The 56704-nt window shown below is 43.4% G+C and carries 59 protein-coding genes, 4 tRNA genes, 3 rRNA genes and 1 riboswitch (2 of these 67 cut by a window edge); of the genes, 22 read left to right on the top strand and 44 right to left on the bottom strand.

Going from position 1 to position 56704, the window contains the following annotated elements; all coding sequences use genetic code 11:
* From NST79_RS03440 to groES, 4 genes are all read right to left on the bottom strand, one after another.
* Positions 1 to 131 carry the start of a hypothetical protein gene (locus NST79_RS03440; RefSeq protein WP_124073344.1) on the bottom strand. Its footprint begins 772 nt before the window's first position, so the window shows 131 of its 903 coding nt (coding positions 1-131); its start codon is at positions 129 to 131; its stop codon lies off the left edge, out of view.
* A gap of 21 nt (positions 132 to 152) precedes the next feature.
* On the bottom strand, positions 153 to 1097 hold the full coding sequence (locus tag NST79_RS03435) for a site-specific DNA-methyltransferase (RefSeq protein ID WP_124073345.1): 945 nt from the start codon (positions 1095 to 1097) through the stop codon (positions 153 to 155).
* Between the two features lie 1126 nt (positions 1098 to 2223).
* Positions 2224 to 3855: a chaperonin GroEL gene (gene groL / locus NST79_RS03430; protein WP_015252678.1), complete on the bottom strand. Its 1632-nt coding sequence runs from the start codon at positions 3853 to 3855 to the stop codon at positions 2224 to 2226.
* A 44-nt stretch (positions 3856 to 3899) separates the two neighbouring features.
* Positions 3900 to 4184 carry a co-chaperone GroES gene (gene groES, locus NST79_RS03425; RefSeq protein WP_003155970.1) on the bottom strand — a complete coding sequence of 95 codons (285 nt, stop codon included), beginning with the start codon at positions 4182 to 4184 and terminating at the stop codon, positions 3900 to 3902.
* A gap of 238 nt (positions 4185 to 4422) precedes the next feature.
* Here groES and NST79_RS03420 point away from each other — a divergent pair, with 238 nt between their 5' ends.
* Positions 4423 to 5157, top strand: coding sequence for a type II CAAX endopeptidase family protein (locus NST79_RS03420; RefSeq protein ID WP_015252679.1), 735 nt, complete (start codon positions 4423 to 4425; stop codon positions 5155 to 5157).
* Entirely contained in the window at positions 5154 to 5345 is a 192-nt protein-coding gene (locus NST79_RS03415) for a YdiK family protein (protein ID WP_003225680.1), read from the top strand. The genes NST79_RS03420 and NST79_RS03415 overlap by 4 nt, the downstream gene beginning before the upstream one ends.
* A gap of 231 nt (positions 5346 to 5576) precedes the next feature.
* Here NST79_RS03415 and tatC read toward each other — a convergent pair whose 3' ends face one another.
* From tatC to moaC, 4 genes are read right to left on the bottom strand one after another with little or no spacing between them, the layout of a single operon-like run.
* Complete coding sequence (tatC, locus tag NST79_RS03410; RefSeq protein ID WP_015252680.1) at positions 5577 to 6341, bottom strand: twin-arginine translocase subunit TatC; 765 nt, start codon at positions 6339 to 6341, stop codon at positions 5577 to 5579.
* 6 nt (positions 6342 to 6347) lie between these two features.
* A complete protein-coding gene (tatAY, locus tag NST79_RS03405; protein ID WP_003234072.1) occupies positions 6348 to 6521 on the bottom strand; it encodes a sec-independent protein translocase protein TatAY in 174 nt (57 codons plus the stop codon).
* A gap of 21 nt (positions 6522 to 6542) precedes the next feature.
* Positions 6543 to 7190, bottom strand: coding sequence for a redox-sensing transcriptional repressor Rex (locus NST79_RS03400; RefSeq protein WP_003234073.1), 648 nt, complete (start codon positions 7188 to 7190; stop codon positions 6543 to 6545).
* A complete protein-coding gene (gene moaC / locus NST79_RS03395) occupies positions 7187 to 7699 on the bottom strand; it encodes a cyclic pyranopterin monophosphate synthase MoaC (RefSeq protein WP_003243499.1) in 513 nt (170 codons plus the stop codon). Before moaC ends, NST79_RS03400 begins: the two co-directional genes overlap by 4 nt.
* A 126-nt stretch (positions 7700 to 7825) precedes the next feature.
* On the opposite strand from moaC, the gene abc-f reads away from it, so the two are divergent.
* Entirely contained in the window at positions 7826 to 9754 is a 1929-nt protein-coding gene (gene abc-f, locus NST79_RS03390) for an ABC-F type ribosomal protection protein (RefSeq protein ID WP_212059864.1), read from the top strand.
* Between the two features lie 229 nt (positions 9755 to 9983).
* Here abc-f and tsaD read toward each other — a convergent pair whose 3' ends face one another.
* The 12 genes from tsaD to NST79_RS03330 all read right to left on the bottom strand — a co-directional run bounded on the left by tsaD (position 9984) and on the right by NST79_RS03330 (position 19172).
* Complete coding sequence (tsaD, locus tag NST79_RS03385) at positions 9984 to 11024, bottom strand: tRNA (adenosine(37)-N6)-threonylcarbamoyltransferase complex transferase subunit TsaD (RefSeq protein ID WP_003244138.1); 1041 nt, start codon at positions 11022 to 11024, stop codon at positions 9984 to 9986.
* Positions 11017 to 11472, bottom strand: coding sequence for a ribosomal protein S18-alanine N-acetyltransferase (gene rimI, locus NST79_RS03380; protein WP_003243019.1), 456 nt, complete (start codon positions 11470 to 11472; stop codon positions 11017 to 11019). The genes tsaD and rimI overlap by 8 nt, the downstream gene beginning before the upstream one ends.
* A gap of 9 nt (positions 11473 to 11481) precedes the next feature.
* A complete protein-coding gene (gene tsaB, locus NST79_RS03375; protein WP_212059862.1) occupies positions 11482 to 12171 on the bottom strand; it encodes a tRNA (adenosine(37)-N6)-threonylcarbamoyltransferase complex dimerization subunit type 1 TsaB in 690 nt (229 codons plus the stop codon).
* Positions 12152 to 12628 (bottom strand): tRNA (adenosine(37)-N6)-threonylcarbamoyltransferase complex ATPase subunit type 1 TsaE, encoded by a 477-nt coding sequence (gene tsaE, locus NST79_RS03370; protein WP_041336741.1) that lies wholly within the window; start codon positions 12626 to 12628, stop codon positions 12152 to 12154. Before tsaE ends, tsaB begins: the two co-directional genes overlap by 20 nt.
* A gap of 14 nt (positions 12629 to 12642) precedes the next feature.
* The gene (gene thiL / locus NST79_RS03365; RefSeq protein ID WP_212059860.1) at positions 12643 to 13620 is read right to left on the bottom strand and encodes a thiamine-phosphate kinase; all 978 of its coding nucleotides are present in this window, start codon (positions 13618 to 13620) and stop codon (positions 12643 to 12645) included.
* Between the two features lie 180 nt (positions 13621 to 13800).
* A tRNA-Asp gene (locus NST79_RS03360) sits at positions 13801 to 13877 on the bottom strand.
* Positions 13878 to 13937: 60 nt separating this feature from the next.
* Positions 13938 to 14014 (bottom strand) — tRNA-Met (locus NST79_RS03355).
* A 14-nt stretch (positions 14015 to 14028) separates the two neighbouring features.
* Positions 14029 to 14144, bottom strand: a 5S ribosomal RNA gene (gene rrf, locus NST79_RS03350).
* Between the two features lie 55 nt (positions 14145 to 14199).
* Positions 14200 to 17127: ribosomal RNA gene (locus NST79_RS03345) — 23S ribosomal RNA — on the bottom strand.
* Positions 17128 to 17297: 170 nt separating this feature from the next.
* Positions 17298 to 18847 (bottom strand): 16S ribosomal RNA (locus NST79_RS03340).
* The 16S, 23S and 5S rRNA genes sit together here with 4 tRNA genes alongside, the layout of an rRNA operon.
* Positions 18848 to 19008: 161 nt before the next feature.
* A tRNA-Gly gene (locus NST79_RS03335) sits at positions 19009 to 19082 on the bottom strand.
* Positions 19083 to 19095: 13 nt separating this feature from the next.
* Positions 19096 to 19172 (bottom strand) — tRNA-Arg (locus NST79_RS03330).
* 335 nt (positions 19173 to 19507) lie between these two features.
* Here NST79_RS03330 and NST79_RS03325 point away from each other — a divergent pair.
* Positions 19508 to 20362, top strand: coding sequence for a manganese catalase family protein (locus NST79_RS03325; RefSeq protein WP_021481617.1), 855 nt, complete (start codon positions 19508 to 19510; stop codon positions 20360 to 20362).
* A 58-nt stretch (positions 20363 to 20420) separates the two neighbouring features.
* Here the strand turns inward: NST79_RS03325 and gmuG are convergent, their stop codons facing one another.
* The 8 genes from gmuG to NST79_RS03285 form a co-directional block, all read right to left on the bottom strand.
* On the bottom strand, positions 20421 to 21509 hold the full coding sequence (gene gmuG, locus NST79_RS03320; protein WP_212059812.1) for a glycoside hydrolase family 26 protein: 1089 nt from the start codon (positions 21507 to 21509) through the stop codon (positions 20421 to 20423).
* Between the two features lie 18 nt (positions 21510 to 21527).
* Positions 21528 to 22475: a mannose-6-phosphate isomerase, class I gene (manA, locus tag NST79_RS03315; protein WP_212059811.1), complete on the bottom strand. Its 948-nt coding sequence runs from the start codon at positions 22473 to 22475 to the stop codon at positions 21528 to 21530.
* Positions 22472 to 23371 (bottom strand): fructokinase GmuE, encoded by a 900-nt coding sequence (gene gmuE / locus NST79_RS03310; protein WP_029317333.1) that lies wholly within the window; start codon positions 23369 to 23371, stop codon positions 22472 to 22474. Before gmuE ends, manA begins: the two co-directional genes overlap by 4 nt.
* A 28-nt stretch (positions 23372 to 23399) precedes the next feature.
* A complete protein-coding gene (gmuR, locus tag NST79_RS03305) occupies positions 23400 to 24113 on the bottom strand; it encodes a transcriptional regulator GmuR (protein WP_015715336.1) in 714 nt (237 codons plus the stop codon).
* 148 nt (positions 24114 to 24261) lie between these two features.
* Positions 24262 to 25659 carry a 6-phospho-beta-glucosidase GmuD gene (gene gmuD, locus NST79_RS03300; RefSeq protein ID WP_015252688.1) on the bottom strand — a complete coding sequence of 466 codons (1398 nt, stop codon included), beginning with the start codon at positions 25657 to 25659 and terminating at the stop codon, positions 24262 to 24264.
* A 17-nt stretch (positions 25660 to 25676) separates the two neighbouring features.
* Entirely contained in the window at positions 25677 to 27005 is a 1329-nt protein-coding gene (gene celB, locus NST79_RS03295) for a PTS cellobiose transporter subunit IIC (RefSeq protein ID WP_003244271.1), read from the bottom strand.
* An 18-nt stretch (positions 27006 to 27023) separates the two neighbouring features.
* Positions 27024 to 27356, bottom strand: coding sequence for a PTS lactose/cellobiose transporter subunit IIA (locus tag NST79_RS03290; RefSeq protein WP_212059809.1), 333 nt, complete (start codon positions 27354 to 27356; stop codon positions 27024 to 27026).
* Positions 27356 to 27667, bottom strand: coding sequence for a PTS sugar transporter subunit IIB (locus tag NST79_RS03285; RefSeq protein WP_014475989.1), 312 nt, complete (start codon positions 27665 to 27667; stop codon positions 27356 to 27358). Before NST79_RS03285 ends, NST79_RS03290 begins: the two co-directional genes overlap by 1 nt.
* 176 nt (positions 27668 to 27843) lie before the next feature.
* Positions 27844 to 27943, top strand: a riboswitch (purine riboswitch).
* A 55-nt stretch (positions 27944 to 27998) separates the two neighbouring features.
* Between NST79_RS03285 and pbuE the strand changes: the two genes are divergently transcribed.
* Positions 27999 to 29165 (top strand): purine transporter PbuE, encoded by a 1167-nt coding sequence (pbuE, locus tag NST79_RS03280; RefSeq protein WP_003234105.1) that lies wholly within the window; start codon positions 27999 to 28001, stop codon positions 29163 to 29165.
* 12 nt (positions 29166 to 29177) lie between these two features.
* On the opposite strand, the gene NST79_RS03275 is transcribed toward pbuE, so the two are convergent.
* Together NST79_RS03275 and NST79_RS03270 are read right to left on the bottom strand one after the other, a co-directional pair.
* Positions 29178 to 29798, bottom strand: a complete 621-nt coding sequence (locus NST79_RS03275; protein WP_212059807.1) for a YdhK family protein — start codon at positions 29796 to 29798, stop codon at positions 29178 to 29180.
* Between the two features lie 141 nt (positions 29799 to 29939).
* On the bottom strand, positions 29940 to 30917 hold the full coding sequence (locus NST79_RS03270) for an HD domain-containing protein (RefSeq protein ID WP_212059805.1): 978 nt from the start codon (positions 30915 to 30917) through the stop codon (positions 29940 to 29942).
* Positions 30918 to 30998: 81 nt separating this feature from the next.
* Between NST79_RS03270 and NST79_RS03265 the strand changes: the two genes are divergently transcribed.
* Together NST79_RS03265 and NST79_RS03260 are read left to right on the top strand one after the other, a co-directional pair.
* Positions 30999 to 31481, top strand: a complete 483-nt coding sequence (locus NST79_RS03265) for a GNAT family N-acetyltransferase (RefSeq protein ID WP_080481243.1) — start codon at positions 30999 to 31001, stop codon at positions 31479 to 31481.
* Positions 31482 to 31498: 17 nt separating this feature from the next.
* Positions 31499 to 31996 (top strand): YdhH/YoaO family protein, encoded by a 498-nt coding sequence (locus NST79_RS03260; protein ID WP_131227158.1) that lies wholly within the window; start codon positions 31499 to 31501, stop codon positions 31994 to 31996.
* 75 nt (positions 31997 to 32071) lie between these two features.
* On the opposite strand, the gene fra is transcribed toward NST79_RS03260, so the two are convergent.
* Positions 32072 to 32443 (bottom strand): iron chaperone frataxin, encoded by a 372-nt coding sequence (gene fra / locus NST79_RS03255; RefSeq protein ID WP_038427459.1) that lies wholly within the window; start codon positions 32441 to 32443, stop codon positions 32072 to 32074.
* Positions 32444 to 32773: 330 nt separating this feature from the next.
* Between fra and phoB the strand changes: the two genes are divergently transcribed.
* On the top strand, positions 32774 to 34162 hold the full coding sequence (gene phoB / locus NST79_RS03250) for an alkaline phosphatase PhoB (RefSeq protein ID WP_131227156.1): 1389 nt from the start codon (positions 32774 to 32776) through the stop codon (positions 34160 to 34162).
* Between the two features lie 65 nt (positions 34163 to 34227).
* Positions 34228 to 34938, top strand: a complete 711-nt coding sequence (locus NST79_RS03245) for a membrane lipoprotein lipid attachment site-containing protein (protein WP_131227155.1) — start codon at positions 34228 to 34230, stop codon at positions 34936 to 34938.
* A 38-nt stretch (positions 34939 to 34976) separates the two neighbouring features.
* On the opposite strand, the gene NST79_RS03240 is transcribed toward NST79_RS03245, so the two are convergent.
* The 3 genes from NST79_RS03240 to NST79_RS03230 form a co-directional block, all read right to left on the bottom strand.
* Positions 34977 to 36164 carry a glycosyltransferase gene (locus NST79_RS03240; RefSeq protein WP_015715326.1) on the bottom strand — a complete coding sequence of 396 codons (1188 nt, stop codon included), beginning with the start codon at positions 36162 to 36164 and terminating at the stop codon, positions 34977 to 34979.
* Positions 36165 to 36324: 160 nt separating this feature from the next.
* Positions 36325 to 37587: a glycoside hydrolase family 18 protein gene (locus tag NST79_RS03235; RefSeq protein WP_015715325.1), complete on the bottom strand. Its 1263-nt coding sequence runs from the start codon at positions 37585 to 37587 to the stop codon at positions 36325 to 36327.
* 126 nt (positions 37588 to 37713) lie between these two features.
* On the bottom strand, positions 37714 to 38388 hold the full coding sequence (locus tag NST79_RS03230) for a GntR family transcriptional regulator (protein ID WP_003234129.1): 675 nt from the start codon (positions 38386 to 38388) through the stop codon (positions 37714 to 37716).
* 248 nt (positions 38389 to 38636) lie between these two features.
* Between NST79_RS03230 and NST79_RS03225 the strand changes: the two genes are divergently transcribed.
* On the top strand, positions 38637 to 39374 hold the full coding sequence (locus NST79_RS03225; RefSeq protein WP_003234130.1) for a sulfite exporter TauE/SafE family protein: 738 nt from the start codon (positions 38637 to 38639) through the stop codon (positions 39372 to 39374).
* A gap of 35 nt (positions 39375 to 39409) precedes the next feature.
* Here NST79_RS03225 and NST79_RS03220 read toward each other — a convergent pair whose 3' ends face one another.
* The gene (locus tag NST79_RS03220; protein WP_089172465.1) at positions 39410 to 40618 is read right to left on the bottom strand and encodes an MFS transporter; all 1209 of its coding nucleotides are present in this window, start codon (positions 40616 to 40618) and stop codon (positions 39410 to 39412) included.
* A gap of 311 nt (positions 40619 to 40929) precedes the next feature.
* Between NST79_RS03220 and NST79_RS03215 the strand changes: the two genes are divergently transcribed.
* Together NST79_RS03215 and NST79_RS03210 are read left to right on the top strand one after the other, a co-directional pair.
* Positions 40930 to 41424 carry a MarR family transcriptional regulator gene (locus NST79_RS03215; protein WP_015252703.1) on the top strand — a complete coding sequence of 165 codons (495 nt, stop codon included), beginning with the start codon at positions 40930 to 40932 and terminating at the stop codon, positions 41422 to 41424.
* 15 nt (positions 41425 to 41439) lie between these two features.
* Positions 41440 to 42069: a nitroreductase family protein gene (locus NST79_RS03210; RefSeq protein WP_015252704.1), complete on the top strand. Its 630-nt coding sequence runs from the start codon at positions 41440 to 41442 to the stop codon at positions 42067 to 42069.
* Positions 42070 to 42214: 145 nt separating this feature from the next.
* Here the strand turns inward: NST79_RS03210 and NST79_RS03205 are convergent, their stop codons facing one another.
* Together NST79_RS03205 and NST79_RS03200 are read right to left on the bottom strand one after the other, a co-directional pair.
* Positions 42215 to 44872 carry an MMPL family transporter gene (locus NST79_RS03205; protein ID WP_128992452.1) on the bottom strand — a complete coding sequence of 886 codons (2658 nt, stop codon included), beginning with the start codon at positions 44870 to 44872 and terminating at the stop codon, positions 42215 to 42217.
* Positions 44869 to 45327, bottom strand: coding sequence for a MarR family transcriptional regulator (locus NST79_RS03200; RefSeq protein WP_015252707.1), 459 nt, complete (start codon positions 45325 to 45327; stop codon positions 44869 to 44871). The genes NST79_RS03205 and NST79_RS03200 overlap by 4 nt, the downstream gene beginning before the upstream one ends.
* 168 nt (positions 45328 to 45495) lie before the next feature.
* Between NST79_RS03200 and dinB the strand changes: the two genes are divergently transcribed.
* The 3 genes from dinB to vmlR all read left to right on the top strand — a co-directional run bounded on the left by dinB (position 45496) and on the right by vmlR (position 49524).
* Positions 45496 to 46014, top strand: a complete 519-nt coding sequence (dinB, locus tag NST79_RS03195) for a DinB family protein (protein ID WP_212059797.1) — start codon at positions 45496 to 45498, stop codon at positions 46012 to 46014.
* Between the two features lie 171 nt (positions 46015 to 46185).
* Complete coding sequence (locus NST79_RS03190; RefSeq protein WP_014475969.1) at positions 46186 to 47562, top strand: amino acid permease; 1377 nt, start codon at positions 46186 to 46188, stop codon at positions 47560 to 47562.
* A 318-nt stretch (positions 47563 to 47880) separates the two neighbouring features.
* A complete protein-coding gene (gene vmlR / locus NST79_RS03185; protein ID WP_212059795.1) occupies positions 47881 to 49524 on the top strand; it encodes an ABC-F type ribosomal protection protein in 1644 nt (547 codons plus the stop codon).
* Positions 49525 to 49683: 159 nt separating this feature from the next.
* Here the strand turns inward: vmlR and NST79_RS03180 are convergent, their stop codons facing one another.
* The 3 genes from NST79_RS03180 to NST79_RS03170 all read right to left on the bottom strand — a co-directional run bounded on the left by NST79_RS03180 (position 49684) and on the right by NST79_RS03170 (position 51260).
* A complete protein-coding gene (locus NST79_RS03180; RefSeq protein WP_069322406.1) occupies positions 49684 to 50157 on the bottom strand; it encodes a GNAT family N-acetyltransferase in 474 nt (157 codons plus the stop codon).
* A 162-nt stretch (positions 50158 to 50319) separates the two neighbouring features.
* The gene (locus NST79_RS03175) at positions 50320 to 50664 is read right to left on the bottom strand and encodes a DoxX family protein (RefSeq protein WP_119899065.1); all 345 of its coding nucleotides are present in this window, start codon (positions 50662 to 50664) and stop codon (positions 50320 to 50322) included.
* On the bottom strand, positions 50661 to 51260 hold the full coding sequence (locus tag NST79_RS03170; protein WP_131227149.1) for a TetR/AcrR family transcriptional regulator: 600 nt from the start codon (positions 51258 to 51260) through the stop codon (positions 50661 to 50663). Before NST79_RS03170 ends, NST79_RS03175 begins: the two co-directional genes overlap by 4 nt.
* Positions 51261 to 51618: 358 nt before the next feature.
* Between NST79_RS03170 and NST79_RS03165 the strand changes: the two genes are divergently transcribed.
* The 3 genes from NST79_RS03165 to cotP are packed head-to-tail and all read left to right on the top strand — an operon-like array spanning position 51619 to position 52591.
* Positions 51619 to 51891, top strand: a complete 273-nt coding sequence (locus NST79_RS03165) for a spore germination protein (RefSeq protein WP_003243854.1) — start codon at positions 51619 to 51621, stop codon at positions 51889 to 51891.
* Positions 51892 to 51904: 13 nt separating this feature from the next.
* Positions 51905 to 52147, top strand: coding sequence for a spore germination protein (locus NST79_RS03160; protein ID WP_003234151.1), 243 nt, complete (start codon positions 51905 to 51907; stop codon positions 52145 to 52147).
* A 12-nt stretch (positions 52148 to 52159) separates the two neighbouring features.
* Positions 52160 to 52591, top strand: coding sequence for a spore coat protein CotP (cotP, locus tag NST79_RS03155; protein ID WP_069322405.1), 432 nt, complete (start codon positions 52160 to 52162; stop codon positions 52589 to 52591).
* Between the two features lie 14 nt (positions 52592 to 52605).
* On the opposite strand, the gene NST79_RS03150 is transcribed toward cotP, so the two are convergent.
* On the bottom strand, positions 52606 to 53313 hold the full coding sequence (locus NST79_RS03150) for a DUF421 domain-containing protein (protein ID WP_212059792.1): 708 nt from the start codon (positions 53311 to 53313) through the stop codon (positions 52606 to 52608).
* A gap of 208 nt (positions 53314 to 53521) precedes the next feature.
* Here NST79_RS03150 and NST79_RS03145 point away from each other — a divergent pair, with 208 nt between their 5' ends.
* From NST79_RS03145 to NST79_RS03130, 4 genes are all read left to right on the top strand, one after another.
* The gene (locus tag NST79_RS03145) at positions 53522 to 54103 is read left to right on the top strand and encodes a DUF421 domain-containing protein (RefSeq protein WP_175407059.1); all 582 of its coding nucleotides are present in this window, start codon (positions 53522 to 53524) and stop codon (positions 54101 to 54103) included.
* 123 nt (positions 54104 to 54226) lie between these two features.
* A complete protein-coding gene (locus NST79_RS03140) occupies positions 54227 to 54457 on the top strand; it encodes a spore germination protein (protein ID WP_029317348.1) in 231 nt (76 codons plus the stop codon).
* A gap of 33 nt (positions 54458 to 54490) precedes the next feature.
* Positions 54491 to 54784 carry a hypothetical protein gene (locus NST79_RS03135; protein ID WP_009969672.1) on the top strand — a complete coding sequence of 98 codons (294 nt, stop codon included), beginning with the start codon at positions 54491 to 54493 and terminating at the stop codon, positions 54782 to 54784.
* Positions 54785 to 54990: 206 nt separating this feature from the next.
* Positions 54991 to 55227 (top strand): spore germination protein, encoded by a 237-nt coding sequence (locus tag NST79_RS03130; protein ID WP_003244342.1) that lies wholly within the window; start codon positions 54991 to 54993, stop codon positions 55225 to 55227.
* A gap of 39 nt (positions 55228 to 55266) precedes the next feature.
* On the opposite strand, the gene NST79_RS03125 is transcribed toward NST79_RS03130, so the two are convergent.
* The 3 genes from NST79_RS03125 to NST79_RS03115 form a co-directional block, all read right to left on the bottom strand.
* Positions 55267 to 55605, bottom strand: a complete 339-nt coding sequence (locus tag NST79_RS03125; protein ID WP_024572376.1) for a thioredoxin family protein — start codon at positions 55603 to 55605, stop codon at positions 55267 to 55269.
* Between the two features lie 185 nt (positions 55606 to 55790).
* The gene (locus NST79_RS03120; protein ID WP_003234169.1) at positions 55791 to 56180 is read right to left on the bottom strand and encodes a DoxX family protein; all 390 of its coding nucleotides are present in this window, start codon (positions 56178 to 56180) and stop codon (positions 55791 to 55793) included.
* A gap of 98 nt (positions 56181 to 56278) precedes the next feature.
* Positions 56279 to 56704 carry the end of a ring-cleaving dioxygenase gene (locus NST79_RS03115; protein ID WP_033883506.1) on the bottom strand. It continues 513 nt past the right edge of the window, so 426 of the gene's 939 nt are visible here — the last part of the coding sequence; the start codon falls outside the window, past its right edge; its stop codon occupies positions 56279 to 56281.

Here is a 56704-nt window from a genome sequence, read left to right as displayed (position 1 = left end):
TTTTGTGAAACAATTGTAGCTTGTTTATTCTTCTGAATATACTCTAAAAAATATAAAGCAAAATCCGTATAATTTTGTAATGTAACAAAATTGTTTTTATTTGTAACTTTCTCTAACACCGTTTCAATCATAATTTTCCCCTTTTTTCTCTCTTATCTAATTTTCTTACGTCGTTCTTCATTCTTTCTATCGTACCAAAACCATTCTTCATCCGTTTTATGTTCAGCCTTTTGAATACGTTCTATAGCCCATTCATTGTATTGACGGTTAGTATCGCATGCAAGCCATTTCCGACCTAATTGTTCAGCAACGACAGCAGTCGTGCCTGATCCCGAAAATGGGTCGAGAATAACATCACCACGATTAGATGAAGCAAGAATAAACTTTCGAACAAGCTCTTCGGGCTTCTGCGTTGGATGTGGGGTTTTTTCATTCATTCCGTTACAAGTAGTGGGAACCTCAATAACGTCTTTAGGTTTGGCTCCTAATGGATGTGGCATCCAATTATCACGTTTTTTCCCGCTTCCATACTGACTTGATTCTGCTTGTGGATGTGACGGATATTTCAATGTATGCCCACCATATGGAATTCGAACTAAATCTTGATTCATTGTATACTTCTTTGTCTTTCTAAAATGCAAAAGACTTTCATGTGAACGACCGAAATCTTTTCCTAGGTTTGCTTTATTTTTATAGTGCCATACAAGCCATTTACAACCCTTGAAATATTTCGAAGCTGGGTGTTTCAAATCGGCAAGTATTTCAGAAAAGCCACATATATATAAACTGCCATTTTTTTTAAGCACTCGTGATGCTTCGACAATCCATTCTAATGACCACTGGATATACGATTCTTGATTTTCAAAAGTATCCCATTCAGCTTTTTTTATATTGTAAGGTGGGTCAGCAAAAATTAAATCTACACTTTCTGTTTCGAGTGTTTTCAACCATTGTATTGAATCACCTAAAAATAACTTTCCGTTATTATGTTTATAATGAAGAAGCGGTTCGCCTTTGTTTTCTTCAGGAACTTCATGAATTGATTCTTTAAATGAATCTAACTCGATTTCAAATTCAATCTGCTCTAATTCGTTCATTTTTATCACTCCTAACCTAACATTTCGAATTTTAACATAGAAAAGGGCTATTTACGACAAGATATGATGACAAACACTTAAATCAGACATACTATGCTTGCTTAAATTATATTATAAAGAGGCGTGCTCAACTATAAACAAAAGTGCAGCTAAAATTTAAAAATAATTATTTGTACATTCAATCGCTGCACATACGCGAAAAGTAACCGAAAGACAAAAGTTGGCCCTGAATCAATTGGTTGAAAAACGCCGCTTAACCGTGTTATCTAATACAATATATTCAGGATTTTAATGAAGTCTTATACAAGACGAAGATTAATCTCGGAAATGATTAAAAGAAGTGATAAAAAGAATCTGAAGTTGAAAACTATTATTCAAAAAATTAATGGCTTACCGTGTACAAAGCATCAGCTCGCAATTAGTTAGCGACTGCTCAATTTTGAAGACTGCTGTTGCAACAAATTAGATTTAAAACTCACTTTATAATAAACCTTGACATACATCCACTTTAACATTAAAATCAAGTACCTCCTTTAGCAGCATACCCATTATTTGCAACTTGCACTGTAAAGTATTGATTTCAAATTACTTAAAAAGAAGAAGATCTCCTCCGTATTCATCTCAAAATCTTCCTGTTCAATGTACTAGAGAACGGTTAAATCATCCATATACATGAAGTCCTAATATTTTCGGTCACCGCTCTAATTTTTCTCCTACATGACCTTCATAATCTCCCTTATGAAATATACTACAGGCATGTGAACTATGCACTTTAAAAGGAGCTATGTCGACTTTGAAGCTTACAACACTACTAACATCACAAAGGAGTATAATTTACTTACACCTAAAATACCCGCGCGGAATGTATAGTTTAAATGGACGATAATGTGATAAAGATAAATAACCATAAGTCAATTCAAAACAAATATTGATAACAATAAAAGTATTTATTTACAGGTAACAAAAGAGTTAAAAAAGAGGCTTCCCAAAAGTTCAAAAAACTCATGGAAAACCTCTAATTTAGATCCTTATTCAAGAAAATGTTACCTTTTTGTTACTTTTTGGTTATGTTCAGAGTATATAAGAGTCTAGAAATCCCATTTTTATTGGGTTTCAGGGGCAATGATTACATCATGCCGCCCATACCGCCCATGCCGCCCATGTCAGGCATTCCGCCGCCAGCGTTTTCTTCTGGCTTGTCAGCGACAACGGCTTCAGTTGTTAAGAACATTGCAGCTACAGACGCAGCGTTTTGAAGAGCTGAGCGTGTAACTTTCGTTGGGTCAACGATACCTTTTTCGATCATGTTTACCCATTCACCAGTTGCAGCGTTGAAGCCTACGCCGATTTCTTCGTTTTTGAGGCGTTCAACGATGACAGATCCTTCAAGACCAGCATTGTGTGCGATTTGACGGATTGGCTCTTCAAGCGCGCGAAGCACGATGTTGATACCTGTTTGAGCATCGCCTTCAGCTTCAACTGCAGCGACTTTGTTATATACGTTTACAAGCGCTGTACCACCACCGGATACGATGCCTTCTTCAACAGCTGCGCGAGTTGAGTTCAAGGCGTCTTCGATGCGAAGTTTACGCTCTTTCAGCTCAGTTTCAGTCGCAGCACCGACTTTGATGACAGCTACGCCGCCAGCAAGTTTCGCAAGACGCTCTTGTAATTTTTCTCTGTCGAATTCAGAAGTTGTTTCTTCCACTTGAGCGCGGATTTGAGTCACGCGGGCAGAAATTTTGTCTGTTTCGCCAGCGCCTTCAACGATTGTTGTATTTTCTTTAGTAACGACAACTTTAGAAGCGCGTCCCAATTGAGCGATTTGAGTAGATTTCAGGTCAAGGCCAAGATCTTCTGTGATGACTTCTCCGCCAGTAAGGACAGCGATGTCTTCAAGCATTGCTTTACGGCGGTCACCGAAGCCAGGAGCTTTAACAGCAACTGCGTTGAATGTGCCGCGAAGTTTGTTCACAACAAGTGTTGCAAGTGCTTCGCCTTCAACGTCTTCTGCGATCAGAAGCAATGGTTTGCCTTGCTGAACAACCTGCTCAAGCACAGGAAGGATTTCTTGAATGTTTGTGATTTTTTTGTCTGTGATTAAGATGTAAGGATTGTCAAGAACCGCTTCCATCTTATCAGAGTCAGTTACCATGTAAGGAGACGCATATCCGCGGTCAAATTGCATACCTTCAACAACTTCAAGCTCAGTTGTGAAGCCTTTAGACTCTTCGATTGTGATAACGCCGTCGTTTCCTACGCGCTCCATTGCTTCAGCGATAAGGCTTCCGACTTCCTCATCAGCAGCAGAGATCGCAGCAACCTGAGCGATAGACTCTTTGCCTTCGATTGGCTTAGAAATTTCTTTTAAGTTTTCGATCGCAACCGCTACAGCTTGTTCCATCCCTTTACGCACGCCTACAGGGTTAGCGCCTGCTGTTACGTTTTTAAGGCCTTCACGGATCATTGCTTGCGCAAGAACTGTTGCAGTTGTTGTACCGTCACCGGCAACGTCGTTTGTTTTGCTGGCTACTTCAGCAACAAGCTTAGCACCCATGTTTTCAAACGCGTCTTCTAGCTCGATTTCTTTAGCGATTGTTACACCGTCATTTGTGATTAACGGAGAACCGAATTTTTTCTCTAGAACCACGTTGCGTCCTTTTGGTCCTAAAGTTACTTTTACAGCATCAGCAAGTGCATCGACACCGCGAAGCATTGCGCGGCGGGCTTCTTCACTAAACTTAATATCTTTTGCCATGTTTACAGTACCTCCTCGAATTTTTAAATGTTTTTATTTAAGAATTAGCCAATAACAGCTAAAATGTCGCTTTCACGTAAGATTAAGTATTCAGTACCTTCGTATTTCACTTCAGTACCTGCGTATTTTGAGAAGATAATGCGGTCGCCCTCTTTTACTTCTAAAGCAACGCGCTCTCCGCTTTCTAACACGCGACCTGAACCAGCTGCCACGATTTTGCCTTCTTGCGGTTTTTCTTTTGCAGAATCCGGCAACACAATTCCGCTGGCAGTTTTTTCTTCAGATTCTACGAGTTCAATGACAACGCGATCACCTAATGGCTTTAACAATGTAATAACCTCCTCAATAGTATGAATATGTAATTTTAGCACTCAGCACTAAAGAGTGCTAACACAATTCTTATAATAAAGAATCTCCCTTCCAATTTCAAGTGATAAGATAAAAATTTTTTCACGCTTACATCATTCTTTTCCGCTCGCTTTTCCGTTAGCTTTTTCACCCCCGTACCGATTATGTTACAATAGCTGTAGATGAACGAAACCCACTTAACAAAGGAGTACATACCATTTGAGAAAACAGTATTGGTTTATTATTTTGACATATATCATCATGCAGTTTTCCGCATTAATCGCGATTCCCTTGTTATTTAAATTCGGTTATGCCGGAGGACAGCCTACAGATGAAAATATGCTGCATGCACAAGGATTATGGTCCGTTATCAGCTTTATCGCCTGTCTCGTTGTTGTTCTGCTCATTCTGAGAACCGTTCCGAAAGAAACGCTGCGAAACGGACAGAAGGACTCAATCGGACTTTCTATCCTTTGGGCGATAGCCGGTTTTTTCATTGCCCTTTTCTCTCAAGGAATAGCAGGCTCTATTGAATATTATGTTTTTGGCATCGGAAGAGAATCAGAAAATACACAAGCGATTCTGGATGTCATTCAGGCAGTCCCGCTCATGATTATCGTTTCTTCCATCGTCGGGCCTATATTAGAAGAAATCATCTTCAGAAAAATCATTTTCGGCACGCTGTACGAAAAAACGAATTTCTTTTTCGCCGGACTGATCAGCTCGGTTATTTTCGGTATTGTTCACGCTGATTTGAAGCATCTTCTTCTATATACAGCAATGGGCTTTACCTTTGCCTTTTTATATGCGAGAACAAAACGGATATGGGTGCCGATTTTCGCCCATTTAATGATGAATACATTCGTCGTCATCATGCAGCTTGAGCCTGTTCGTAATTACCTTGAACAGCAGAGCACACAAATGCAATTGATTATTGGAGGATTATTTTTATGAGAAACCCGGTAGTTTGGGGAATGATCTACTTTGCCGTAGGGTGCATCTTTACTTATCTTGCCGCAAGCTCGCCAGGCAGCATGTGGTCATTTTACTCCATCCTGCTGATGGTGTTCGCCGCTTACAACATCAGCATTTCTTTTAAGATGTTCGCCTTTTCATTTAAAATCAAAAAGAACCAAAAATAAAGAAAATCCATTTCTGAATGAGAAATGGATTCAAATTAAATCCTAAAACGGCTTTCGTTTTAGGATTTTGTCATTTTCAGCGTGATTGAAAACCCTTGAAGTCTAGGAAAGGCGAGCATTGGAGCGGAGCGAATGTTTTCATTCGTGAGCACCAACGCACAGGCTTGACAACGAATGCGGGGGTTTGTCAACACGCTGAATCCATTTCTCTCATGAAAAATGGATTTTTTATTATTGCCCGGAAGACACGTCCTGATCGGCTGCACTGCTTTTCTGCGCTTTCCGATAGGCGGCCTTCGATATCAGAATACTGATTTCATATAAAATCAAAAGCGGGACTGTGACCATCATATGGGACAGAAGCTCAGGCGGTGTAATCAGGGCTGCGATCACTAGCAGCGTAAAATACGCATACTTTCTGATTTTCGCCAAGAACATCGGTGTCACAATTCCGAGCCTGGTCAAAAACATAAGGATGACCGGCATTTGGAACAGCAGTCCAAACGGAATCGTCAGCTGCAGAAGAAAATGAAAATATTCATTAATTCCGATCACCTGATTGACATTCAAGTCCTGAGAAATTCGCTTCATAAAATCAACAACAAAAGGAAATAAAATATAATATGAAAAAGATAAGCCCGCTAAAAACAGCAAAATAGAGATCGGAATGTAGCTGAGCGTTACTTTGCGCTCTTTCTCATAGAGACCCGGGCTCACAAAAGCCCAAAGCTGATAAAGAATAACCGGCGAGGTCAGGACTATGCCGATGATAAACGCAAACTGCATAAACACATAAAGCGGGTCTGTCAGGTTAAACGCGTTAAGCGTAAGCTGCTTCGCTTCATCTGTTTCTTGCAGATACACTATAATCGGCTTTGCTAAAAAAAATCCAGCAATAAAGAAAACGACAAACGCCAGAGCTACAATCAGCAACCGTTTTCGAAGCTCAGCAATATGCTCCAGCAGCGACATTTGATTCACTTTCATTCGTGTCATCCTAACTTACTGATCTTCTTTCTTTTTTTCCTCTTCATCACTCGTTAATCCTTTTGTAGCGTTTTTGAATTCACGAAGTGTGTCTCCCGCTGCTTTCCCCAATTCAGGCAGCTTTTTGGGACCGAAGATAATCAGAGCAACGATTGCGATAACAGCAAGGCTTCCAGGACCGATCGGCATATTTGGGCTCCTCCTTTCCCTCTATTCGATTTCCTCTAAAACTGAATAATGCTTCAAAAAATAAACCAGTGACTGAAGCTCAACTGCTAAATCTATATGATGAATTCGAATGTGTTCCGGCACATTCAAACGGGCCGGCGTAAAATTAAGGATTCCCTTGATTCCTAATGCGACCAATCTGTCTGTAATGGATTGAGCGGCAACTGCTGGCACTGTAAGAATGGCAACTGATTCATCTTTTACGTGTTGTTCAAGGTCATCAAGGTTATAGACGGGCACGCCGCCTACCTCAGTTCCTATTTTACTCTCATTTATATCAAAAGCCATAGAAATTTTTGTGTTATTATTTTTTGTGAAATTATAGTGAAGAAATGCCGTTCCCAAGTTCCCGACACCAATCAAGATGACGTCTGTCATCTCATCCTGATCAAGCGTTTTCCGGAAAAAAGACAGCAAATAATCCACATTATATCCGTATCCTTTTTTGCCAAGAGCTCCAAAATAGGAAAAATCCCTCCGAATCGTGGCAGAATCAACCTTTACGGCATCACTGAGTTCAGCGGATGATACACGCTGTTTTCCTGACGCATGAAGATTCTTTAAAAAGCGATAGTAAAGCGGCAGCCGTTTCGCCGTCGCCTGCGGAATTTTTGATTGATCCTTATTCATTTTTGGTCCTCCAAATTATACTCGGATAGTTCTCTTTTAAAGTCACCGTTTTTCCCGCCTGTCTTCTCCAGCAAGAAAGTAGGGCCGATGACCATCCCCTTATCAAGGGCCTTGCACATATCGTAAACGGTAAGAGCGCACACCGATGCAGAAGTGAGCGCTTCCATTTCCACACCTGTACTCCCTTTCGTTTTGACCTGTGCTTTTATATGAAGTATAACTTCTGCTTCTTTTATTTTCCAGTCAAACGATATATCTACCCCGCTCAGTGAAAGCGGGTGGCACATCGGAATGATATTCGACGTTTGCTTTGCGGCCATAATGCCTGCCACCTGTGCGACAGCCAGTACATCTCCTTTGCCGATATCGTGACTTTGTATTTTCTCGTACACTTCATTCTTCATGTGTACGCTTGAAACAGCCGCCGCAGTACGGACAGTCGAAGATTTTTCGCTGATATCTACCATCTGGGCTCTGCCCTGTTCATTAAAATGAGAAAATCCATTCATATTAAAACGCTCCTTAAACAGATCATACACTATTTTCTTCTCTATGTCCTTATATGGCCAATGTATTGTTTGCTGACTTCTGGTTCATAAGCTACACTTAACTTATTATAGCAGAGGTGAAATAATATGATGATCTTACAAGTTAATCAGCTGTCCAAATCGTTTGGTGCTGATACTATTTTAAACAATATAAAGCTGGAAGTCAGAAATCATGATCGCATCGCCATTGTTGGAAGAAATGGCGCCGGAAAATCCACGCTCCTTAAAATTATCGCAGGCCAGCTTTCGTATGAAAAGGGCGAAATTATTAAACCGAAAGATATTACAATGGGATATCTCGCTCAGCATACTGGCTTGGATTCTAAGCTTACCATAAAAGAAGAGCTGCTGACTGTTTTTGACCACTTAAAAGCAATGGAAAAGGAAATGCGGGCTATGGAAGAAAAAATGGCGGCAGCTGACCCGGGTGAATTAGAAAGCATCATGAAAACCTACGACCGCCTTCAGCAGGAATTCAAAGATAAAGGCGGCTATCAATATGAAGCGGATGTAAGATCTGTGCTGCATGGTCTCGGCTTCAGCCATTTTGACGATTCTACACAGGTTCAAAGCCTCAGCGGAGGCCAGAAAACAAGACTGGCTTTAGGTAAGCTTCTGTTAACACAGCCTGATTTGCTCATTCTCGATGAGCCGACAAACCATCTGGATATTGATACACTTACCTGGCTTGAGCATTATTTACAAGGCTATTCAGGCGCCATTCTCATCGTTTCGCATGACCGCTACTTTTTGGACAAAGTAGTAAACCAGGTGTACGAGGTATCAAGAGCAGAAAGCAAAAAGTATCACGGCAACTACAGCACTTATCTCGACCAAAAAGCCGCGCAGTATGAAAAAGATCTTAAAATGTATGAAAAGCAGCAGGACGAGATTGCAAAGCTGCAGGACTTCGTAGACCGAAATTTGGCGAGAGCCTCTACCACCAAAAGGGCGCAAAGCCGCAGAAAGCAGCTTGAGCGAATGGAAGTCATGTCAAAACCGCTTGGCGATGAAAAATCTGCAAACTTTCATTTTGATATTACAAAACAGAGCGGAAATGAAGTCCTTCGTGTTCAGGATCTCACAATCAGCTATGAAAACCAGCCGCCGCTTTTAACAGAAGTGTCATTCATGCTCACAAGAGGAGAAAGCGCAGCGCTTGTCGGCCCTAACGGAATTGGTAAATCGACATTGCTGAAAACATTGATAGACACCCTAAAACCAGATCAAGGAACGATCTCATACGGCTCAAATGTCAGTGTCGGCTATTATGATCAGGAACAGGCTGAGTTGACTTCCTCTAAACGTGTCCTTGATGAGCTGTGGGACGAGTACCCCGGGCTCCCAGAAAAAGAAATCAGAACGTGTCTCGGAAATTTCTTATTCTCCGGAGATGATGTGCTGAAACCAGTTCATTCACTGAGCGGAGGCGAAAAAGCAAGATTGGCTCTAGCTAAGCTGATGCTTCAAAAAGCCAACTTTCTCATCCTTGATGAACCGACGAACCATCTGGATTTAGACAGCAAAGAAGTTCTCGAAAACGCGCTGATTGATTATCCAGGCACACTGTTATTTGTCTCACATGACAGATATTTTATTAACAGAATCGCCACAAGAGTATTGGAGCTTTCTTCAAGCCATATAGAGGAGTATCTGGGAGATTACGATTATTATACAGAGAAAAAAACAGAGCAGCTTGAATTGGAGAAAATGAATCAGCAAGAGGAAACTGATAAAACGCCAGCTACAGTGAAGTCTGACTCCAAACGTTCCTACGAGGAAGAAAAAGAATGGAAAAAGAAAGAGCGCCAACGACTCCGTCGGATTGAAGAAATTGAAACCACCGTTCAAACCATTGAGGAGAACATCAGCCGCAATGATGAATTGCTATGTGACCCTGAAGTCTATCAGGATCATGAAAAAGTACAAGCTATCCATGCAGACAATGAGAAGCTTAATCAGGAGCTGGAATCTCTTTTGTCCGAATGGGAAGAACTATCCACAGAAGAAGATTAAAAAAGTCAAGCACCTCTTTTTAGAGGTGCTTTTTATCCACAGAACATCCCCTAATAAATAAACAAAGTAAGCGCTTTATACATACTATCCACAAAATATTCTGAATTTATCCACTTTATTAACAGTGACCTCAGCCCTTTATCCATCAATATCTCTATAATTACTCACAGATATGTGGATAAATTGTGAATTGTCTGTTAATAACAAACAGATAAAAAGTCTCACGCTATTATCTCGTGAGACTTTGATAAGAAGTCAATTCAAGGCCGGGCTGGCCATTCATATCATATGCACCGCGAATTCCTTTTTCAAAAGCAATTGTACCAGCAGCAGCAATCATCGCAGCATTATCCGTGCATAAAGCTAATGGAGGAATGACAAGCGTAATCCCTTCATGCTGGGCAAATTCCTTTTCTAATGCAGCTCTGAGGCCTCTGTTTGCAGCTACTCCTCCGGCTAAAAGGACCTGTTTGACATCATATTCCTTTGCCGCGCGCGCCGTTTTGGTTACCAAGACATCGATCACACTATTTTGGAAACTGGCAGACAAATCTTCCGGAGCAATCTCTTGCCCTTTTTGGGATGCATTATGAAGCGTATTGATCACCGCAGACTTCAACCCGCTAAAGCTGAAGTTGTAAGAGCCTTCTTCAAGCCATGCGCGAGGAAGCGGAATATTGTCATTCCCTTTTTCAGCTAGCTTGTCAATTTGCGGTCCACCCGGATATGGCAATCCCATCGTCCGCGCCACTTTGTCGTAGGCTTCTCCTGCCGCATCATCAAGGGTTTCCCCAATGACTTCAAATGATCCATGTTCCTTCATATAAACCAGTTCTGTATGGCCTCCTGAAACGACCAATGCCAGTGCCGGGAACACGATGTCTTCTACAAGACGGTTCGCGTATATATGACCGGCTATATGATGAACGCCTACTAACGGAATGTTATATGCAAAGCTCAATGCTTTAGCGGCATTCACTCCGATAAGAAGCGCTCCCACCAGTCCCGGACCTTCTGTTACTGCAATCGCATCAATATCACTATACGTCATGCCAGCTTTGCGAAACGCCTCTTCTATAACCAAAGTGATTTGTTCAACATGATGTCTTGAAGCAATTTCCGGAACAACGCCTCCGAAGCGCTTATGGCTTTCAATTTGAGAGGCTACTACGTTTGAAATGATCTCTTTCCCGTTTTTCACAATAGCTGCAGCAGTCTCATCACAGCTTGTTTCAATTCCTAATACGTACATGTCTTTTTGCTCACTCATTTATCGTCACCCACATAATTAACGCATCTTCCCCGTTATCAGTATAATAGTTCTTTCTTATTCCGCCGGGCTGCATCCCGAATTTCTTATATAAGCCTTGAGCAGGATGATTCGAAACCCTCACTTCAAGCGAAAGCCGCCTTGCGTCTTTTTCTTTGCACAGTTCAACAGCTGAGCGAAAAAGCGTTTCTCCTAAAGACTGGCCGCGATACTCTGGTTTTATCGCTATATTTGTAATCTGGGCATCGTCCATCACAATCCAAATCCCGCAATACCCAGCAAGATGGCCGTCCTTTTCAATCACGAGATAATGAGCATACGGATTTTCCAGCAGCTCATGATAAAACGAATCCTTCGTCCAAGGAGACGTAAAGGAGGATGCTTCGATTTCGTATACGTGATCTATATCTTCAAGCCGCATATTTCTGACCGCTGCTTTTGTTTTCATCCTATCACCCTACTTTTGACTTTCAATCCATTTCGCTTCAGCTTCTGCCAGCCGCAAGTAATCCGGGACAAGCCCATGAACATCAGCTGCTTCCTTTTCCTTCCCGAGAAAAGCCAATTCTGAAGGGCGCGGGTTATGCTGGGCGGCAGTTCCAATGAACCCTTTTGTTCCAAGCACATCCTCGATCATCTGCTTGTGAAGAGAAGTATCATGGCCTAAAAACAAAACAGGGCGGTCCTTTTCTTTTAGCATCTCCAGCCAATCTGCCAGCATCACATTTTGATCTGGAACAACTTGCTCTAAAAGCCCATTTTTATATTGATACAGACCTGTGTACACCTGTCCCCGTCTAGCATCAAAGATTGGGCTGATCAGACCGTCAAAATGCCGGCCATTTGCCGCAAGCGTCTCAAGACTTGATACAGCACTTATTGGAATGTCTAAAGACCAGGCAAGTGTTTTGGCCAACGTCACACCTATTCTTACTCCTGTGTAAGAACCAGGGCCTCTTGCAACGACAATTTTAGAAAGGTCCTGCGGTGCCATATCACAATCATTCAGCAATGAATGAACAGCAGGCATCGCTCTTACAGAGTGGTTCTTTTTCAAGTATGTAATGTATTCTGCTATAACGGTGTCTTCTCGAAGCAGCGCAATGCCCAATGTATAATTTGATGTATCAATTGCTAATATTGTCATGTCTACTTAACTCCTCACAAAGCATTTCATACCGATTCCCGACAGCAGTAAAGGTAATTTCCCGCTCATCATCACCAGCTCTTTTGATGACAATTTGCAGTCGCTCCTGCGGCAGCTGTTCTTCAATTAAATGAGCCCATTCAACGAGACAGACACCTTGTCCGTGAAAATATTCATCAAGTCCCAAATCTTCACTTTCATCTTCCATTCTATACACATCCATATGATAAAGAGGAAGTACGCCATCGTTATATTCTTTTATAATTGTAAAAGTCGGACTGTTTACAACACGTGTAATTCCCAGCCCTTCTGCAAAACCTTTCGTAAAAGTCGTTTTTCCTGCACCTAAATCGCCCTCTAATGTCAGGACGTCTCCCGGTTTAGCAAACGCTGCCGTCAGCTTGGCAATTGCTTTTGTTTCTTCTGGATTTACAGTTCTCCATTTTAATTGCTTCACACGAGTCACCCGTCTTATTTAAAATGATTATATCCCTTTTTCTCTAAGATCATTGATGTTTGATCTGTTTTTAGGATCACTTTAGATTTTGTTTTTTCCCTGACATGGCCAATCTTTGTAATGGGAAGTTGACGTGCTGCGCACTCCTGCTTCAACACTTCCCACTCCTCATCTGAAACCGTCCCTGTCAGCTCAAAATCCTCACCGCCAAACAAAGCCCATTCTTTCCAGTTAGGATGAAGCTTAGGCAAATCAGAATGAATTGGAAGCATGCTTTCAACAATTTCAATTGAAACACAGCTGGCTTCTGCAATCTCGTTCAGTTCACTAGCCAATCCGTCACTAACATCATTTAAAGCTGCCCGTTTAAAAATCGAGCATAATCTGCCGACGCTTACTCTTGGCTCAGGCCGTTTATGCCTGTGGATAAAGTAATCCGTGTCAATAGAAGAATTTTGAGGATGAGTCTCCTCTAATAATAAAGAAAGCCCTGCTGCAGAAGAACCGATTTCACCGGTTACAAACACAATATCATTCGGTTTTGCTAAGCTGCGCAAACAGGCCTGTCCCTTTTCAACTTCACCGATCACAGTGACTGTAACGACTAATTTGTCAGCGGTAGAAACTGTATCGCCGCCAATCAGATCCATCTGATATAGTTTCGCCAGTTCATTCATTCCTTCATACATCGCCTTGATTTCGGATGCCGTCCATTTTGAAGGTACCGCAATTGATACCAAATAAAATTTCGGAATGCCTCCCATCGCGGCAATATCACTTATATTAACGGCTAACGCCTTATACCCGATATCTTCAGGTGAGGAATAGTGTAATTTGAAGTGCACGTCTTCTACCATAGTATCAACACAAACAATTTCCTGAACGCCGTGTTTCGCAGTGTAGAGCGCTGCATCATCACCTATTCCTACATCAACGGAAGAATGGTGAATGGTCCGCGGAGTAATGCTATGTATCAAATCAAATTCATCCATGAACCAAAATCTCCTTTCAACCCTGCTTATGCCTATATTGCTCTTCCTAGTTTATCGAATTTTGCTGGAATATCCAAGATGTTCCCGATATAAAGAAAGCTTGGCTATGACACCAAGCAGAAGATACAGTAAAAGAAAACACAAAAAAAAACGAAAACATGATCGTTTCGTTTACATTAATGGCGGTCCGGACGGGACTCGAACCCGCGACCTCCTGCGTGACAGGCAGGCATTCTAACCAACTGAACTACCGGACCATATTTGTATAAGATTATTTTAGTTGTACCCTTAGGGCACTCCTTATTTAATCATATATTTGGTTGCGGGGGCAGGATTTGAACCTGCGACCTTCGGGTTATGAGCCCGACGAGCTACCGAACTGCTCCACCCCGCGATGATAAAAGTAATGCTTGGCGGCGTCCTACTCTCACAGGGGGAACCCCCCGACTACCATCGGCGCTGAAGAGCTTAACTTCCGTGTTCGGTATGGGAACGGGTGTGACCTCTTCGCTATCGCCACCAAACAAATTGAGAGTGTTCTCTCAAAACTAGATAACAGGTGTGACATCATTCAAAAATATGGTTAAGTCCTCGATCGATTAGTATCTGTCAGCTCCATGTGTCGCCACACTTCCACCTCAGACCTATCAACCTGATCATCTTTCAGGGATCTTACTTCCTTGCGGAATGGGAAATCTCATCTTGAGGGGGGCTTCATGCTTAGATGCTTTCAGCACTTATCCCGTCCGCACATAGCTACCCAGCGATGCCCTTGGCAGAACAACTGGTACACCAGCGGTGCGTCCATCCCGGTCCTCTCGTACTAAGGACAGCTCCTCTCAAATTTCCTGCGCCCGCGACGGATAGGGACCGAACTGTCTCACGACGTTCTGAACCCAGCTCGCGTACCGCTTTAATGGGCGAACAGCCCAACCCTTGGGACCGACTACAGCCCCAGGATGCGATGAGCCGACATCGAGGTGCCAAACCTCCCCGTCGATGTGGACTCTTGGGGGAGATAAGCCTGTTATCCCCGGGGTAGCTTTTATCCGTTGAGCGATGGCCCTTCCATGCGGAACCACCGGATCACTAAGCCCGACTTTCGTCCCTGCTCGACTTGTAGGTCTCGCAGTCAAGCTCCCTTGTGCCTTTACACTCTGCGAATGATTTCCAACCATTCTGAGGGAACCTTTGGGCGCCTCCGTTACCTTTTAGGAGGCGACCGCCCCAGTCAAACTGCCCACCTGACACTGTCTCCCCGCCCGATAAGGGCGGCGGGTTAGAAGGTCAATACAGCCAGGGTAGTATCCCACCGATGCCTCCACCGAAGCTGGCGCTCCGGTTTCCAAGGCTCCTACCTATCCTGTACAAGCTGTACCAACATTCAATATCAGGCTGCAGTAAAGCTCCACGGGGTCTTTCCGTCCTGTCGCGGGTAACCTGCATCTTCACAGGTACTATAATTTCACCGAGTCTCTCGTTGAGACAGTGCCCAGATCGTTGCGCCTTTCGTGCGGGTCGGAACTTACCCGACAAGGAATTTCGCTACCTTAGGACCGTTATAGTTACGGCCGCCGTTTACTGGGGCTTCAATTCGCACCTTCGCTTACGCTAAGCGCTCCTCTTAACCTTCCAGCACCGGGCAGGCGTCAGCCCCTATACTTCGCCTTACGGCTTCGCAGAGACCTGTGTTTTTGCTAAACAGTCGCCTGGGCCTATTCACTGCGGCTCTCTCGGGCTTGCACCCTAACAGAGCACCCCTTCTCCCGAAGTTACGGGGTCATTTTGCCGAGTTCCTTAACGAGAGTTCTCTCGATCACCTTAGGATTCTCTCCTCGCCTACCTGTGTCGGTTTGCGGTACGGGCACCTCTCACCTCGCTAGAGGCTTTTCTTGGCAGTGTGGAATCAGGAACTTCGCTACTATATTTCGCTCGCCATCACAGCTCAGCCTTATGGGAAACGGATTTGCCTATTTCCCAGCCTAACTGCTTGGACGCGGATATCCAATACCGCGCTTACCCTATCCTCCTGCGTCCCCCCATTGCTCAAATGGTGAGGAGGTGGTACAGGAATATCAACCTGTTGTCCATCGCCTACGCCTTTCGGCCTCGGCTTAGGTCCCGACTAACCCTGAGCGGACGAGCCTTCCTCAGGAAACCTTAGGCATTCGGTGGAGGGGATTCTCACCCCTCTTTCGCTACTCATACCGGCATTCTCACTTCTAAGCGCTCCACCAGTCCTTCCGGTCTGGCTTCACAGCCCTTAGAACGCTCTCCTACCACTGTTCGAAGAACAGTCCGCAGCTTCGGTGATACGTTTAGCCCCGGTACATTTTCGGCGCAGAGTCACTCGACCAGTGAGCTATTACGCACTCTTTAAATGGTGGCTGCTTCTAAGCCAACATCCTGGTTGTCTAAGCAACTCCACATCCTTTTCCACTTAACGTATACTTTGGGACCTTAGCTGGCGGTCTGGGCTGTTTCCCTTTCGACTACGGATCTTATCACTCGCAGTCTGACTCCCAAGGATAAGTCATTGGCATTCGGAGTTTGACTGAATTCGGTAACCCGGTAGGGGCCCCTAGTCCAATCAGTGCTCTACCTCCAAGACTCTTACCTTGAGGCTAGCCCTAAAGCTATTTCGGAGAGAACCAGCTATCTCCAGGTTCGATTGGCATTTCACCCCTACCCACACCTCATCCCCGCACTTTTCAACGTGCGTGGGTTCGGGCCTCCATTCAGTGTTACCTGAACTTCACCCTGGACATGGGTAGATCACCTGGTTTCGGGTCTACGACCACGTACTCATGCGCCCTATTCAGACTCGCTTTCGCTGCGGCTCCGCATCTTCTGCTTAACCTTGCACGGGATCGTAACTCGCCGGTTCATTCTACAAAAGGCACGCCATCACCCGTTAACGGGCTCTGACTACTTGTAGGCACACGGTTTCAGGATCTCTTTCACTCCCCTTCCGGGGTGCTTTTCACCTTTCCCTCACGGTACTGGTTCACTATCGGTCACTAGGGAGTATTTAGCCTTGGGAGATGGTCCTCCCGGATTCCGACGGAATTTCACGTGTTCCGCCGTACTCAGGATCCACTCAGGAGAGAACGAAGTTTTGACTACAGGGCTGTTACCTCCTATGGCGGGCCTTTCCAGACCTCTTCATCTACCTCGTTCCTTTGTAACTCCGTACAGAGTGTCCTACAACCCCAAGAGGCAAGCCTCTTGGTTTGGGCTAATCCCGTTTCGCTCGCCGCTACTCAGGGAATCGCATTTGCTTTCTCTTCCTCCGGGTACTTAGATGTTTCAGTTCCCCGGGTCTGCCTTCTCATATCCTATGAATTCAGATATGGATACCACTCCATTACGAGTGGTGGGTTTCCCCATTCGGAAATCTCCGGATCAAAGCTTGCTTACAGCTCCCCGAAGCATATCGGTGTTCGTCCCGTCCTTCATCGGCTCCTAGTGCCAAGGCATCCACCGTGCGCCCTTTCTAACTTAACCGTTAAAAAGAATCACTATGTGATATCTTGTGTTACTAATTGAATGTGATGTCTACTGTTATCTAGTTTTCAAAGAACACGTTTCGAAGGAATGATCCTTCAAAACTAAACAAGACAGGGAACGTTCTGTTTATAAGACCCAAGGTCTTATATTCCGTATAATATCCTTAGAAAGGAGGTGATCCAGCCGCACCTTCCGATACGGCTACCTTGTTACGACTTCACCCCAATCATCTGTCCCACCTTCGGCGGCTGGCTCCTAAAAGGTTACCTCACCGACTTCGGGTGTTACAAACTCTCGTGGTGTGACGGGCGGTGTGTACAAGGCCCGGGAACGTATTCACCGCGGCATGCTGATCCGCGATTACTAGCGATTCCAGCTTCACGCAGTCGAGTTGCAGACTGCGATCCGAACTGAGAACAGATTTGTGGGATTGGCTTAACCTCGCGGTTTCGCTGCCCTTTGTTCTGTCCATTGTAGCACGTGTGTAGCCCAGGTCATAAGGGGCATGATGATTTGACGTCATCCCCACCTTCCTCCGGTTTGTCACCGGCAGTCACCTTAGAGTGCCCAACTGAATGCTGGCAACTAAGATCAAGGGTTGCGCTCGTTGCGGGACTTAACCCAACATCTCACGACACGAGCTGACGACAACCATGCACCACCTGTCACTCTGCCCCCGAAGGGGACGTCCTATCTCTAGGATTGTCAGAGGATGTCAAGACCTGGTAAGGTTCTTCGCGTTGCTTCGAATTAAACCACATGCTCCACCGCTTGTGCGGGCCCCCGTCAATTCCTTTGAGTTTCAGTCTTGCGACCGTACTCCCCAGGCGGAGTGCTTAATGCGTTAGCTGCAGCACTAAGGGGCGGAAACCCCCTAACACTTAGCACTCATCGTTTACGGCGTGGACTACCAGGGTATCTAATCCTGTTCGCTCCCCACGCTTTCGCTCCTCAGCGTCAGTTACAGACCAGAGAGTCGCCTTCGCCACTGGTGTTCCTCCACATCTCTACGCATTTCACCGCTACACGTGGAATTCCACTCTCCTCTTCTGCACTCAAGTTCCCCAGTTTCCAATGACCCTCCCCGGTTGAGCCGGGGGCTTTCACATCAGACTTAAGAAACCGCCTGCGAGCCCTTTACGCCCAATAATTCCGGACAACGCTTGCCACCTACGTATTACCGCGGCTGCTGGCACGTAGTTAGCCGTGGCTTTCTGGTTAGGTACCGTCAAGGTACCGCCCTATTCGAACGGTACTTGTTCTTCCCTAACAACAGAGCTTTACGATCCGAAAACCTTCATCACTCACGCGGCGTTGCTCCGTCAGACTTTCGTCCATTGCGGAAGATTCCCTACTGCTGCCTCCCGTAGGAGTCTGGGCCGTGTCTCAGTCCCAGTGTGGCCGATCACCCTCTCAGGTCGGCTACGCATCGTTGCCTTGGTGAGCCATTACCTCACCAACTAGCTAATGCGCCGCGGGTCCATCTGTAAGTGGTAGCCGAAGCCACCTTTTATGTTTGAACCATGCGGTTCAAACAACCATCCGGTATTAGCCCCGGTTTCCCGGAGTTATCCCAGTCTTACAGGCAGGTTACCCACGTGTTACTCACCCGTCCGCCGCTAACATCAGGGAGCAAGCTCCCATCTGTCCGCTCGACTTGCATGTATTAGGCACGCCGCCAGCGTTCGTCCTGAGCCAGGATCAAACTCTCCGATAAATGGATCACAGGTTAAGTCCACCGCATCCCGCGGTGACACCTGTGTGACCTGCATCGTGCAGGCCCTAGTTTGACTGACTACGCACATCGCTGTGCGATTTTTAAAAACTGAATTAACAGGTACGTTTTGTCTTGTTTAGTTTTCAAAGATCATTCAATAATGGAGCGGGTGATGAGAATCGAACTCACGACATCAGCTTGGAAGGCTGAGGTTTTACCACTAAACTACACCCGCGTGGTATCTTATATGGCGCGCCCGAGAGGAGTCGAACCCCTAACCTTTTGATCCGTAGTCAAACGCTCTATCCAATTGAGCTACGGGCGCTTATTGAGCGACTTAACTATCATACTATCATTTGATGTTGAAGTCAAGAAGTTTTTTAAAAATGTTTTCCGAATGTTTTTCAATTCGACTTTTCTTATTATACACATTTTTAAAATCTTGTAAACACCTCGGAAAAACTTTTTTGTTTTTCTGTTTTGTTTTACGCTGTTCATCAGCGACGTTTAATAATATACCATGCCTGTTTTATTTGGTCAACACTTTTCCTGTATTTTTTTATTTTCTTCTTTCACGCCTTCCCATGCTTATCATGTATATATTTTATCTCATCTTACAAATAATATAAGAAAATCTCTTAAGAAGAAATGAGGCGTGTTATGTATTACTACAAAGAGGAACTGATTAATATCATTAAACCGGACAAGCCAGACCCGGCAGCTGCTAAGGTCCTGCAGGAGATATTAGGCGGTCATTACGGAGAAATGCGTACAATGATGCAGTTTTTTTTCCAAAGCTCTAATTTCAGAGGAAAGCAGAAACAGTACCGCGATCTGCTTCGCGGCATTTTTTTGGAGGAGATTGCCCACGTTGAACTGGTTCAAAACACAATCAATGCTTTATTAGATGAATCAGGCGGTGAAGGTGTCGGCAGTCAAGGTGCAGATCAAGCACCACTTAATGAAGCCGTTAAACATGCTAATCCTCATCATTATATTATTGGTGCGCAAAGTTCCCTTCCCGTTGATGCAGGGGGCAATCCGTGGAACGGGTCGTGGGTGTATAACCACGGAAACTTAATTACTGACCTGCTGGATAACCTGCTTCTTGAGTCGACAGGTGTGCTGCAAAAAACAAGAATTTATGAAATGAGCTCTAATCAGACGTTCCGCGAAACACTTGCTTTTCTGATTGTACGCGACAATGCTCACCAGAATGCATTCGCGAAAGCGCTCGAGACATTGGGCGTTGAGTGGGCGAAGCTCCTCCCTGTACCGAATTATGACATTAATAAATATCCTGAGTGCAGAAAGTATGTCGAATTAGGCTACCATAATGCACAGTTTAACTTTAGGTTGGATGAAACGAGAATCGGTGAAATCTATCAGGGGAAATCTCCAAGCCGAAATGGCGGAGAGTTACAAGTCATAGATCCTCCGGCAGGGTTTCCCGTACCAGTGCTTCCTGAAATACCAAATGAACACAGTCCTGGGTTAGGCGATATGAATGCTTAATCCAGTGGGAAGGTGCTCAAGAAACTTCTTGATCACCTTCTTATTGTACATTACTGATTCATTCAACGATTGGCGTTAAAGAATCGCCATTCCATATTTCTCCCTTATTGAGTGTCCAGCTGTCATGATATAAAGCTGAAGCACCCTTGTTTACTGCTGGGCTCCATTCATCATTCCATGCGAGGAAGTAAATGGTTTTAGGATATTTTTGTTTTATTGCATTGATGAACAGGCTGTAATCGAAGCTGCCGTTTGCTGTTTGCGGGCCAACTTCTGTAAAAGCAAATGGTTTATTAAGCGCTGTTAGCTGATCGTATCCATTGATCGAGTAGGCATCTTGAAAATACGCATCTAATCCGACAATATCCACGTAAGACTCGCCCGGGTAAAAATCAGTTTTAAAATCTCGGTTGGCGTCGGGAGAGTAAACCCAAAGCAAATGATCAAGTCCTCTTGTGTCGGTCATATAATGATAGATTTTCTTGTAGAGCTGTTTATATAAAGAGATTCTTTCATTATCCTTTTGGTTATATGATGTAAGTCCCCACCAAAACCATTCACCGTTCATTTCATGCAGCGGCCTGAACAAAACAGGCACACCTTGGTTCTCCAGCTCTTGAAGTCCGTCAGCAATTTTGCTGAGCATGGCATTCAGCCGCTTCCCTTCTGCTGTTGTAGAATCTAGTATTTTTTTATACTGATCGTTTGTAATCGGTGTTTTAAAATGCCCTGACTGAAAAGCAGGATTCGCCAGGTGCAAGCTGATTTGAGGGATTCCACCATTTTTCCAATACGACATTAAATCGCTGTTGCAGCTTACATCTATTGAATCTTCAATATTTGCTGTTTCAAGCCATCCTCTGGCATAATCGCAGCCGTAAATAGCAGGTGATTGCCCGGTGGCGCTTCGGATTCTATCAGTCTCAGCCATAGAAAATGTGTCATGACTGTAACCTCCGAACGCTCCGGAAAGGACTCTGTTTTCCGTTCGGTTCGGCAGGTGCGCAAGCCAGTTCATCACTGCTTTTGTTGTCTGCTGGGCATTAGGATTCACAGGCGACACAGTATGCGCTTCAATTGGTTTTGCTAAAACAGTAGACGTAAGTAAAAATATAATGAGCAAAGAGATCGTATGTTTCTTAAACAAATGCAACTCCCCCATTCATTAAGGATGAGATATCATGAATTCACATGTTCCTTCTATTGAAAACTCGCCAAAATGCGCAGGTAAGACAAAGTGTGAGCCTGCATTGCATTCATACTGACTACCATTATTTATGATTCGTCCTGATCCGCTCAGAACACTCCCCAGCAAATAGGTTTGATGTGAAGGAAAAGCAGCTCGGCCGCTAATCTTCCATTTGTACACTGAGAAATAATCTGATTGTACATATACAGTGATCTCTGCGTTACCAACTTCCTTCACTTCCGGTGTATGCACTTTATCGATATGCGGTATCGTTATGACTTCCATGGCTTTTTCTATATGAAGAGTTCTTTTTTGGCCCTGGTCATTACAGCGGTCATAATCGTATACGCGATACGTTGTATCAGAGTTTTGCTGGATTTCAAGGACAAGGGTTCCCTCACATAAAGCATGGAGTGTACCGCTTGGCACATAAAAGAAATCTCCGGGCTTGATTTTGATTCGCCTCAGCAGCCCGTTCCAATCACCGCTTTCTATTCGTTGTTTGAACTCTTCCTTTGTGCTTGCATGATGTCCCAAAATTAGTTCGGCGTCATCTTTGCAATCAATGATATACCAACACTCCGTTTTACCAAGGTCGCCATTTTCGTGCAGTTTTGCATAATCATCATCAGGATGGACTTGCACGGAGAGATCCATATTGGCGTTCAGCAGCTTTACCAGCAGCGGAAACACCTTACCATCCGGAAACCCGAATATCTCTGGATGATCTTGCCATACTTGATCTAGTGTTTTTCCTGCCAGCGGGCCATTTTTTACAGCCGACGGGCCATGGGCATGTGCAGAAACGGCCCAGCACTCACCTGTTTTTTGTGAGGGTATTGCGTAGCCAAAAGCGTCACGAAGCTTCGTCCCTCCCCATAGTCTTTCTTTAAAGACAGGCTCTAAAAATAAAGGATGCGTCATGATCGCACCTCCCCGGATGCTGCCTCTGCTTGTAAGGCCTGATGCGCTAAAACTAGCGTGCCGATGATTCCGGCGTTACTGCCTAAACGTGGAGGTACAATATAATCACTTATATCATCTGATAATTCAGAAAAATCCAAGTAGCTGTTCATGATTTTTGGTACATATTGATAGATATAAGAAAACACTTGTTTCTGTTGCATGACGCCGCCGCCAAGAATGATTTTTTTAGGTGCAAGGATCAAAATATACTGAGCCAGCGCTTGGGCAATATAGTACCCTTCCAGTTCCCAGACTTGGGCTATATCTGATAAATCCGCAGCTTTTTTTCCCCAGCGGGCTTCGATAGCGGGGCCTGAAGCTAAGCCTTCAAAGCAATCTCCATGATAAGGGCACTTCCCTTGGTATACGTCATCCGGGTGCCTCCGGATATAAATATGGCCCATCTCTGGGTGTGACAGCCCCTGAAGGAGCCTCCCCTCTACAATAGCCCCCGCTCCGATGCCAGTGCCAATCGTTATATACAGGCAGCTGTCAAGACCCTTCGCTTCACCGAAAAGGAATTCACCCAGCGCCGCAGCGTTGACATCTGTACTAAATCCGACTGGGATCTTCATTTCGTTCTTAACGGTTTGCAAAAAGGGATAGTGTCTCCAGCCCGCTTTCGGCGTGGCCGTAATGGTACCGTATGTTTGACTGGTTTTATCGTTATCAACGGGACCAAAGGAGCCGATGCCGATTGCCTGTAATGAAAATTGGCGAAAATATTGAATCACTTTCTCTATCGTTTCATCCGGCATCTTTGTGGAGAATTCTATCCTGTCAATGATCGTTCCATCTTCTCTACCGACAGCACAAACAAACTTTGTGCCGCCTGCTTCAATACCGCCAAGCATGCAGATGGCCTCCTTGTTGTCTCCGCAATCAGCGCCGTATGTTTACAGAAGTCACAACAAACTTGTCATGCCGATGACGTGAAAAGGAATATTCAAATGGAATCCCGGTATCTAAGAAGCCCACATGTTCCACTTCCAGAATTGGATCATCCTGTTTACAGCCCAGATGCTGCTGGTCAATATGATCAGATTTGCAGGCTCTGATTTTCCGATGCGTTCCGGCGATTTTGAGCTGCAGCACATTTGTAATATGATTGTAGATCGAATCATGAAGGACATCGTCATTAATGCCCGGTATTAAATGAGTCGGCATATATGTTTTTTCTAATACATAGGGTTCACCTTCTACAATTCGCAGCCGAACGACATAATAAACCGGTGTTTTCTGATCAATAGACAAATGGGCGGCCACTTCCTCAGTGGGAAATTGCACTTCAAACTGAATGACCTTGCTTTGGATTTTTTTATCTTTCAGCAAGTTGGTCAATCCGAGAATCTCATTGCTGACTACATGTACATGGTCATCCTGTATTGCAGATTGAATAATAAACGTGCCATGGCCTCGTTTTCTGAACAGCAGACCCTCGGCAACTAAATTATCCAAGGCTCTCTTCATCGTCATGCGGCTTGAGTTAAATTCTTTTGCAAGAGATACTTCATCAGGAATGGGCTGATCGATCGGATATACGTTATTTTTAATTCTATTTCTCATTTCATTTGCAATAATTTCGTATTTATTCATTGGCATCCTCCGGCAGCTGTTAGAGTCTGATATCACATAAGCTTTTACGGATATCATAAGTTCTTTTCCCTATTTCATCAATGTTGCGGATTTTCGTCATCTCTATTCGTTATGATGATTGCCGGAAGATCTTGGCCTTTAGGAAAATCTAGAAACCGCTATGTTCAGCAACCTTTTTGAACCATTTTCCGCTCTTTTTGACGGTTCTTTCCCCGTCTTTCTCAAGATTGACTGATACAAACCCGTATCGGTTTTTATAGGCATTTGTCCAAGACCAGTTGTCCATGAACGTCCATAAGTGATAGCCTTTTACGTTCGAGCCTTCCTGTATGGCGCGGTGAATCCATTTGAGGTGCTCTTTTATAAATTCAATCCGGTAATCATCTTGAATGATGCCTTGTTCATCCCTGAATCGCTCTTCACCTTCAACCCCCATACCGTTTTCAGAGATAAAACACTCGATGTTGCCGTAGTTTTCTTTTAAATTAATTAAAATATCATAAACGCCTTTTTCATAGATCTCCCAGCCGCGATGCGGATTCATTTTGCGGCCCGGCATGACGTAGGGATCAAAATACCTGTCAGGCAAAAAAGGAGCGTCGGGATTCGGAAGATGTTCTTTCGCTTTCACACGTCTCGGCTGGTAATAATTCACTCCCAACAGGTCAACCGTGTTCTTTTTGATGATGTCAAGATCTTCAGCGTTGTAATCAGGCATAAAGCCTTCATGCTTCAAAATGTCAACCAGCTCTTTTGGAAATTCGCCTTTGACAGATGGGTCTAAAAAGGATCTGTTAAAAAACGCGTCTGCGATTTCCCCGGCTTTTACATCCGCCGGATGGCTGCTTCTCGGGTATGATGGGGTCAAATTTAAAATGATTCCGATTTTTCCGTCCTGCTCCATCTCCCTGTAAGCCTGAATGGCGCGGGCACTTGACAGCATCGTATGAAATCCAACCTGGACGGCCTCTTTAAAGTCTACCTTGTTTGGATAATGAAAATCATATAGGTATCCGCCTTCTACGGGAACGATTGGTTCATTATGCGTGAACCATTTTTTCACCCGGCCGCCAAACAAACGGAAGCAAGTTCTTGCATAGTTTTCATACGCGTCAACCGTCTCTCTGTTGACCCAGCCGCCGATTTTTTGAAGCGCCATCGGCATATCGAAATGAAACAAATTGACAAAAGGTTCAATTCCGTTAGCGATTAACTCATCAATGACATTGTTATAGAAATTTGCGGCTTTATCGTTGATCTCGCCCGTTCCGTTTGGTATTAAACGTGACCAGGAAATCGACATCCGGAACGAGTTGTGGCCAAGCTCCTTCATCAGCCTGATATCTTCTTTATAGTTGTCGTAAAATTGGGATGTGTCTGCGGGGCCGACATGATCAAAAAAACGATGCGGTTCTTTTTCAAACCAATAATCCCATATATTCTGGCCTTTTCCGTCTCTGTCGGCGGCACCCTCCGTTTGTGTTGCTGAAGCCGATGATCCCCACCAAAAATCCTTTGGAAAACGATATTGTTCTGTTTGTGCCAAGTCTCTCTCCCCTTATGTCACATTTTTATGCTGTTATCATTTTGCTGAGCAGCTGTCTCCTGCACAGCCTGTTCTTTTTCTTTTGCCAGATTTAATTTATCCATTGCTTTTAGGAACGGAAACCAGATCACGAAGACAATCAGCAGATTGATAAGCTGCATCACGCCCCCCATGATTGAGTTCGTCGCCATGATGCCATTAATGAACAATGGAACCGTCCACGGCACTGTCACACCAGTCGGAGGCGGAACGAGCCCGGCTGACATAGCCAGATAGGTGACGAGCGTAACAACCATCGGTGCCAGCACCCAAGGCACAATAATGATCGGATTCATGACAATCGGAAGCCCGAAGATAATCGGTTCGTTTACGTTAAAAATACCGGGAGCGAGGCCAAGTTTTGATACTTGCTTCATCTGCCTGCTTTTCATGAATATGAGAATGGTAAACACAATCGCAAGCGTCATCCCGGTTCCGCCCATCCCTACTGTATAAATCTCCATAAACGGTTTTGAAATAATATGAGGGATTTCTTTTCCCGCCGTGTAAGCAGAAAGGTTTTCTACCTGCAGTGTATTCCAAATCGGGTCCATCACGGAGTTGATAATGATCTGTCCATGCAGTCCGAAAAACCAAAGAATTTGTATGAAAAACACGGCAATCAGCGTTGGAATGATACCGCTTCCAAGTCCGACAAGCGGAGCCTGAATCGCGTGATAAATAACGTCGTGCATATTTGTTTTAAAAAACAGAGTCACCATTACGTTAATCAACAAAAATACGGTCAATGTGATAAAAGCCGGAATAAGTGCGGCAAATGATTTTGCTACAGCAGGCGGAACGCCGGCTGGCATTTTGATTGTCAGGTTTTTTTGAACGATTCTTCTGTAAATTTCACCAGAAAGAAATGCCGTAATCATCCCAAGAAACATCCCTTTTGCACCGAGACGATCGACCGGGATAACCCCTGTAATGGCATCTCCTGTTTCTGGCTGAATGATAAATGGCGTTAAGAGCAAAAAGGAAACCAAAGCGATCGCTCCGCCAAATACAGCTTCGACCTGATAGCTTTTTGACAGGTAATAGCCTATCCCGAACACAACAAAGACAGACATAATGCCCATTGTCGCCGTGGAGGCAATGCCGAAATGAGACTGAAACGACGTAAGCATTGAGGCGTTCATGATTTTGTTTAGAAACGGCAAATTCGTTAACACAACAAAAATGGACCCGAATATCGTCAGCGGGAAAGCCAGCATAAATGCATCACGCAACACTTGCAAATAGCGGTTATTGTTTAACCTCCCTGCAATTGGAACAAGGAATTGGCTGATTTTCTCGAACACCCTATCCACCCCGATTATTTATAGATTCTTGGTTTTAAAGAGATCAAGCATCTCTTTCACTAATTCTTTCATGGATAATGTTGACATCAGATGATCCTCTGCATGCATAAGCAGCAATGAAAAAGCTGTTGCTTCTCCGCCGGATTCCTTCTGTATCATTTGAAAGTGAATGTCATGGGCCGCGGATAAATCCTGCTCAGCCTTGGCAATGAGGGTATCAGCCTCGTCCTTGTTCCCTTCTTTGTAGGCGCGCAGTGATTGTATGATGCAGCTGCGGGCATTTCCGCTGTGCAGGATTAGCTGAAAACTGATTTGCTCGTCTGTTAAATTCGTGATTTTCATCTGTTCCATTATTGATTCACCATTAAGGACAATGCCTGCTCATACGCTTTTTTCCCATCTGCCATTCCGTAGGCCATCATGTCAATGACTTCAACCCGAATGTTGTATTGATCCGCTTCTTTTTGGAGTTCGCTTTTCAGAAAGCTCATTTGCGGACCGATCAAAACGGCATCCGCTTTTCTCATGTCTTCTTTTGCTTTATCCTGGCCAACAGCCCAAATCTCTGCTTCCTCACCGATAGACTGTGCGTATTCCTTCATTTTTGTCACCAATAAACTGGTAGACATTCCTGAACTGCACGCGAGTAATATTTTTTTCAACTGCTATCCCCCCTTGTGATTAAAACGCTTACATGGATTATTATAGTCATTTATTTTTAAATGTCTATACTTTTGTAAAATAAATATAATCATATGCTTGTCCGGTTCATCATTTTGTAAATTTTTCTATGGAAGATTCATTCATAATGTGGTACACTCATCAACGGAAACGAATCAATTAAATAGCTATTATCACTTGTATAACCTCAATAATATGGTTTGAGGGTGTCTACCAGGAACCGTAAAATCCTGATTACAAAATTTGTTTATGACATTTTTTGTAATCAGGATTTTTTTTATTTATCAAAACATTTAAGTAAAGGAGTTTGTTATGAATTTCAAAGTTTTCCTGCTTGCAGCTTCTACGATTGCAGTCGGATTGGTTGAGTTAATTGTGGGGGGAATTCTTCCTCAGATCGCAAATGATTTAGACATTTCCATTGTTTCAGCCGGACAGCTGATCAGTGTGTTTGCGCTGGGATATGCAGTATCTGGGCCGCTGCTTTTGGCATTGACTGCGAAGATTGAGCGGAAGCGCTTATATCTAATTGCTTTATTTGTTTTCTTCCTTAGCAATCTTGTCGCCTATTTCAGCCCTAATTTCGCCACATTGATGGTATCTAGGGTATTGGCAGCAATGAGTACAGGGCTGATTGTTGTACTTTCTTTAACAATTGCCCCGAAAATTGTAGCGCCTGAATACAGAGCCCGCGCAATCGGAATTATTTTTATGGGTTTCAGCTCTGCTATCGCATTAGGCGTGCCGCTCGGAATCTTAATCAGCGATTCCTTCGGGTGGCGGATTTTGTTCCTTGGCATCGGCCTGTTGGCGCTGATCTCCATGCTGATTATTTCAATTTTCTTTGAAAGAATACCGGCGGAGAAAATGATTCCTTTCCGGGAACAGCTCAAGACGATCGGTAATCTGAAAATCGCGAGTTCACACCTCGTCACGATGTTTACATTAGCTGGCCACTACACGCTTTACGCTTACTTTGCACCGTTTTTAGAAGAGACTCTTCACCTGAGCTCTTTCTGGGTCAGCATTTGTTATTTCCTTTTCGGGATATCTGCTGTATGCGGAGGCCCTTTCGGAGGAGCGCTATCTGACCGGCTTGGTTCCTTTAAGAGCATTTTGCTGGTGACGGGTTCCTTTGCCATCATTATGTTCTTACTGCCGCTGTCTACATCGTCTATGATTTTCTTTTTGCCTGTCATGGTGATTTGGGGTCTTCTGAGCTGGAGCCTCGCCCCGGCTCAACAAAGCTATTTAATTGAAATTGCACCTGATTCGTCTGACATTCAGCAAAGCTTTAACACATCGGCCCTCCAAGTCGGAATTGCCCTTGGCTCAGCCATTGGCGGTGTTGTTTTGGATCAGACGGGTACTGTGGTGTCAACGGCATGGTGCGGCGGATCGATTGTGATCATCGCTGTCCTGTTTGCTTTCATTTCTTTAACAAGACCTGTTCAAACAGCAAAAAAATCCTCCTTGTAAAAGGAGGATTTTTTATGATTTAGCTGAAAGCTCATCTTCGGTGACCCATTTGTGGTTTTTCACTTTTTCGCCGCTTGTTGTCGATGTATAGTCAACCATGTATACAGTTGTTTTTTCCGCGGAATCGATCTCGGCTGTTGCTCCTTTCATGCCTTTCATATGAGAAGCCTCTAAAATCACCTGATCTCCGGGTTGTAACGTTTTATCTCCGGCATCTTTGATTTCTTCTTGGATCACCCATTTGTGATGATCCACACGCTGTCCCCCATTAGTCGGAGTATAAGAAACAACATACGCAGTTGTATCATAGGCGCCTGTTACCGTAGCTTCAGCACCTTTCATGCCTTTCATATGGGAAGTATTGATGATTACCTGGCTGCCTACTTTGTATTTCGGATTTTTAGATTCCTGTAATCCCTCTGGAACGTCAGCTGATCCGGAATGGTCCATCTCTTCATGTGTTGAGGAGTCTGAATGATTGTCATGTGTGCTTTCTTTCGTACTGCTGTTATTGCCGCATGCTGATAAAACAAAAACAAGAGATAACATCAGAATTCCCAGTGCATTTTTAGAGATTTTCATGTTCATTCTCCTTTGCTTCATTTTTTTCCTGTAACTTTTGCCCGCAGACAATGAAAACATGCCCTCTCGATAATACTATACCCCCGAACGGTATGTAAATACGCTGATATTCTCATAAAGCGTTCCCGCAGTTTGTCCTATTCCCCTTTGTTTGCAAAGCCAAACATAAAAAAAGCCGCTGTCAGGCGGCAATTACTGATTTAAGATTTTTATATACACACCTTTTTTTGCTTTTTGATAAGCGGCCTCACCCATTTTCCTCACCTTTTCAGAAACACCTGAGGATTTGATCCATTTGTCATCAAGAAAAATGGATGGATCGATTAGGCGCATTTTCTTCTTTTGATGGAAATCGTACTGGATGTCATCCTCTATTACTTGTATGCCGGGATGAATGGATGTAAGCAAGCTCAGGACTTCTTCATTTTTTGATGCACGCAGGATGTTCAGTACCTCTTGGTCCGTTTTCAGCAGATCCTCTGCAGATATGACATCATGCCGCAGCGCTGCCTTCAATGCTCGCGCTAAATATTCATATCCATATACATTCACAGGATTCAAAAAGAAATCAATTACTTCCTTGTAGTACACACTGACAAACCATTCGGCGGCTTCAATACTATCAGGAAACATCCTTCCGTTTCTCACAATAAGATGATCCAAAAAGGTTTGCGCTTCGTGCAGGTTAATGTGTCCATATCGGTACATATCACGCAGCGTATAGTCTGTCCGATCAGCACACAGCTCCGGTGCGGGCTGTTCGAGCAATGTCCACCTTGAATCGTCAGATAAAAGTTCTTCAGTATGATAGCCGTGTTTTTGTAAAATGTCCGGGATTTCAGAGTGAACAATGACTTGTTGAAAGATGTTTTCATGATAGTCTTCTGCTTGATTTTCAAAGACAACGTCGACCACATGAGAAAAAGCTGTGTGTGATACGTCGTGGAGCAGACCCGCAATCTGTTCTTCTATCGTTCCTCCGAGCTTTTTGATGAGGAGCATCACGCCGATGGAGTGCTCATACCTGGTCACATTCCACCTTCGATTGACTAAAAAGCTTGCTCCGCCTTGATAGATCCCTTTTAATCTTTGCACAGGAGCGCTTTTGATAAGCTCTTCCAGTACTCCATCTATATGGTGGTGCCCGTAAATAACATCGCTGATTTCCATGCCGTCACCTCAATATCTATTTTTTTGTTATATATTGTTTATATTGATAGTACATATGCAATCTTTCAATAGAGGAGTGTTATGATGATCATCATCCCAAACAATGAGATAGCGAAACATATGTTGACCGATTTTTTTGCCAAGCAATGGGGTACACCCGAGATGGCGATTTCCAGCGGCATTTTTCGGTGTGATGAATTAGATGGATTTGCCGCAGTAAATGAAAGCGGCGAAATCATTGGCTGTATTACATACTTGATAGATGGGAAAGATTTTGAAATTATTTCATTAGATAGTATGATTGAAAATAAAGGAATCGGCACAGCTTTACTTCAGCAGGTTGAAGAGACGGCTAAATATGCACATTGTCAACGAATAAAGCTTATCACAACGAATGATAATGTACATGCGATGGCGTTTTATCAAAAGAGAGGCTATCAATTCGCTGCAGTGTTTCCGAACGCAGTTGAAAAAGCGCGCCGACTCAAGCCGGAGATTCCCGAGGTGGCTGAAAACGGCATTTTGATTCGGGATGAAATTCTATTTTCGAAGGTAATTGATTAAACGAATAGGAGTCTTTTATGTCCAGTCATTATAAATACCCTCTCATTTTCACGGCATTCCTATTAATCGCTCTCTGCTTGATCTTTTTTTCCTATCACCTGATTCATCATGTTCGTTTGGAGTATCCGAATTGGCAGGGAGAAAGCAAAGACCAGAATTGGGAAGCTGTTTTCACAAAAAATGAAGATGCACCGAATGAATACAGCGGCGAACTTTATTGGATCGGTGATACAATTGAAACAGACAACACTTATCTGGAATCACTGATTGTAAAAAAGGATAATGAAGTTCTGCTGAATTCTAACACAGAAATCGCAATGCATGACTATTCCGGAGGCACTTATCGTGATGGAAGCGCAAAGGAAAAGTCCGTTTCTTTTTTAGAGCGGTTAGATGAACATGAGCTTGAGGGCCATGATATTACGATTGAAGTGAAATGGAAACAAGGTAATCATTATTCTGCGAGCCAGCTTACGCTCAATGAAAAGACCTTGTTTGAAGAAAAGCAGCAATAGATGATCAAAACGAAAAATAGACAAATGAAAAGGCGTAACATATTTTATACAGCTCATATGTTATGCCTTTTTCCTTCATTTTCGCCAAAAAGTGGAGCATTCCGCCTTGTCCAGAATATTAAACTCAATCATTTTCTCAAGTAGCGTGTAATCAACTGGACCATTCCAAGGGATACGTATTAGCTGCTCGGTGTAATCATATCCGGCCTTCACAATATCATCCTCTACGTGCGCTATCGTTACTTTTTCAGGAGCGACAGCTAAATGCTTTTTAGAAACACTAAAGCCAATAATAAATGTACCGTGATCCGTAAACATCGGTTGGTTCCATTTTATTTCTGTATGTAAATTTGGATATTTATTTTTTATCCAAGTTAACACCTCTTCCGTTCTTTCTCGGTGGAACGGGTCATCAATCCCCGCTAAGTACTCAGAAAAAACGTCCATGTTGTTCCCTCCTAAAATAAAATGATGCCACTCCATATGAATTGCTCAGACATGTGCTTACACAATACCTCTTTCCAACATAATACTTAAAATTGTTCAAGATGTAAGCGGGTTGCTTCTATGCGACTATAGCAGATTTCAGTCCGCCTATCCACGGCCAGTATCTATTCCTCCAATTTATTTCTTTAGTACTATCACTCTTTCCTTCTTTTGATAGCAGTTCATTATTCTTGTAAATTCAATCTTTAAAATCGATTAATACTAGCTTAACAGTTTAAAAATATAATTGGGTTGTCATTGAGATTCATCTATATTTAGGAGGTTATCCAGTTGAAAAAATTCCCGAAGAAATTACTGCCTATCGCGGTTTTATCATCAATTGCGTTCAGCAGCTTAGCCAGCGGCAGTGTGCCTGATGCCAGCGCCCAGGAAAAGAAAAAGGGGAACCACGACGAAATTAAAAATGTTATTGTTCTGATTGGTGATGGTATGGGTGTGTCTTATACGTCCGCTTATCGATACTTAAAGGATAATAAAAAGACAAAAGTTGTGGAACCTACGGCTTTTGATCAGTATCTTGTCGGCCAGCAAACAACTTACCCCGATGATCCTGAACAAAATGTAACGGATTCAGCAGCGGCGGCAACGGCTATGTCTGCGGGAATTAAAACATACAATAATGCCATAGCCGTTGATAACGACGGGTCAGAAGCCAAAACGGTGCTTGAAGCTGCGAAAGAAAAAGGAAAAGCAACAGGACTTGTGGCCACTTCAGAAATTACACACGCCACTCCGGCCTCTTTTGGTTCACACGACCACAGCCGAAAAAATATGAACTCAATTGCGGATGATTATTTTGATGAGATGGTCAACGGCAAGCACAAAATTGATGTCCTTCTAGGCGGAGGAAAGAGCAATTTTGACCGTAAGGACCGTAATTTGATTAAGGAATTCAAAAAGGCGGGGTACAGCTACGTGGATGATCGCAAGGACATGCTGAAAAACAAAGACAGCCAAGTTCTCGGCCTATTCGCTGACGGCGGCCTGCCTAAAAAGATTGACCGTACGAAGGATATTCCATCACTTAAAGATATGACAAACACAGCCATTAAAAAATTAAACAAGGATAAAGACGGATTCTTCCTCATGGTGGAAGGCAGCCAGATTGACTGGGCGGGCCATGACAATGATATCGTTGGCGCCATGAGCGAGATGGAAGACTTCGAACAAGCTTATAAGGCGGCTATTGATTTCGCTAAAAAAGACAAGCACACATTGGTTGTCGCAACGGCTGACCACTCAACCGGCGGATATTCCATCGGTGCGGACGGCATCTACAACTGGTTCAGTGAACCCATTAAAGCCGCAAAGCGCACACCAGACTTTATGGCAGAAAAGATCGCTGACGGCGCGGATGTTGAAAAAACGTTGAAAACATATATCGATCAAAAGAAATTGGCTTTAACAAAAGCCGAAATTCAATCTGTTGAAGAAGCGGCAAAATCGAAGGAAGTACTGGATATCGATAACGCAATCGAGAACATCTTTAATAAACGCTCTCACACTGGATGGACAACAGGCGGACATACCGGTGAAGATGTTCCCGTCTATGCATACGGTCCGTCTAGTGAGACATTTGCCGGCCAAATCGACAATACAGAAATCGCCAAAAATGTTTTCAAGGCTTTACAATATAACATTAAGATTAACGATAAGTAAAAGAATACAAGGTGTCCCGTTGCTTGTATGAAGTAACGGGATCTCTTTTTAATGGAGGAATCATCATGAGAAGAATTCTTTCAATTTTCGTTTTTGCTATCATGCTTGCGGGCTGCTCATCAAACGCCAGTACTGAAAAACAGCATGCAGGCGGGGAGAAAACAGTAAAAGCTGAGCCGCAAAGCACTTCATCCCAGAAGGACAGCACAGATAATTATCAACCTAATTCCCAGGTAACTGATGACCGGTCATTGCTTAAGGTCGGCCAAACGTTTTCAGATGATAAAGGAAAAGCTGTCTTAAAAGATATCAAACAAGTGAACAAAACCTATAAGATTGGCGACGTGGAGTTAACAGTAAAAGAAATGAAGCTGATCCACTTGCGCCCGGACTACAGCATGATTGATTACTTTCATGAGTTAACACACGATGAAGAGTTTGATTTCGTTAAGGTTTTCGTTGATATCAAGAACACCTCTTCAAAAAAAGTAAATGTTGCGCCGATTGCATTGATGAAAACAAATACGGGCGAAACCTTTGAATGGAACAAAGATATTTATCTTGAAGAGTTAAACGGCGAATTGGAAGGCGGCGCCGAAAAGTCCGGAAATCTCGGCTTTATTGTGAACGCATCAAGCGGCCATGCTCATGATAAGGCCGCGGATGCTGAGAAGAAAACAAAAGAGATCAAGTGGATCGAAATCACGACAAGTGACGTCTTTGACCATAACCATAAGAAAATCAGTGATGCTCAAAAAATCAAAATCAAGTTTTAAATCAAGAACTCCCGTACAAGGTACGGGAGTTCTTTTTCTTATTTGTTTTTTTGGCGAATCAACTCATCAATCCGCTCCATCACTTCTTCCATGTCCATACATTCCTTGAAGCTTTGATTGATTTTTTTAATGCCTGCCGTATACTGATCGTTGCGCAAAACCTCATCTACGGCCTGTTTTAATATTTGGGCATTGACTTCATCTTTAGAGATGACATAGCCTGCATGGAGTTCAGAGAGACGCTGCGCCACCATCGGCTGATCCTTGTCATGAGGCATGACAACCAGTGGCACGCTGAAATGAATGCCTTCGTTTACGCTGTTCATTCCGCCGTGTGTAATGAAAACATCCGATTGCTCCAGCACTTCCAGCTGAGGGACATACGGAGCAATGATAAAGTTTTCCGGCGCCTGCTTTAATTTGGTCAGGTCCGCTTTTTCTCCGGCAGCGATGACGACTTTTCCGTTAAAGCCTGAAAATGCATCAATACAAAGGTTGAAGAAATCCTCTGTATGATCCAGTACAGTCCCCATTGAAATATAAATGACACTCTCATCTTTTAGCTGTTCAATCGGGAAATCCGTTTTTTCCGCTCTCTTTGGAAAGCTTGGCCCGATAAACAGACATTCATCCCCGAAACGATCACTTTCTGGCTGAAAATAACGGCTTGTATACACTACGTTCAATTCCCCTTTATTGTTCATGAATTGAACCAGGTTTTTCGGGGCAACACCGTACGTTTCTTTCATTTTTGCCAAAAGATCTTCGCACTCTTGATCCAATTCAAGCGGCGCTCCAGACTCCGGATGCAGCGGCAGGATTTTCAGGTGCTCCTCGCCAAACAAGAAAGACGCCGATGAAGAGACCCCTGGAATATCTAAGTAATCCCTTACCAATTCCCCCGCGCCGAATTTATCATAATAAACAAAATCAAATTGAATGCTCTTAGATAAGTCTTTGACAATCTGTAAAATGTCCAATGACGTTTTGATATGGATTTTCACGAAATCAAGAATGCCATTGGGCGAACCGACATGAATAGGTGTTGTTCGCAGCAGATCCCGGTGAAGATGGACCGTTGCTCCCGCTGCTTCTAATCGTTTTTTATATTTTTCAGTGGATATATAATGGACATCATATCCCTTATCGGAAAACGCTTTTGTAATGCCTAAGGTAGGATTCACATGGCCTTCAGCAGGAAAATTCAAAATCAATACTGTCTTCATGTAGACAACTCCTTCTCAAATCGTATTCTGACTCTTTGTTTGATCAGACTACTACTAATCGTAAAATGGGAACACAACCCATGCAAGGTACAAATGAATGAACTATTCTGCTGCTCTGGACTTAATCAAAAAAAAGACACCCAAGCTCTGGTGTCTTTTTTTACACTTTTCTGATCGTAAAAAATTTCCGCAGTAGCCATGGGCCCGGTGTAAAGCCCAGCGTTAACTGCCAAGCGCCAATAGCCTGCAATCTGTATTCGCGGACGATCTGCATCTTCCGGCTCATGCTCCTGACATCCTCAAACCATACCTCATGCGTCCGCCCCTGCTGATCACTGTACCGGAAAAACGGTGATTGATATTCGGCTGAATATTGTATCGGGGCTTGGTACCTCATCGCTCTTTCGATTGCGTTTTGATTTGAAATCGCTGAAGCAACTGTGCCCGGCTGGTACGGGATGATCCAGTCGTACCCGTAGAGCGGGACTCCGATAATGATTTTTCTGCTCGGCACCTGCGCAATCGTAAACTCAATGGTTCTCCTTATTTCAGTAATCGGCGCTACAGGACCCGGCTCACTTCCGGCATGATGCCAATCATAAGCCATGATAAACATATAATTGACAACCGCTCCTATCCCCCCGTAATCGTAGCCTCTCAGCCAGGGAATATTATCGCTTGTTTTTGCCGGAACAGCTATCGTCAGCACATACCCTCCCGCCTGAAGGCGATCTCTCAGCTGGCGTAAAAACCCAGTGAAAAGATCGCGATCCGCGGCGCTCACCTGCTCAAAATCGATTGTGACACCGCCATATCCCCTTGTGGAAACTAAGTCATAAATGTTGTTGACCAGATTGGTTCTCGCTGTCGGATTGTTTAGCACTTGGTGAACAATCTCCGTACTGAAGCCTCCTGATGTAAGGTTCGTTATTGTTGCCAGCGGCGTGACTCGCCTTTGCCAAGTTGTCTCAATAGCGGCCGCATCATTCAATTGGTTTGCAATGTCGCCGTTCGGTGCAATATGGTATTCGAAAATCGAAATCGAAGACGAGTATGGCGCATAATCATTGATTAATTCCCGATCGAGGTCTGGGTTACGGAGCACATAAAAACTCAATGTTCCCGCAATGTAATTTGAGATCGAAGGAATCGTTATTTTTGCTCCCGCTTGTAAAGCATTTGGGCTGATGCCCGGATTGGCCGCTCGCAGTCGCTCTAATGGCACAAACGCTTTAGCTGCAATGGCGGTAAGCGTATCTCCCGGCTGGACTGTATATACATAAAGAGGGATAAGCAGAGCCTGCCCCGGCACGATATTCGTTTCATCTAAACCATTCACACCCCGTATTTGATCAACAGAAGCACCGTATCTTCTGCCTATCGAAAACAAAGAATCACCAGGCCCGACGATATGGATAAACATGTTTAACCCCCATTATTCGTTAGTCAAACCATCATAAAATCTTATTAACGGGGCCTCTTAGATATGTGGTGAATACATAAAAAAATACCAAGGGTTCTGCTCCCCCTTGGTACCGGATCATAGAAATCAATTCTCTTTACCTTCTTCAAGCACATGCTTCAAATGCTCACAGTCATGATTGAAATGAGCCAGCACATGTTGTTTGGCTGCTTCTTTGTTTTTCTTTTTCACTTCTTCAAATATCCTGCGGTGCTCACGCAGTATCGTTTCTGCGCGGTGGTCGCCGGTATAATTAAGGATTCTGCAAAAATGAATCAGGTCATTTACATGCTCAAGCAAATTTTTCAAATGTCTGTTATGGCTGAAATCAACCAGCAGCTCATGAAATTTTTGATTTAAACGAATGATTTCCGTATCTTCCGTGCCGTTGTGAATGGCTTTCTCTGTTTCTTCAAGCTGTTTTTCGAGTATGGTCAGCTCTTCTTCGTCCGCTTCGTCTATGACTAATTCGACTGCCAGCTGCTCCAGCGGAATTCTGATTTTATAAATCTCATCTACATCTTTTGCCGTTAACGACGTGATCGAAAATCCATTTCGGTCATCCGCTTTTAACAAACCATCTTTCTCAAGCAATCGCATGGCTTCCCTTATCGGAGAGCGGCTGACGCCAAAGCTTTTCGCCAGCTGTGTTTCGTTTATCCGTTCCCCAGGCTTAAAAGTCCCGTTGAAGATCATTTTTTTTAGCTGGTTATAAAATTGCAGGTAGTAGGGAGTCGGCTTATCTAATTTAAAATCGTCCATATATAATACCTCTTTTGAATATATTCAAGGGTTTTTCTTCATCAAAATCATATAACAGATGGTAATGGGAAGCAACAAACTGCCTTGTCAGATCCCTGAATTTGAGGTACGATATGTTTGCTGAACGACGGTCGACGGACTACTGGCAACTGAAAAAACGGCGTGTTTTTCTTCGTCAATAGGACACCATACCTCCGCCAGAATAGCGCACGATTACATTTTTACATCTTTTCAATGGAGGAAAAAATATGCTCATTATTCTTGTTATGTTTCTTCTAGGAATTATTTTAGGCTTTATTGGCGCCGGTGGAGCCGGCTTTGTCATTGCCCTTTTAACGCTTCTTTTCCATATCCCGATTCATACGGCTTTAGGCACTTCGCTTGCCGGCATGGCTTTTACAAGCTTATCAGGGGCATACAGCCACTATCGCGAGGGTAACATTCAAATGAAAATCGGCTTAATAGTCGGAGGCTTTGCTGCGGTTGGCTCATTTTTCGGCGCCAAGCTGACTTCTTTTATTCCGGCTGATTTGCTTCATTATTTGACGGCTGGAATGTTATTTTTATCAGCAATTCTCATTTTAATCAGATTATTTATTTTAAAAGAGAAGGCTCAAGTGAATCAAAGCACTCTTTCAACGTATACGAGAGCGGTCATCTTAGGAATTGCAGCCGGCGTTCTTTCCGGCACATTCGGCATCGGGTCGGCACCTTTTATTCAAATCGGTTTAATGATTATGCTGAATCTGTCCATTCGCCATTCTGTCGGAACGACGATGCTTGTGATCATCCCTCTGGCTGTAGGTGGAGGCATCGGATATATTACAGAAGGTTTTGTTGATTACGTTTTACTTGTCAAAGTTCTGGTCGGGACAATGTGCGGGGCCTATGTAGGCGCGAAATTCACCAACCTCATGCCAAAGGTGGTTTTGAAATCAGCCATCTTTTTGACTCCGGCGATTGCAGGCCTGCTGTTGTTATTCTAAATAAAACAAAAAACCTGACGTCATGTCAGGTTTTTTTATGAATTCTGCCCTACTCGTTCTTTCGTTAATCCAAAAAACGCCAGTGAGCCGATGACAGCTGTCACAAACATGATGGCTCCCATCGGAACGGCTGTTGTCTCATTAATGCCTACAAGCGGTGACACGATTGAACCGAGGAGCAGCGGAAGCATTCCAAGCAGCGCACTTGCACTTCCGGCGCGGTGCCCCTGCTTTTCCATGGCTAGGGTAAACGTGCTGGTCAGAACCATGCCGATCGTAATCATGTAAATGAAAATGGATATGACTAATGTAGCAAGAGGACCGTGAATCATGGTCATGGTTAATAGCACAGCCGTCGCAATCACAGCCGTAATGACCGCTATACGAAGCAGGCTTTTTTCATGAATGATTCCGCCAAAGCGCCCGATGATAAAGCTGCCCGATATAATCGCCAGCCCGTTAATGCCAAAAAGAATACTAAATACCTGCGGAGACACCCCGTAGATATCCTGATATACAAAAGGCGTACCAGACACATATGCAAAGCTTCCCCCGTGAATAAATCCGACAGTTAACGCGTACCCCATAAAGGATCGATCCTTCAGCAGGCTGCCCATCGTTTTGACGGATGTTCCGATTGAGCTTGGAATCCGTTTTTCCGGCGGAAGCGTTTCTTTTAATCTCAATGCAATCAGAAGAACAAGTAAAAATCCGATGATCATGAGGACGTGAAAAATTGTATGCCACGTTGCGAACGGCAAAAGCAAAATGGCACCGCCTGTCATAGGCGCAACCATTGGCGCCACCGCGGTAATGACCATTAACAGCGAGAAAAATTTAGAAAGCTCTCTTCCGGTAAACACATCGCGGACGATTGCGCGAGACAGCACAAGCCCTGCAGAAGCAGTGAAGCCTTGTAAAAAACGCGCAGCCACTAAAGTTGTTATATTGGGCGACAGTGCACAAAACAGAGAAGATAACGCAAATAAAAAAATACAGATTAATAGCGGTTTTCGTCTTCCCTGCGCATCGCTGACCGGCCCGACAATCAGCTGGCCGATCGTAAGTCCGACCAGACAGGCTGTTAAACTTAACTGAACAAGTGAAGCACTTGCTGATAAATCTTTCGCGATTTCAGGAAAACTTGGCAAATACATATCTATATTAAGCGGGCCCAATATAGCAAGCATGCCGAGCAGAAACGCTAGTGCCAAGCGTTCTTTTCCAGTTGGATTGTGCAGCATGTTATCAAACCTTCCCTTCAACCTAGTCCCTTATATAATGGATGTCAGCTCCAACTATGGATTGAAGCTGTGAAACATTTGTATATTGTATCATAACTTTCAGCCTGTGAAAGCCGCTTGAGCACGGGCTCGGCAAAGTGATATTCCGAACACCTATAAATGGGAATGATGCAGGGAATCATCGTGACCAGCATCATCTGAAGAAGCGGCCAGCTTTTTTTGCTAAGTTCTAGCCTAGCGAATTTTATGCGCTGGGAGGTTGTTCAAAAGTGCAAATGGCTTGCAAGATGAAATCAATCGTTGTATATTAATTGACGTGTCAATCATTGATATATCAATTAATAGTTTTGACAGGAAAGAAGGGATGGGTTTTGGCGTCATTTTGTTCAGAGGAAGCCGAGATTTTATATCAGCTGCAAGGCGTGAACAAGGTGATTGGCGTGAAGTTCGAGGCATGCACGGGCATCAGCCAATCTCGTTTGGAATTGCTGACATTGCTTTATCATGCAGATGAGATCAGTCAAAGCGACCTTCAAAAGAAAGTAAATATCGATAGCGCAGCCGTTACCAGACACCTGAAACAGCTGGAAGCTAAAGGCATGGTATCAAGGCGGCGCAAGCCTGAGGACAACCGCATCACCCTTGTTCGGTTAACAGACCAAGGAAGAGAGCGAATTGAGTCTTCTAAGAAGGAAAAGGAGCGTTTCATGAAGGAAATGCTCGCAAATGTAAGCGCAGAAGAACGCCGCCTGCTCATTGATGTGCTGGCGCGCATGCGAAACAATATAAATAATATCGAAGCTTAAGAGGAGTGTATCAACATGATCAAAACAAACGATTTTATGGAAATTATGAAAGGCCGCCGTTCTATCCGCAACTATGATCCGGCAGTAAAAATCAGCAAAGAAGAAATGACAGAGATCTTAGAGGAAGCAACAACTGCGCCATCTTCTGTTAACGCGCAGCCATGGCGTTTTCTTGTCATTGACAGCCCGGAAGGAAAAGAAAAGCTCGCACCGCTTGCAAGCTTTAACCAAACACAGGTCACAACATCATCTGCTGTCATCGCTGTATTTGCAGACATGAACAATGCAGACTACTTAGAAGAAATCTATTCAAAAGCTGTGGAACTTGGTTACATGCCGCAGGAGGTCAAAGACAGACAAATCACCGCGCTGACCGCACATTTTGAAAAGCTTCCGGCACAGGTCAACCGTGAAACGATCCTGATTGACGGAGGTCTCGTTTCCATGCAGCTGATGCTGACTGCACGCGCGCATGGCTACGATACAAACCCGATCGGCGGATACGATAAAGAAAACATCGCGGAAACCTTCGGATTAGATAAAGAACGTTATGTACCGGTTATGCTACTTTCTATCGGAAAAGCAGCAGACGAAGGCTATGCTTCCTACCGTCTGCCGATTGATACAATTGCAGAATGGAAATAAAACAAAGAGCCCGGGAATGTTTTCCGGGCTCTTTGTTTTTAAGTACAGCCGCCGTTTAATCGTCTGATCTTTTTGGGTAACACGTCTGAAGTTAGTCGTTTAGTCATGAAAAAAGAGTGATGACCATTCATCACTCTTCTCTCGATTACTCTTTTCCTTTCTTCCTGCCGAACGGCCACCAGTTTCCTTCTCCAAAGGTCGCAATGATTGCCGGGATGAAGAGCGGAAGTATGACAAGGCCGTAAAGCAAGAGCCCGATGATGATAACACTTGCCACCTGCATCAGTGTATTAACACCTGAAGGCATCATCGCCGCGAACGTACCGGCCAATATAATGGCAGCTGTAATAATGACAGATCCCATTTTGCTCATTGACCTGACGACACCTTGCTCAATGCCAAGGTGCACCTCTTCCTTAAATCGATCCAGCAAGAAGATCGAATAATCTACCCCTAACGCGATCAAGATGACAAAGCTGAAGAATGGCACTGCCCAGCTGACACCCGCGTTTCCTAAGCCGTTTACAAAAATTAATTCTGTTATGGATATCGACGTATAGTACGTCAGCAGCAATGACGCGATCATATAAATCGGCATGATCATTGAGCGGAACAAAATGGTTAACACGATAAACAGGCCTATAATCATAATCACCATTGTTCTGGAGAAGTCCGTTGTGGACAGCTCTTTTAAGTCCGCATTCATACTCGTGACCCCGCCGTATACGATCTGTGCATCCTCCAAAGGAGTGCCGTCAACTTCGTTTGCGACAGCTTTTTTGATTTGGTTTATTGTCGCAATAGCTTGTTCTGAGTACGGATTTGAATCCAGAACGACACTTAATTGAACACCTTTGCCGTCTGCAAAGGAATACTGGTCAATTGACTTCTTAAAGTCTTTGTCCTTCATTACTTGATCAGGAATGAATATGCCTGTATCTCTTACAGTTGGACTTTTGCTCATGTCTTCTAACATATCACTGGAAGCTGTAATACCGTCAGAGACTTTCGTCAGGCCCTCATTTGCGCTTTTTACGCCTTCGGACAGCTTCTTCAGGCTTTCTGTCAGGGTTCCAGCTTGTGCCTGCTGGCCTGAGAGCTGTTGGTTCGCTTGTTCAAGGCCGGTTTGAATCTGGCCAAGCTGTCCGCTTATTGCCGTAAGCTGCTGCACGGTCTGTGCGGTATTGCCGGTTTGGGAAATCTGTTTGCTCACAAGCTGCAGCTGCTGATTGATTTTGCCCAAGCCATCTGCCGCATCGCCCAGTGAACCGCCAGACCCTCCATTTGAGGCCGAGCCGGTTTGCCCTGCCATTTGATTCAATCCGTTTTCTATATCCGTTAATCCGCTTTGGACATCGGCAATCCCTTTTACCGTCTTATCCAGCCCGTCTGATACCGATCCTAGCTGGTTATCAATATATAAATCTTTGATTTTTTCACCAGTCGGCTGCGTAATGGTCATAACAGAGTCAACATGATCAACTTTCTCGATCGCTTTGCTGATATTTCCTAGATAGGGGATTGTATCAGCTGTTGTAAGATCTTTGTCTCCTTTTACGACAACATTGATCGGGAACGCTTTTCCTTCCCCGAATCCATCCTTAATGGCCTCGAGAGCTTTTATAGATTTATAATCGCTGCTGATTTCCGCAGTTGAGTCGAATGAAATCTGGTCATCATAGGTCAAGATGAACGGAAGCGTAATCACCACCGTGATGACAATGAACAGAAACGGACGCGCAACGGAGTGTCTGCCGAGAAACGCCCATAGTTTGTTATCACTGTGTGACAGCACTTTCTTAGAAGGCCAGAATAATTTTTCTCCCAGCGTCACCATAAATAATGGCAGCAGTGTGTAGAGGATGATCATTAAAATTCCCACACCGACTGCTACCCCTACTGCGGATTGGAAAATCGCAAACTTCGCAAATCCTAAGGCAGAAAATCCGATCAATACCGCAAATCCGCTGATAAATAAGGTTTTTCCCCCTGTGCGGTAAGCGGTAAGCGCCGCTTCTTTTTTATCATGCCCGTTTGCCAATTCTTCACGGAATCGTGTAAGAAGCAGTATGCAGTAATCTGTTCCAATGCCGAACAAGATCGCGACTAAGAAGGTTTGCGTAAACGTCGAGATAGGAAAATCAACATTGTATACAAGGATGCCCAGTATGGATTGACTGATCAGATAAGAAAAACCGACAACCACAATCGGGATAAAAGGCGTCACAACAGATCGGAACACGATCAACAGTAAACCGATGATCAGGCAGACTGTTATCACTTCCGTTTTCTTAAGCCCTTCCTCTGAGCTGTGAGCGAAATCCTGGTTGATAAGGGAAGCTCCCGTAATATATGCCGTCAAATCATCAGGAACGATTTGATAAATCTCGTCCGCAATTTTTTCCGCCTTTTTATCAGAACCTGTAATCGTGACAGGCATGAGAACGGTTTTCTTGTCTTTAGACATCAACTGGTCTTTGACTTCTTTTTCCGCTGACAGAGGAGATGTTACCTCTTCTACACCGTCGATCTTTTTGATTTTATCGATCATTATCCGAAGCTGATTCTCTGTTTCTTTCTTTAGAGCATGGTCTAACGTAAAGACGACACTGATCGAATTATTGTCTTCTCCCGCTTGTTTTAAAATGGCGTTTGCCCTTTCTGAAACAGCATCAGCGGGAAGCTGGGCCTGCCCCTTTTGATTGGCCAGCTCCGTTAAGTTCGGAGAAAACAAACTCAAAACGACGGTAAGTGCTAATACTATGGCTGCAATTGCCCACTTGAATTTGATGATTGCTCTCATTCGGCAGAATCTCCTCCTTTAAATTTGCTTTTTAAAATGGTGAATATCTCGATGATGGAATGTAAGTGTTCCTCATCTATATCATCAATCAGCGGTTTGAGCGCGTTAAAGATGGCAGAATCTAATTCTTCTAGTATGTGTTCACCACTGGGTGTAATGTTAATAAGCTTAGAGCGCCTATCACTTTTTGCCGGACAGTCGTCCCATTGAACCAATCCCTTTTCGAGCAGCTTTTTCAGTCTGTTAGAGATCGCGCTCTTATGTACATTTTGGTACATGGCCAGGCTGCCGGGAGAGGTTGGGCCCTTGACTTTTAAAATTTTCAACAGGTCTGCCTGTTCCCTTGAGATATGCTTGAAGACATCCTGATTGATTTCACGATGCACAAATTCTGTCCCTTCAAGCAGGACTTCCACAAACAGGTTTATCGCCTGACATAGCTTTTGTTCATTCAATATCTTCCCCTCCTCATTATAGTTTACCCCGCTAAACTTTATGTTCAATGTCATTTAGTTTATTCCTCTAAACTATATATGTCAACAAATTTTATTTTCGAGCACTCTACATAAGAACTCACGTTCGTGTATAATGGAAGCTATACACACGAAAGGGGGAATTTTAACATGTCAGATTTGGCATTCAAATTGTATGAATATAACGTCTGGGCCAATCAACAAATATTCAACCGATTAAAAGAGCTTCCAAAAGAGATATACCATCAAGAAATTCAAAGCGTGTTTCCGTCAATATCCCATGTATTGTCTCATGTTTATCTTTCTGATCTCGGCTGGATTGAAGTGTTTTCCGGCAAAACCTTGAGCGATGCGTTGGCTTTAGCTGAACAGCTTAAAGAACAGACAGAGGCTAAAGAAATAGAGGAAATGGAAGACCTTTTTCTGAGGTTATCCGAGCGCTATATACTATTTTTACAGCAAAAAGAACAGCTCAATCAGCCACTCCAGATTCAAAATCCCTCAAGCGGAATCATGAAAACAACTGTTTCCGAACTGCTTCCCCACGTTGTCAACCACGGGACATACCACCGCGGCAATATCACAGCAATGCTGCGGCAGGCAGGCTACGCATCCGCACCGACAGATTACGGGCTCTACCTGTTTATGACAAAAACTGAAAAAGCATAAAAAAGCGGCTCCCTAAATGGAGCCGCTTTTTTCGGGAAATAGTCCAAATCACATTAAAATTCTTTTCATCAATCCTTTTTTAGTAAAAAAGATAGAAATTTTAGTGTTATAATAATCATTAAAAATAGATTGCTGACTCAATAAACAATTTTCAATGGAGGAACACATAAAGTGACAGACGACATGACGAAAGACAATATAAATCAGCAAACGTTGCAGAGAGGCTTGAAAAACAGGCATATCCAGCTCATCGCCATCGGCGGAGCCATTGGGACAGGCTTATTTCTCGGCTCGGGCAAATCGATTCATTTTGCCGGACCTTCGATTTTATTTGCTTATATGATCACAGGGATCATTTGCTTTTTAATTATGAGATCGCTGGGTGAACTGCTGTTATCAAACTTGAACTATCACTCTTTTGTGGATTTTGTACAAGACTACCTAGGCGATATGGCAGCATTTATCACCGGCTGGACATATTGGTTCTGCTGGATTTCCATTGCGATGGCTGATCTGACAGCAGTCGGGCTCTACACTCAATATTGGCTCCCGGGTGTGCCGCAATGGGTGCCTGGCTTAATCGCTCTAATTATTTTACTGATTATGAACCTGGCGACAGTCAAGCTGTTTGGAGAATTAGAATTTTGGTTTGCTTTGATTAAAGTCATTGCCATTTTGGCGTTAATCGTCATTGGCCTTGTGATGATTTTCAAAGGCTTTTCCACAAGCTCAGGAGTGTCCAGCTTCACAAATCTCTGGAGCCACGGAGGCCTGTTCCCGAATGGCATGCACGGGTTTATCCTCTCGTTCCAGATGGTTGTGTTTGCTTTTGTCGGCATTGAGCTTGTCGGGCTTACAGCCGGTGAAACAGAAAATCCTGAAAAAGTAATCCCTAAGGCGATCAACAATATTCCTGTCCGTGTGTTGCTTTTTTATATCGGGGCTCTTCTCGTGATTATGAGCATCTATCCTTGGGATGTCATCAATCCCAGCGAAAGCCCATTCGTACAAGTATTTGTCGCGGTTGGCATCGTCGGGGCTGCAAGTATTATCAACTTTGTTGTATTGACTTCCGCTGCTTCAGCATGCAACAGCGCTGTATTCAGTACAAGCCGTATGGTCTATTCCCTGGCGAAAGATCACAATGCGCCTGAGTCAATGGCGAAACTGACTCAGCGTAAAGTGCCAAGAAATGCTTTATTCTTTTCAGCTATCGTGATTTTAATCGGTGTTACGTTAAACTACATCATGCCAGAAGGCGTATTCACCCTGATCACAAGTATTTCAACCGTATGCTTTATCTACATTTGGGGAATTACGGTCATCTGCCATATGAAATACCGCAAAACAAGACCTGAATTAGCGAAAACAAACAAGTTTAAGCTTCCGCTTTATCCGTTTACAAATTACCTGATTCTTGCGTTCCTGGCGTTTGTTCTGGTTGTGCTGGCACTGGCACAGGATACTCGTGTTTCCTTATTTGTCACACCGGTTTGGTTTATTTTGCTGATTGTGATTTATAAAGTGAGAAAAGCGAAGCATCAATAACACTCGAAACTCCTGCCTCAAAAATGAGAGCAGGAGTTTTTTTGATGAAAATGACCTTTGCTTTTGAATTTGAAGGTATGCTATAGTGTTTGTAATCAAAACAAGAAGGGATGATGGGTGGACAATGATTAACTAATCTTATTTTTATCGTTTGAAATCAATATTTCAAATCAAAAAATAGGATTAGTCTGCCCATTTTCTATATATACGACCTGCTATTTATAAAAAATAGCTTATTTGATCATGCACAGGCACGGCTAATCCTTCCAACACATTTGGGAGGATTTTTTTATTCTCCCTTTAAAGCGAGGGATATGGATGAAAGAGATCGTAACATTAACAAACGTTAGCTATGAAGTGAAGGATCTGACTGTTTTTAAAAATATAAATGCCAGTGTTCAGCAAGGAGATATCATTGGGATTATCGGCAAAAACGGCGCTGGGAAATCTACGCTGCTGCACCTCATTCACAATGACTTAGCCCCTTCCCAGGGTCAAATCCTTCGAAAGGATATAAAACTGGCTTTGGTTGAACAGGAAACAGCGGCATATTCCTTTGCGGATCAGACACCTGCCGAAAAGAAGTTACTGGAGAAATGGCATGTGCCTCTTCGTGATTTTCATCAGTTAAGCGGCGGTGAAAAACTGAAAGCGCGGCTGGCGAAAGGACTATCAGAGGATGCAGATCTGCTGCTGTTAGATGAACCGACAAACCACCTTGATGAAAAAAGCTTGCAATTTCTCATCCAACAGCTGAAACATTATAGCGGCACGGTGATTCTCGTTTCTCACGATCGATATTTTTTAGACGAAGCCGCAACAAAAATATGGTCGCTTGAGGATCAGACGCTGATTGAATTCAAAGGGAATTACTCCGGGTATATGAAGTTCCGGGAGAAGAAAAGACTCACCCAGCAGCGTGAATATGAAAAGCAGCAAAAAATGGTCGAACGGATTGAAGCACAAATGAATGAGCTCGCTTCTTGGTCGGAAAAAGCCCATGCTCAATCGACGAAAAAGGAAGGGTTTAAAGAATATCACCGGGTAAAAGCGAAGCGTACGGATGCCCAGATAAAATCCAAGCAGAAGCGGCTTGAAAAAGAGCTGGAAAAAGCAAAGGCGGAACCCGTTACCCCAGAATATACAGTCCGCTTTTCAATCGATACAACCCACAAAACAGGAAAACGTTTTTTAGAAGTTCAGAATGTAACAAAAGCGTTTGAAGAAAGGACACTCTTTGAAAACGCAAACTTTACGATTCAGCACGGCGAAAAGGTTGCGATCATAGGCCCCAATGGCAGCGGAAAAACGACATTACTGAACATCATTCTGGGACAGGAAACAGCAGAAGGAAGTGTATGGGTGTCGCCGTCCGCAAACATCGGCTATTTAACGCAGGAGGTGTTTGATTTGCCTTTAGAACAAACACCGGAAGAGTTATTTGAGAATGAAACATTCAAAGCAAGGGGGCACGTTCAAAATCTGATGAGGCACTTAGGTTTTACAGCCGCCCAATGGACTGAACCGATCAAGCATATGAGTATGGGTGAGCGTGTAAAGATCAAGCTGATGGCATATATTCTGGAGGAAAAAGACGTGCTGATTTTAGATGAGCCGACAAACCATCTCGACCTGCCGTCACGCGAACAGCTGGAAGAAACACTGTCACAATACAGCGGCACATTGCTGGCGGTTTCACATGACCGATACTTTCTCGAAAAAACAACAAACAGTAAACTCGTCATCTCAAACAACGGCATCGAAAAGCAGTTAAACGACGCTCCTTCAGAAAGAAATGAGCGGGAGGAGCTTCGGTTAAAGCTTGAGACAGAAAGACAAGAAGTGCTGGGAAAGCTCAGTTTTATGACGCCAAATGATAAAGGGTATAAGGAGCTTGATCAGGCTTTCAATGAGCTTACGAAACGAATAAAAGAGCTGGATCATCAAGACAAAAAAGACTGAGGGAGAAAGTTCAAGCGGCATTGAAAAGGACAACAGCTGTTGTCCTTTTTCTTTATATGTTCAAGCCTCCCATGACCTTAATCTTTCTAATGATGACTTATAGTACCCTGCCACCGCTTCCAGATAGGCATGTTGTATTTGGGTAACGTAAGCGGCTTTTCAGCATAGCTGTTTCCGCATACGTATATTGGTCATGGCATAGCCCATCTTCTGATAAAGATAGACGGCTGTCTCGTTGTGTGCAAATACATGTAGAGCCAGCCTTTCCGCACCAAGCTCTCTTGCTCTTTCATCAAGCGTTTGAAGCGCCAATTGAGCAAGTCCTTTTCCGCGAAAGGCTTCATACAATCCAAAGGAATAGATAAACGCTTCCTTTTGCGGATGAAACGGATCAGCATACAGCCAGAGCCAGCCCATTCTTTCCCCTTGGTCATTTGTGATGTTCCAAAAATAATGATTGCTGCTGTCTCGCCCATTCGGAATCATGTTCTCATATGCCTGCTCCGATTTCTCAAATGCCTCTTTTTCCGTCCAAGTTCCTGACGTTATGTTTTGTTTCGCATAATTTTGCACGGACATCACTCGAAAGGCTTCGAACTCTTCCTCAGTCATGTCTTCCAAAGTGAATGCCATCCTGTATTCCTCCTTTATAAAAAAAGCCCAGCTGATGCCGGACGAATAACGCAGAAATGGATCTCTATTTTACTGCTTCAGTTAATTCCTGGACTTTCTATTATTCGATAAGAACAGGAGATTTCCTGCAAATGGGCTTGTTCTTAAACATTAGTGAAAAGCTTACGTGTAACTCCCCATGATGATCATGATAGAAACAATCAAACAAATCATCGCTGGTATCGCCATGATGGCCGATTGTCTTGCTCGAAACATATGCGCATGAATGGCTCCCGCCATGAGAACGACAAACAGAACACCTGCTCCAATTGCTGCATACCGATTCCAAATTCCCGCTGTCATAGCAAGTGCCCCGGCTATTTCAAGAATGCCAGTAACAGTCAGAAACCATAATGGATATTGATAATGCCGCCAATGCTCAACTTGAAAGGGAACGCGGCTTACCTTTATGATGCCTCCCGCAAGCATAAAAACTGCCAAACTGACTTTCGTAATAATAGATATCATCTTACGTCATTCCCTTTCGGAAGCATCCCGTAAATTAAAAGATTCACAACCTCTGCTGCGAGGCTTGCCGGATCTTTGATTCCGGTTAACAAAAATGAATCGGTTAAATGTTCAATCATGCCGACCAAACACTCAGCGACAGTTTCCATATCCAGTTCAGAGTGAAAATAGCCAAGCCGCTGTTCTGCTTCTAAGTTCTCTTTCAAAACCATCGCCAAGTCTTTTTTCATTTGTTTTGCTTCCGGGTTGAGAAAAAAGCCGATCTTGGTTAAATCCTTGTCCTCAGCCAGACATTGAAAAACAGATTCCACAGCAGACAGCACCCGTTTTGTCACATCCTCCGTGTTTAATCCGTTTTCCAGAAGAAGTGACTCTGTCAGCTTTCTTACTCGGAAGTGAAAATCGGTGATTAACTCCTCAAAGATGGCTTCTTTGCTTTGAAAGTACAGGTAAAATGAAGGCTGTGTGAACCCAGCTTTTTTTACAATCTCACTTATCTTCGTGTCATGGAATCCCCGAATCGAAAATTCATTAGCGGCAGCTTTGAGTAACCGTTTCCGGCTTTCTTCTCCTTTACGTCCTTTTTTACTTTTCAACGAGGACCACCCCCAAAAATAATACTCGAAAGTAATGTTACTCACGAGTATTATTTCATGGCATTAGCTTCATTGTCAATGATTTCAAACTGATCCTGTTTGCCAGCTTCCTTTATTAAAAGGTCTCATGCATTTCGAATAACTGAATCAATTCATTGCTTCCTATATCAATGGCTTTTCATTCACTGATAAGTAGTATTTGCCAAATAGATTGACATTCAGGCTGTGACAAACTTTATTCTTTTTTTCTAACGAGCATCACTCTGGGGCCAGATAGAGTTTTGCCCGTAAATGCAAGGAACAATTGGGTGCAGCGGCGCATAATGTACTGTACAGAAAGATGGAAGGGTGTGATGGGATGCCGTCTACAGTAATCAACCTATATTATTTGAAGATCAACAGTATTTCGGGCAATGGTTCAATTACAATAGGCGAAGCTGCTTATAACAGCCCTACCAACAATCAAAAATCTCAAGGGACCAATTCTTCTTTCGGTGATACATCACCTACAGAATCGGTTATGGAAAACTTCTTAAACGATCCTGATGTAAATGACCAGACATCTATCGGCAACTCTGATACATCCAACGTTAATGCTCCTCCGATTGCACCACCGCCAATTTTAGATTAAAGGGGTTTCGTCTATGCCATATCAAATTAACATCGCAAATATTAAGATCAACGGCGTCACGCAAAACGGAAATATAGATGTCGGTCCGACTGTGCACAACAGCCATACTGCGAACAGCAAATATTTTGGAGCAAACTTTTCCTTAGGGGATCTTTCGCCTACGTCTTCACTTTTAAACACTGGAAATATTGATTCAGACGTTAGTGACCAAGACCAAATCGGAAACCCTTCTGCGCCGATTTCAAATCAAATTTAAGGAGAATCTCATATGGATTTCGAAAAAATTCGAAAGTGGCTTGAGATTACGAATGAATATAAACAAAGTGACTTTTGGACAAATGTGCTCAAATATAAAGCCCCGGAACATTTTTTTGATTCCGAAGCTTCTACATTTGTTTACGACTTTTATCAAGATGAAGAATATAATTTTATCATTGTGGAAATGCCCGGTGTGTATGAGGAAGAATTAACGATCCGTTTACTATCTAAAACCCAGCTGTTGATCAAAGGGACGATCACGCCTGTTTTTCCTGCCGAAATGGAAGTGCTGCGTGAACGGTATTACGGAGAAATTGAGCGAATCATTCAGCTTCCCGAAGCCGCTGAATCTCATTTGTTACAGATTCAGCTGTTAAACGGGCTTCTGCACATTTCGTACCCAAGACAAATTGAAACCATTGCGTTCAATAAGGGGCTTTAAGATTGATTGTTCCTTCATTCCTTATCCATAGGGACTGATATATGGTCTTTATATTGATCCACATAAATATCCCCATTACCCAGCAGCACTGCGTACACGGTCTCTTTCACCTTTATGTCTCTTTTTTGCAATTCTTCCAAAAGCCAGGATTCCGTCAAACGATTCTGCTTTAAATTATTCTCAATGATTTCTCCGTCCATAATAAGCTCTATCGGAAGCCTGTGTTCTTGGTTTACCGCAATCATTAAATCCTGTTTGGTCACATGCCGGAATTGCGGTTTTCTTAACACAGTCAGCTGACCATTCGTTTCAAGAATGGCAAAAAGAACTTCTTCGATATTAAATATTTCTTTTTCCCGCAATTGCTGATTTAAATAATCAAGTGTGTAACGCATTTTCCTCATATTTGATTCAAGTATCTTCCCGTTTTGAATCAGCACTGTTGGATCTCCGGCAAAAAATTTCCTCAGCTTCCTGTTCTTTATCGACAGAAACGAAATTAGAAAAATGGTTAGCACAAAAATACTAAACGAAATGGCCATATTGTGCGGTTTTATTGAAGTATTGTAAGCTAATCCACCAGCAATCGCCCCTAGTGTGATCGCCGCAATAAAATCAAAAATCGTCATTTGAGAGATTGTCTGTTTGCCTAAAATTCGTTCTGCGATTAACAGCAAGCCAAAGCTGGCAACCGTTCTAATGACAACTTCAAGTTCAACCATGTTATGGCGCTCCCCGCTTCCCAGATTGTTTCGGCCAAAAAACTCCTGTTGCTATCATTGTTCGGCTTAATATATCCATCTATACCAAAAATATTGTTCGGTTCAGGACAGAATGAACCGACTGCCTTTCGGATATATTAAATTGCGATTGGCCGGAAGAAAAGCCAATCCCATGACAAATCTAATTCATCATTGGTCAGGTGGTAGCATGAATTTCACTTGGGAATCTCTTGTTCTCATTGTAGCCGGGGTCATTTTGCTGAGAATTTCAGGAAGGAAATCAATCGCACAAATGACGTCAACTCAAACGGTTGTCATGATTTCGATCGGAACTATTATCGTTCAGCCAATCATCGAGTACAGCCTCTTCAAAACATTAATTGCAGCGGCAATTTTCACAAGCACACTCATCGTTATGGAATGGATCCAAATGAAATCGAACACCATTGAAAAGATGTTAACCGGAAAAGCAAAAATCGTCATTGAAAACGGACAGCTTCATATCGAAAACTTAAAGAAGATGAGACTTACAGCTGACCAGCTTGAAATGCAGCTACGGCTTCACGGCGTTACGGCTATACAAGATGTCAAAATTGCGACATTAGAGGCAAACGGGCAATTAGGAATAGAATTAACTGATGACGCCAAGCCTTTAACAGTCAGGGATCTGAAAAAACTCATTCACCCCGATTTCATAAATAAGGATGGACAAGCCCAGTCTGCCAATCAGAATATTTTTGATGAAGTTGGTAAAAAAAATAAAAAAAACGTCCCTAAAAAGCTGCATTAACAAAAGGCGCTTGTGGCATTTTGCAGGTTTTTGTCTCTTACTGAAAGTTTTTGCCGTTTTGTTTAAGCAACTGCTGCTCACACACCATATTGTATAAACAGTCATAACGGAGAGGAGAGATGAATGATGAAATTCCCAGTTTATATTCATTCGATATCCGGGAACAGCGTTTTTAATAACGGATTTGCAGTTTCCATCAGCCCGTTCTCTGTGTCTAAAACAACAGAGGGTTCCGGTGGGAGTAATACAGGTTTGGTTTTTGAATCCAATACTTTAAGCCAAACAAGCTCCGCCAATCAAGCCCAAAATGTAACATATGCGATCCAAGAGCTGCTTTCCAAGCTTTTAGCGTAAAAATTAAGAAATAAACACTTCATGAGGTGTCGTATGGCTTTTCCAATTATTCACACGAACTTTTGGGATGCTGTGATAGCTGTTCCAATCATCATATTGATAACCCAAATCCTCAAAATATTATTGAAAATCCCCAAAACTTTTGTACCGTCAGTTGCCTTAATAACAGGCCTTGTCATTTCTGTTTTCATAAGCCATCGACACAGCCTCTTTTCTGGCGTATTTATGGGCTGGTTTTATGGCTACGCTGCTATAGGCTCCTACTCATCATTAAAAACGACCATCTTATCCTTCAGGCAAACGAAAAACGATACATCAAATTCATAGATGACATATAACGATCTGCCGCCTCTTTATCAGGCGGCTTTATTTCTGCTGATAGGTTGATCATCTTCAAAAGAGATGCTCATTCACTCGCTATTATTTTTACCATTATGTTGATGCAATGATATAAAAACGCAATATCATAGAAGTAAATAGACTGCCAGCGTCCTCTATGACGGCTACTTCTGAGTGAAAGGAGTTTTTGAAGCATGCGATCTCAAATCAACATCTCAAATCTCACGATAAATGGAATGACACAAAACGCCAATACAGATATCGGACAAAACTTGCAAAACAGCCATACTGCGAACAGCAAAAATTACGGAGTGAATTTCACATTAGGAGATTACTCTCCTTCTCATTCAATTATTATTTCAGCAAGTTGTGATAATGATACAAGTGATCAAGGGCAGGTTGATAACCCTTCTTCGCCTAGTGAAGAATAAAAAAAGAACTCATTTGAGTTCTTTTTTTGCCTTATTCCTTTATTCGCCTTCATATAATCGATAAACCCTTTTCAGCTTTTGTTCAAGCTGTTCAAAATGAACAAAACGGGCTTCTCTTAGAAACTCAGTCCCATCAATGAACAAAAGAAGCACAGGAACGGTGAAAACTGAAAATCTGCCAGCGACCTCTGCTACATCGTCAGCATTGATATGCCCCAATTTGATGTTTGGAAACTGATCCAATACTATTCTGAGCTGGGGCAGGACTGCGTGACATACTGTACAGGCAGGCCTTGATATATAAATAAAACTGAATTTGTGCTGTTTGATAAAATTATCTATAGAATCTAATGAATGTAATTCTGTCATCTCTTTCATCCATTTACTCCTTCAAATAGGTCTGTCTTTTATAACCAAGCTCATCAATACGTATCATTCACTATACTGATTTATATTTATTATATCCGCTTTTTTACTTTGCAGAGTACCTGCAAGCTTGCCGAAAATGTCAAAATAAAAGAACAGTTACTGACAAGCAGCAACTGTTCTTACATACTTTCGTATTAAAAATGCAAAGCGTAAGCTCCTGAACCGATGAGTGCAACCCCTATGGAAACTGCAATGAGCACCAGGTTATATTCAAAACCTCCGGCGCCATTCGCAAAACCTTTCGCTCCATGGACTTTTACGATAGCACCTAACATGATGATCGTTATGATAGCAGCTCCAAGCGGGAGGAATACGCCTAAAATAAATAGAATTCCGCTTACTAACTCCCCAAGACCTGATAGAGCGGCCGCAACGTTTCCTGGTTTCACCCCAATTGATTCGAACCATTGTCCGGTTCCTTTAATCCCGTATCCGCCAAACCAGCCGAATAATTTTTGTGTGCCATAAAACAAAAACACCACACCAATCATTATACGAATAAGCAACAGTCCTGCATCTTCCATTTGTATCTCTCCTCATCTTTGATTTTATCTGATTCTTTGCTGACAGTATCCAGCAATCATCAATTGAATATATGTTTCTTTATTTTTTATGTGTCAAATCAATCTAACTCTCTTACTTCAAACGGCAGCAGCCCTTGTTCAATTTGTGTGCGATGCGGTTCATATTGCACAGGCAGCATCAGTTTTTCGCCCATTGTTTCCTGTGTTTCATCATGTGCAAAGCCTGGGGGATCAGTTGCGATTTCAAACAGGATTTCCCCGTGTTCCCTGAAGTAAATGGCATTAAAGTAGTTTCTATCCCGAACAGGAGTTACACCATATCCGTGGGAAGCAATATATCTTTGCCAATCTAACTGATCTTCATCATCGTTAGCCCGCCAAGCGATGTGATGCACCGTTCCGGCCCCCATTTGCCCGCGGCCAATAGGCGTTAACTTAAGGTCAATCACATTTCCGATATCACCGGCGGAACGATAACGAACGAAGTCTCCTTCTTTGCCGACTCGCTCCAGCCCCATGATGTT

Source organism: Bacillus sp. PS196, from assembly GCF_037963555.1.
GTDB classification, from domain to species: Bacteria; Bacillota; Bacilli; order Bacillales; family Bacillaceae; genus Bacillus; species Bacillus subtilis.
This window is presented reverse-complemented; position numbering and strand designations above follow the sequence as displayed.

What these genes read in the sequence shown, in the direction of transcription:
- NST79_RS03435 (WP_124073345.1), bottom strand. Translation starts at nt 1,097, where the DNA reads ATGAACGAATTAGAGCAGATTGAATTTGAAATCGAGTTAGATTCATTT.
- groL (WP_015252678.1), bottom strand. Translation starts at nt 3,855, where the DNA reads ATGGCAAAAGATATTAAGTTTAGTGAAGAAGCCCGCCGCGCAATGCTT.
- NST79_RS03415 (WP_003225680.1), top strand. Translation starts at nt 5,154, where the DNA reads ATGAGAAACCCGGTAGTTTGGGGAATGATCTACTTTGCCGTAGGGTGC.
- tatC (WP_015252680.1), bottom strand. Translation starts at nt 6,341, where the DNA reads ATGACACGAATGAAAGTGAATCAAATGTCGCTGCTGGAGCATATTGCT.
- tatAY (WP_003234072.1), bottom strand. Translation starts at nt 6,521, where the DNA reads ATGCCGATCGGTCCTGGAAGCCTTGCTGTTATCGCAATCGTTGCTCTG.
- NST79_RS03400 (WP_003234073.1), bottom strand. Translation starts at nt 7,190, where the DNA reads ATGAATAAGGATCAATCAAAAATTCCGCAGGCGACGGCGAAACGGCTG.
- moaC (WP_003243499.1), bottom strand. Translation starts at nt 7,699, where the DNA reads ATGAATGGATTTTCTCATTTTAATGAACAGGGCAGAGCCCAGATGGTA.
- abc-f (WP_212059864.1), top strand. Translation starts at nt 7,826, where the DNA reads ATGATGATCTTACAAGTTAATCAGCTGTCCAAATCGTTTGGTGCTGAT.
- tsaD (WP_003244138.1), bottom strand. Translation starts at nt 11,024, where the DNA reads ATGAGTGAGCAAAAAGACATGTACGTATTAGGAATTGAAACAAGCTGT.
- rimI (WP_003243019.1), bottom strand. Translation starts at nt 11,472, where the DNA reads ATGAAAACAAAAGCAGCGGTCAGAAATATGCGGCTTGAAGATATAGAT.
- tsaB (WP_212059862.1), bottom strand. Translation starts at nt 12,171, where the DNA reads ATGACAATATTAGCAATTGATACATCAAATTATACATTGGGCATTGCG.
- thiL (WP_212059860.1), bottom strand. Translation starts at nt 13,620, where the DNA reads ATGGATGAATTTGATTTGATACATAGCATTACTCCGCGGACCATTCAC.
- NST79_RS03325 (WP_021481617.1), top strand. Translation starts at nt 19,508, where the DNA reads ATGTATTACTACAAAGAGGAACTGATTAATATCATTAAACCGGACAAG.
- manA (WP_212059811.1), bottom strand. Translation starts at nt 22,475, where the DNA reads ATGACGCATCCTTTATTTTTAGAGCCTGTCTTTAAAGAAAGACTATGG.
- gmuE (WP_029317333.1), bottom strand. Translation starts at nt 23,371, where the DNA reads ATGCTTGGCGGTATTGAAGCAGGCGGCACAAAGTTTGTTTGTGCTGTC.
- gmuR (WP_015715336.1), bottom strand. Translation starts at nt 24,113, where the DNA reads ATGAATAAATACGAAATTATTGCAAATGAAATGAGAAATAGAATTAAA.
- NST79_RS03290 (WP_212059809.1), bottom strand. Translation starts at nt 27,356, where the DNA reads ATGGAACAGATGAAAATCACGAATTTAACAGACGAGCAAATCAGTTTT.
- pbuE (WP_003234105.1), top strand. Translation starts at nt 27,999, where the DNA reads ATGAATTTCAAAGTTTTCCTGCTTGCAGCTTCTACGATTGCAGTCGGA.
- NST79_RS03270 (WP_212059805.1), bottom strand. Translation starts at nt 30,917, where the DNA reads ATGGAAATCAGCGATGTTATTTACGGGCACCACCATATAGATGGAGTA.
- NST79_RS03265 (WP_080481243.1), top strand. Translation starts at nt 30,999, where the DNA reads ATGATGATCATCATCCCAAACAATGAGATAGCGAAACATATGTTGACC.
- NST79_RS03260 (WP_131227158.1), top strand. Translation starts at nt 31,499, where the DNA reads ATGTCCAGTCATTATAAATACCCTCTCATTTTCACGGCATTCCTATTA.
- fra (WP_038427459.1), bottom strand. Translation starts at nt 32,443, where the DNA reads ATGGACGTTTTTTCTGAGTACTTAGCGGGGATTGATGACCCGTTCCAC.
- NST79_RS03245 (WP_131227155.1), top strand. Translation starts at nt 34,228, where the DNA reads ATGAGAAGAATTCTTTCAATTTTCGTTTTTGCTATCATGCTTGCGGGC.
- NST79_RS03240 (WP_015715326.1), bottom strand. Translation starts at nt 36,164, where the DNA reads ATGAAGACAGTATTGATTTTGAATTTTCCTGCTGAAGGCCATGTGAAT.
- NST79_RS03235 (WP_015715325.1), bottom strand. Translation starts at nt 37,587, where the DNA reads ATGTTTATCCATATCGTCGGGCCTGGTGATTCTTTGTTTTCGATAGGC.
- NST79_RS03230 (WP_003234129.1), bottom strand. Translation starts at nt 38,388, where the DNA reads ATGGACGATTTTAAATTAGATAAGCCGACTCCCTACTACCTGCAATTT.
- NST79_RS03225 (WP_003234130.1), top strand. Translation starts at nt 38,637, where the DNA reads ATGCTCATTATTCTTGTTATGTTTCTTCTAGGAATTATTTTAGGCTTT.
- NST79_RS03220 (WP_089172465.1), bottom strand. Translation starts at nt 40,618, where the DNA reads ATGCTGCACAATCCAACTGGAAAAGAACGCTTGGCACTAGCGTTTCTG.
- NST79_RS03210 (WP_015252704.1), top strand. Translation starts at nt 41,440, where the DNA reads ATGATCAAAACAAACGATTTTATGGAAATTATGAAAGGCCGCCGTTCT.
- NST79_RS03205 (WP_128992452.1), bottom strand. Translation starts at nt 44,872, where the DNA reads ATGAGAGCAATCATCAAATTCAAGTGGGCAATTGCAGCCATAGTATTA.
- dinB (WP_212059797.1), top strand. Translation starts at nt 45,496, where the DNA reads ATGTCAGATTTGGCATTCAAATTGTATGAATATAACGTCTGGGCCAAT.
- vmlR (WP_212059795.1), top strand. Translation starts at nt 47,881, where the DNA reads ATGAAAGAGATCGTAACATTAACAAACGTTAGCTATGAAGTGAAGGAT.
- NST79_RS03180 (WP_069322406.1), bottom strand. Translation starts at nt 50,157, where the DNA reads ATGGCATTCACTTTGGAAGACATGACTGAGGAAGAGTTCGAAGCCTTT.
- NST79_RS03175 (WP_119899065.1), bottom strand. Translation starts at nt 50,664, where the DNA reads ATGATATCTATTATTACGAAAGTCAGTTTGGCAGTTTTTATGCTTGCG.
- NST79_RS03165 (WP_003243854.1), top strand. Translation starts at nt 51,619, where the DNA reads ATGCCGTCTACAGTAATCAACCTATATTATTTGAAGATCAACAGTATT.
- NST79_RS03160 (WP_003234151.1), top strand. Translation starts at nt 51,905, where the DNA reads ATGCCATATCAAATTAACATCGCAAATATTAAGATCAACGGCGTCACG.
- cotP (WP_069322405.1), top strand. Translation starts at nt 52,160, where the DNA reads ATGGATTTCGAAAAAATTCGAAAGTGGCTTGAGATTACGAATGAATAT.
- NST79_RS03150 (WP_212059792.1), bottom strand. Translation starts at nt 53,313, where the DNA reads ATGGTTGAACTTGAAGTTGTCATTAGAACGGTTGCCAGCTTTGGCTTG.
- NST79_RS03145 (WP_175407059.1), top strand. Translation starts at nt 53,522, where the DNA reads ATGAATTTCACTTGGGAATCTCTTGTTCTCATTGTAGCCGGGGTCATT.
- NST79_RS03140 (WP_029317348.1), top strand. Translation starts at nt 54,227, where the DNA reads ATGATGAAATTCCCAGTTTATATTCATTCGATATCCGGGAACAGCGTT.
- NST79_RS03135 (WP_009969672.1), top strand. Translation starts at nt 54,491, where the DNA reads ATGGCTTTTCCAATTATTCACACGAACTTTTGGGATGCTGTGATAGCT.
- NST79_RS03130 (WP_003244342.1), top strand. Translation starts at nt 54,991, where the DNA reads ATGCGATCTCAAATCAACATCTCAAATCTCACGATAAATGGAATGACA.
- NST79_RS03125 (WP_024572376.1), bottom strand. Translation starts at nt 55,605, where the DNA reads ATGAAAGAGATGACAGAATTACATTCATTAGATTCTATAGATAATTTT.
- NST79_RS03120 (WP_003234169.1), bottom strand. Translation starts at nt 56,180, where the DNA reads ATGGAAGATGCAGGACTGTTGCTTATTCGTATAATGATTGGTGTGGTG.